Below are 56,201 nucleotides of genomic sequence, written 5' to 3'. Positions count from 1 at the left end.
CGGCCTCATCCGCCAGGCGCGCCAACTCGTCGACGCCGGCGCCCGCGCCGTCCTGGCCAAGGGCGGGCACCTCACCGGCACCGAGCTCACGGACGTCTTCGCCCACGGCGACGAGCTGTCCCTGCTGACCGGCCCCCGCATCGCGACCCGGCACACCCACGGCACCGGCTGCACCCTGAGCTCGGCGATCGCAGCCGTCGCGGCCCGCCGGGGCGACACCCGGCGCACCGGCGTGCGGCTCGAGTCCGTGGAGGAGGCGCGCGACTACCTCATGCGCGCCCTCGAGTCCGGCGCGGGCTGGCGGCTCAGCCGCACCGCTGACCAGGGCCACGGCCCGGTGAACCACCTCGTGGGCCGGGTGGAGTCGTGGCTGTGAGCCCCGACTGGACCCCGGGGCCCTTCAGCGCCGAGGCCTGGGACGCCACCGCCGCCATCCGCGGGCGCATCGACACGCTCCCCCTCCTCACTGAGCTCGCCGACGGCACCCTGGAGGCGCACCGCTTCGTCGAATACCTCGGACAGGACGACTTCTACCTCCGCGGCTACACCCGGGCGCTGGCCACCCTCTCCTCCCGGGCCCCCACCTCCCAGGCCGCCGCGTTCTGGGCACGCAGCGCCGGCGAGGCGGTGGAGGCCGAGGTGCTCATGCACGACGCACTCTTGGCCGACGAACGGCTGAGCGGCCTCGCCCGCCCCGCCGTCGCCTCCCCCACCACCCGCGCCTACGTCAACTCGCTCCTCGCGGCGACGGCGTTCGAGCCGTATGCGGTCGGTGTCGCGGCGGTGCTGCCCTGCTACTGGGTGTACGCCGACGTGGGCGCCACCCTCGCCCACCGGGCCGCGCAGCTCGACGACCATCCCTACGCCGGATGGGTGGCCGCCTACGCCGATCCCGCCTTCCAACAGGTCACCCGGGAGGCCATCGCCCTCCTCGACCACGCCGCCGCGGAGGCCGACGACGCCACCAGGGGGCGGATGCTCACGGCCTTCGTCGACGCCACCTGGTACGAGGAGCAGTTCTGGCGCCGGTCCTACGAGGTGGAGGCCTGGCCGGCCTGAACGTGTCACAGCCGTCTGGCTTGGCGTTATGGAATCGTTACCAACCTGACACGTCACCGAGACAAACGGTTTGGGGGTTTCCACCGCGGCTCAACTAATGTGTGCGCCATGCCAGATACAGCGCTGCATGGACGCCCGTTGCCCGCCGACGAGACGCCCAACACCGACACCCGCACGTACGGTCCCGCGTCCACCCCGACGCACCCCCTCGCCACCGCACCGGTCGGCGCGCCGCCCTTCTCCGTCGACGGGTTCGTGAAGGAGTTCCTCCACGAACTCAACACCAACCAGGGCGTCACCCTGTCGCGCTCCAGCGTCAACGACCAGTACCTGGCCCTCGCCAGCACCGTCAAGAACTACCTGATGGCCCGCTGGCTCGAGACCAACCGCAAGACCCGCGAGGCCAAGGTCAAGACCATCGGCTACCTGTCAGCCGAGTACCTCCTCGGGCGCCAGCTCGGCAACGCACTGCTGGCCACGGACCTGAGCGACATCGCGAGGCAGGGCCTCGAGTTGTGCGGCATCGACATCGCCACCCTCCGCGCCCAGGAAGTGGAGCCCGGCCTCGGCAACGGCGGCCTCGGCCGCCTCGCCGCCTGCTTCATCGACTCCATGGCCACGATGGACGTCCCGAGCATCGGCTACGGCATCCGTTACGAGTACGGCATCTTCCGCCAGACCTTCGTCGACGGCCGCCAGGTCGAGCAGCCGGACACGTGGCTCGCACTCGGCTCGCCGTGGGAGTTCCCGCACCCCGAGGCTGCCGTCCAGGTCGACTTCGGCGGTCACACCGAGACCTACCTCGACGACGACGGCCGCGAGTGCACCCGCTGGGTCCCCGCCTGGAACGTGCTCGCCGTCCCCTACAACTACATGGTCCCGGGCTACCTCAACGGCCGCGTCAACACGCTGCGCCTGTGGAGCGCGTCGGCCACCAAGGCCTTCGACCTGCAGATCTTCAACGCCGGCGACTACGCCCAGGCCGTGCGGGCGCAGACCTTCGCGGAGAACATCTCGAAGGTGCTCTACCCCGAGGACTCCACGCCCCAGGGCAAGGAGCTGCGCCTGCAGCAGCAGTACTTCTTCGTGGCCGCCTCCCTGCATGACTTCCTCACCAACGAGCTCGAGGAGGGCTTCGACCTGCACAACCTGTCGGAGCGGATCATCTTCCAGCTCAACGACACCCACCCCGTCATCGCGGTGCCGGAGCTCATGCGCGTCCTGATCGACGAGAAGGGCTTCGAGTGGGACGAGGCGTGGGAGGTCACCCGGTCCTGCTTCGCCTACACCTGCCACACCCTGCTGCCCGAGGCCCTCGAGGTGTGGTCCACGGACCTCCTCGGCCGCCTGCTCCCCCGCCACCTGGAGATCATCTTCCGGATCAACGAGGAGTTCCTCGACGAGGTCCGCAAGGCGTTCCCGGGCGACGAGATGCGCGCCCGTCGCATGTCGATGATCGCCGAGTACCCCGAGCGCGGCGTCCGCATGGCCTTCCTGGCCACCGTCGCGGGCACCAAGGTCAACGGCGTGGCCGCGCTGCACTCGCAGCTGCTGCGCGACAAGGTGCTGCCGGACTTCTCCGCCCTCTGGCCGGACAAGTTCACCAACGTCACCAACGGCGTCACGCCCCGTCGCTTCGTGCGGATGGCCAACTTCAAGCTGGCCGAGCTGATCAGCGACTACATCGGCCACGGCTGGGTCACCGACCTGGAGCGCCTCAAGGAGCTTGAGCCCTACGCCGACGACCCCGAGTTCCAGGACCGGTTCCGCGCCGTCAAGGCGTGGAACAAGAAGCGCCTGACCAACCTGCTGCAGCAGCGCGACGGCATCGAACTGCCGGCCGGCCACATGCTCGACGTCATGGTCAAGCGCCTGCACGAGTACAAGCGGCAGTCGCTGAAGGTCCTGCACATCGTCTCGCTGTACGAGCAGGTGGTCTCGGGCAAGATCGCCGCCTCGGAGCTGACCCCGCGCACCGTCGTGTTCGGCGCGAAGGCCGCCCCCGGCTACCGGATGGCCAAGGACACGATCCACCTGATCAACTCCGTGGCGAAGAAGGTCAACGCCGACGAGCGGCTCGAGGGTCGCCTCAAGGTGGCGTTCCCGGCCAACTACAACGTCACCCTGGCCGAGAAGCTGATCCCGGCGGCGGACCTGTCGGAGCAGATCTCGCTGGCCGGCATGGAGGCCTCGGGCACCGGCAACATGAAGTTCGCCCTCAACGGCGCGCTGACCATCGGCACGGACGACGGCGCCAACGTCGAGATCCGCCAGCTGGTGGGCGACAAGCACTTCTTCCTGTTCGGCATGGTGGAGCCGGAGGTCGCGGAGCTGGGCGCCAAGGGCTACAACCCCGGCTCCTACTACGAGTCCAACCCGGAGTTGAAGGCGGCCCTGGATCTCATCCTCTCGGGCGAGTTCAGCGACGGCGACCCGCACACCTTCGATTCGGTGGTGTTCAACCTGCTGCATCAGGACCGCTTCATGGCGCTGGCGGACTTCCAGCCCTACATGGAGGCGCAGGCCAAGGTGGAGGCGAAGTACGCCGACGAGAAGGCCTGGACCCGCTCGGCCATCCTCAACGTCGCGCGCACGGGCTACTTCAGCTCGGACCGCTCGATGCGCGACTACCTGCAGCGCATCTGGCACACCACCCCGATGATCTGAGTCCCGAACTGCACGCAGTTGAGGGCCCCCGCCGCATGGCGGGGGCCCTCACGTATCCAGGGCAGCGGGGACTCGGGAGGAGTCTTGACCCTCACACCTCGAAGGTTGCCACTCCGGTCAAGCCCCTTGTACACACCGCCGTTGACACGCCCGTCGTCCACGACCCGTAGACCGTGGAGATCAGCGTCCCTGATGAATAGCAGCGGAGCTTGACTCTGACGCGTTGCCCATTGGGACAGCTTGCGTGACCGGTGTACTGGGTCCCGAGCCAGTTGGTATTGGTCGTGACCCAGGCGGCGCAGGACGGCTCGGCAACCGCCGCCTGCGCAGCGAGCCCAGCACCGGACCAGCCCTATGCCAATGCCATCGAAATCGCGCCAACCAAGAAGCGCCTCACTATGTTCCCCTCTCGTCTTCCCGGACAGCGCCGGCCAGCGTCTGCATTGATGCCAACAAGCGCTCTTCCACTCTCTCAAGCTCTTTTGAAATGTACTGCCGCGTGGCCATCCCCGTGACGGAAGTCCGAACATCCATGAGTTCTCGCGCCAGAAAGTCTGTATCCGCCCGGCTCTGGTCGAGCTTCGACCTGTCGAGTTGGGCTTGAGCGCGGTCCGTTGCCTCCTGCTTGTACTGAGCGAGAAGAATGAGAGGTGCGGAGAACGACGCCTGTACCGAAAGCATGAGGGTCAGGAACTGAAACGGATAGGGATCGAACCGCAGGGTAGACGGCAGTAGCGTGTTCCACAAGACCCACGTCACAAGAACTGCGGCCATCCAGTATATGAACCCGGTCGTGCCCATGAAGGCTGCCATCGCCTCCGAAATGGGCGTCCCCGTGTGACGAAGACGCGGATACGCGAATCGCCTGATTCTCGGCTCCGAAAGCGACCCCTGATGCTTCATGAGCGCATCCTAAACGCCTCGGCGCCCGCCTTGGTCGAGCGCGGGAACTAGCAGAGACCTCGAAGCTCCACCTCTCTATGGCTGCACGTGGTGGCGGCCGATCGGGACAACCAGCGGCGTGCCCGACACCGGGTCCGGGATCACCCGGCTCGGCACCCCGAAGACGTCGCGGACCAGGTCCTCCGTCACCACCTCCGACGGCGCGCCCGCCGCGACGATCGCGCCGTCGCGCATCGCGATCAACCGGTCGCTGTAGCGGGCGGCCAGGTTGAGGTCGTGCAGCACCATCACCACCGTCGTGCCGCGCTGCGCGTTGAGGTCGACGACGAGGTCCAGCACCTCGACCGCTCGAGCGATGTCGAGGAACGAGATGGGCTCGTCGAGCAGGAGGGTCGCGGTGCGCTGGGCGAGCACCGTGGCGATCCACACCCGCTGCCGCTGCCCACCTGACAGCTGATCCACGCGCCGCCCGGCCAGCTCCGCGGTCCGGGTCATCGCGAGCGCCTCGTCGACGGCGTCCTGATCCGTCCGCGACCACCCGCCGAGCATCGCCCGGTGCGGGTGCCTCCCCAGGCCCACCAGCTCCGCGACCGTCATGGCCTCCGGCGTGATCGGCGACTGCGGCAGCAGCCCCAGCCTGCGCGCCAGCTCGCGCGCCGGGAGCGTGGCCACGTCGTCGCCGTCGAGCAGGATCTGCCCGGACGACGGCGCCAGCAGCCGGCTGAACCCGCGCAGCAGCGTGGACTTCCCGCAGCCGTTGGGGCCGACGATGCTCGTGATCCGCCCGGCCGGCACCTCAACGTCCAGGCCGCGCGCGACGACGCGGTCCCCGTAGCCCAGCGTCACCGAGCGCGCAATGAGCTCACCCATGGATCTCCTCCTCCGAGGTCGAACGCAGCAGCAGCGCCACCAGCATGGGGGCGCCGAGAAGCCCGGTGATGATCCCCACCGGAAGGGGCCCCCACGGCCAGCGGGCGTCCCCGAGCAGGTCCGCGCCGAGGACGACGGCGGCGCCGACCAGCGCGGCGAGGGGCAGGGACGAACGGCCGGCGTTGAGCCGACGCGCGATCGGCCCGGCCAGGAGGCCGACGAAGGCGATCGGCCCGGCCACCGAGGTCGCCGAGGCGGTGAGCAGCACCACAACCAGCAGCACCGCGAGCCGCACCCGCGACACCCGGACGCCGAGCCCGCCCGCGAGGTCGTCGCCCACCTCGATCAGCCGCAGCGGACGCCCCAGCAGCAGGAGCAGCGGCAGCCCCACCGCGACGGCCACCCAGATGCGGCTGACGCCGTCCCAGTTGACCCCGTTCAGGCTGCCGCCGAGCCAGCGCATGGCGTCGCGGGCCTGGTAGACGCTGCCGCGGATGAGCAACCAGTGGATGACTGCCTGCAGCGCGAAGGCCAGGCCGAGGCCGATGAGGATGATCCGGTTCGACGCCGAGTGGGCGCCACCGGAGAGCACGAAGATGCCGAGCGCCACCGTGAGCCCGCCGGCGAACGCGGCGGCCGTGACCTGCGCCCCGCTGAGCCCGAACACCACTAGGCCGGCGACCGCGGCGGCGCTGGCCCCCAGCGTGACGCCCATGACGTCCGGGCTGGCCAGCGGGTTGCGCAGCATGGACTGGAACGCGGCGCCCGATCCGCCCAACGCCATCCCCGAGGCGAGCGCCACCAGGGCGATGGGCAGCTTGGTCTCCAGGAAGATGAAGCTCGCCGGGCCGAGGTCGGCGCCGAGCAGGATCCGGACGGCGTCGACGGCGGCGATCTGGTAGTCGCCCAGCAGCGCGCGGACGACGAACAGCCCGACGGTCACCACCGCCACGGCCACCAGGACCAGGCGACGGCGGCGCACCGTCGCGGCACGGAGGGCGGCGGCGGTCATGCGTGCACCGACCTGCGCACCAGCGCCACGAGCACCGGCGCGCCGAGGAGCAGCACCACGAGCCCGGCGGAGATCTCCGCGGGCGGCATGACCACGCGCCCGATGATGTCGGCGGCGAGCAGCAGCACCGGCCCCAGCAGCAGGGACCCGGCGATGACGACGCGGTAGTCCGGGCCCATCAGCAGGCGGACGATGTGCGGCACCACGAGGCCGACGAACCCGATCGGGCCGACGACGGCCACCGACCCGGCGGCCAGCAGCACCGCCCCGGTGGTGAGCGCGGCCCGGGTGCGGCCCAGGCGTGTGCCGAGGGCGGTGGCGAGGTCGTCGCCCACTGCGAGCGTGTTGAGGGTGGTGCCGGCCCAGACGGTGAGCGCGGCGCCGGCGAGCAGGACCGGCAGCGACGGCAACAGCAGGGGCAGGCCGCGGCCGCCGATGGAGCCCACCTGCCAGAAGCGCATCACCTCGAGCGCGGCCTGGTTGCGGATGGTGACCGCCGAGACGGCGCTCAGGCAGGCGGCGGTGACGGCGGCGCCGAGGAGCACCAGGAGGACGGGGTCGGGGCGGCCTCGGCTGAGCAGCGCCACGAAGGTCGCGGCGGCGCCGGCACCCAGCAGGCTGAGGCCCACCACCGTGCTCTGGGACGCTCCCACCCCCGTGACCACCCCGAGCGCGACCGCCAGCGCGGCCCCGGCGTTGATGCCGAGGAGCCCCGGGTCGGCCAGAGGGTTGCGGGTGACGCCCTGGAGGATGGCCCCGGACAGCGCGAGCGCCGCCCCGCAGACCACACCCACCAGGGTCCGGTCCACGCGCGCGGCGAGGATCGCGGCGGTGGCGGGCTCGCCGCCGGTGAGGAACGCCACGACGTCGCCCACCGGCACGCCCACCGAGCCGAACGCGAAGGAGGCCAGCACCCCCACGGCCAGGCAGCCGACGGCGATGAGGCCGCCGGCCGCCCGGGGGAGGGTCACTGGACCTTCGCGGCGGCCTCCGCCAGCAGCGGCAGGAACTTCTCCACCGCGACGGGGATGCTCAGCGGGGTGGGGCTGGACAGCGGCAGCGCGAGGGCCGGGTCCCCCGAGGCCACGTAGGCGCCGCTCTTCAGCGCCGGCAGGTCCTGGATGAGCGGCGCGGCCTGGAGTCCGTCGAGGGTGACCGAGTCGTCGACGTAGAAGACGATGACGTCCGCGTCGAACTCCGAGGCGCGCTCCGCGGAGACGTCGACGGAGAACTGGCCGGGGGCGCCGTCGCTGAGCTCGGTGACGATCGCGGGGGTCTCGAAGCCGACGGCGTCGAGGAAGCGTGGGCGGGCGTCGGTGGCGGTGTAGAGGCCGAACTTGGAGTAGTCGGCGGCGGCGAACCACAGCCATGCCGCGCTGGTGCCGGCGATCTCCGGGTATTCGGCGCCGGCCTTCTCGAGGAGGGCGGTGGTCTCGGCCTCGACCTCGGCGGCCTTGTCGCTGCGGCCGACGGCCTGCCCCACGAGCTCCAGCGAGTCCTGCCAGGAGGTGGACCACGGTGCCTCGGGGTAGGCGACCACGGGGGCCACCTTGCTCAGGGTGTCGTACTCCTCCTGCGTGAGGCCGGAGTTGGTGGCGAGGATCAGGTCGGGCTCGAGGGCCACGATCTGCTCGATCGGGGCGCCGGCCGAGTCGTCGTAACGGGTGGGCTGCTCGCCGCCCAGCTCGGCGACGGCGGAGTCGAACCAGTCGGTGGAGCCCGCCTCGTTGCCGCCCCAGGTGATCTCGACCGCCCCGACGGGCACGACGCCGAGCGAGACGAGCGTCTCGTGGTCGGTCCAGCCGATGGTGGCGATGCGGGTGGGCTCGGCCTCGATGACCGCCTCCCCCAGGGCGTGGGTCACGGTGACGGGGAACGCGTCGGTCGCGGTCGCGGAGGAGGACGTGGCCGCGGACGATGCGGCGTCCGGGACGGTCGTGGCTGCGGGGCCGGTGGAGCAGGCGCTGAGCGCGAGCGCGGCGGCAACCGCGCCCGCGATGCGGGACAGGAGGGACATATCGGTTTCCTTGAGGGTAGGGACGGTCAGACGCGTGCCTGGCCGAGCTTCCAGTAGCCGGAGAACAGCACCAGCTGCCTGTCGACGCCGCGCTCGGTGACGAGGAGGCGACGGCAGGAGGCAGCGAGGTCGCTCTCCCCGCAGAGGTAGAAGTAGTCGAACGACGAGGTGTCGAGCTCGCGCAGCAGCGCCAGGGCGCGGTCGCCGGGCGCGGCGCCGTCGCGGCTGACGACAGTGAGCCCCGGGTGCCAGGGCAGCGGCGTGAGGTGCGCGGGGTCCGAGGTCTCGACGATGATCCGGCAGTCCGGATCCAGGTCGCGGGACTCCATGATCGCGGCCAGGCCGGGCGCGGCGGTCTCGTCGACGACGAAGCAGAGCCGGGTGGCGGCGCCGGGCAGGAACAGCGCGCCGCACTGGCGGAAGCCGACGCGGTTCCCGGGGGCGGCCCCGAGCGCCCAGGCCGAGCCGGGTCCGGCGGTGCCGTGGGTGACGATGTCGACGTCGACGGTGCAGGCGGCGGGATCGTGCCTGCGGACGGTGTACCAGCGCAGCACCGGCCGGTCCTCCTCGGGGAGGTCCGCGACGGCGGCGCGGATGTTGACGCGGTCCGGGTCCGGGAGGACCAGGCGGCCGGAGGGGCCGGGCATGAGGAGCCCGAAGAACTCGTCGGCCGCGACGGTGCCGTAGCCGGCGAACTCCTCGGCGCTCAGCGTGATCCGGCGGACGGAGACGGAGGGGGATCCGACGGCGACCACCTCGGCCTCGAACAGCCGGTGCCCGACGGATTCCGGCATGGCGGCCATGGCGCCCCGGGCCTTGGCCTTGGCGATCCGGAACTGGGCCTTCTCCAGCAGCGACGAGATGCTCACGATGGTTAGGTTAGCCTAACCATGCCTTTACGCAAATCCCGTCTTGCGGATTTCAATCCCTCCGCAGGCGGAAGTGCCGGCAGTGGCCTCGAAGACTCAAGAGCGCGAGCTGACAAGGAACGTTCTCAGCGGTGGGCCCTGCGCGACAGCTTCACGTCGTTGCCCGCCCAGAAGAGGAAGCCCTTGAGGATCAGCGTGCCGTTGGCGCCGTCGCCCCTGGCCTGCCTCTCGATGTCGTTGCCCGCCATGACGGCGAGGGACTCGTCGATCACCCGGACGCCAGGGGGGACGAAGATGTCGTGGCCGGCCATGACGGCGGAGAGCTCGAGGGTGAGCACCACGCCGGGCCCCATCACGTCGTCGAGGTGGATGTCGTCACCGCCCCACCATGCGAAGTTGCGGTAGTAGCTCGTGCCGGGCGCCACGTCCACGTCCCTGCCGGTCAGGACCGTGAAGGTGAACGGGGCGGTGGAGGCATCGGCGGGCGGCCCCGCTGCCGGAAGCACGGCGGGCTGGCCACCCGGGCGGGTGGCCAGCCCCATGCCCTCAGGGAGGTCGTCGACGAGCCCATCGAACTCGTCGATGAACCTCGCCTGGAGCGCGGCATCCTGCCGCTCCCCCAGTTCCTCGACGCTCAGGCGGCCCTCTGCGTGCGCGCGCTGCAGAACCGTCAACACCGCGTCACGGTCGGCATCTCCGGCGCGGAGGCGCTTGTGAGGGATCAGTTCGTCGGACATTGGCCCAGTCTAGGAGGCGGGCTGCCCAGGCTCCTCGACGGGGGCGGCCGGCGCCGCGGGTGCGTCGTGGCGCGAGTCGCGGCCACGCTCCACCATGTCCTTGTAGCCCTTCGTCAGCTCCTCGACGAGCTTGTTCATCTGCTCACGCATCTGGGCCAGGAAGGCCTTCGAACCCTCGGTGGCCTCGGTGTCAGGGTGGGTCGCGACGTACTGGCGTTGCTGCTCCTCGTAGAAGCTCTTCGCCTTGTCCCCAACGAAGCCGACGAACCCGACGGCCGCATAGGCCGCCTCCGTGGCCGCCTTGACGATGTTCTCGCCCAGGTTCTCGGCGCCGGCCTTCTCAGACTGTTCGGCGTGCTCGGCCTCCACCACCTGCTCGTGCTCGGGCTCGTAGTCCTTGGTGTCCTCGGCGTCCACGAAGGTGGCCGTCGGAACCTCGTTGTGCTCGTGATCGGTCATGGCTGCATGGTCCTTCCCGCGGGTGTCCCCGCCTCTCCCTCCAGTGTGCCGCGCATCGTCGCCCGGCACAGGGGGGAGACCCCTGAAATGTGCCCGGGGCCGACCCTGGGCAGGGGCGGTTCAGCCGGCCGCGGAGGGCGGCAGCGCCAGGCGGCGGCCCGGGCGGAACCGTCCGGCGTGGACGGCCCCGGAGGACTCCGCGGTGAACACGCGCATGGCCGCCTCGTGCGTCTGCAGGCGGCGGATGGTGTCGGTGAGCCGGTCCACCTGGTCCCTCAGGCCCTCGACCTCGGCCTCCAGCGCGAGGATGCGCCGGATGCCCTCCAGGTTGATGCCCTCGGTCTGGCTCAGGTGTTGGACGTGACGCAGCTTCGCCACGTCACGCAACGAGTACCGCCGTCCGCGGCCCCGCGCCCGCTGCGGCACCACGAGCCCCAGCCGGTCGTACCCGCGCAGGGTCTGCGCGTGCATGTCCGCCAGGGAGGCGGCCACCGACACCGGGAACACGGCCGCGTCGACGTCGAACAGCTGGGGAAGGCTGGTCATGTCGCTCACCCTCCGAAGAGGGAGGCGCGGGGGTTGGACTCGTGCGCCTTCTCCGCGTACTCCTGCAGCGCCCGCTTGGCCTCGTCGCTCAGGTCGTCAGGGACCTGCACGCTCAGGGTGACCAGCAGGTCACCCATCGTGCCGTCGGACTTCCGTGCGCCCTTTCCGCGGACCCGCATCGTGCGTCCGTTCGGTGTCGACGGCGGGATCCGGAGCTTCACGTTGGTGCCGCTGAGCGTGGGGATGGTGATCTCCGCGCCGAGTGACGCCTCGGCGAAGGTCACCGGGACCTCCAGCGTGAGGTTGTTGCCGGCCCGGCCGAACAGCCGGTGCGGCTTGACGGTGACCGACACGTACAGGTCCCCGGCCGCTCCCCCGTTCTCGCCCGCCGCGCCCTTGCCCTTGAGCCGGATGCGCTGGCCGTCGTTGACGCCGGCGGGGATCCGCACCTGCATGGTCTTGGCGGAGCGTCCCCGGCCCGAGCCCTCACAGTCCGGGCAGGGGTTGTCGACGATGAGGCCACGGCCCAGGCACTCGGTGCAGGGCTCGCTCAGCTGGAACACGCCGCCCGTCTGGGACGACTGCATGCCGGAGCCCTCGCACCGCGGGCACACCCGCGGCAGAGAGCCCGCCTTGGCGCCGGTGCCCCGGCAGGAGGCGCACGGCTGATCGGAGATGGTGCGCATGGTCACCGTCGCGCCCTCGACCGCCTGCTCGAAGGTGATGGCGACGTCCCCCTCGATGTCGGCGCCCCGACGGGGCCCGCGCTGCGTGGCGCGGCGCGTGGCCCCCGGCTGACCGAACAGACCTCCGAAGAGGTCGCCGAATCCCGCGTTGGCCTGCCCGCCCTGCGCGTTGCGCAGCAGATCCTCGAACCCCGACGGCCCGCCCTGACCCGGACGCGCGAACTTGAAGCCCCCACCGAACAGGCTGCGGGCCTCGTCGTACTCCTTGCGCTTCTCGGGGTCGCTCAGGATCGCGTTGGCCTCCGAGGCCTCCTTGAACCTGGCCAGGGCGGCGTGGTTGTCCGGGTTCTGGTCCGGGTGGTTGTCCTTGGCGATCTGCCGGAACGCCTTCTTGATCTCATCGGCACTGGCGCTCTTGGAGACGCCGAGGACCTTGTAGTAGTCCTTTTCGAGCCAGTCCTTCGTGCTCATCTAGTCGATCATCTCCTCTCTGCTCAGTGCCTGGCGATCAGGGGTTGGCCACCGCGACCCGCGCGGGACGCACCACACGGGAGCCGAGCAGGTAGCCCTGCTGCATGACCTGCGAGACGGTGACCACCTCGACGGGTTCCTCCATGGGAACCGCCATGAGCGCCTCGTGGAGGTTGGGATCGAACGCCTCCCCTACCGCGCCGAAGGCGGTCAGCCCGTGCTTGGCCGCGACCTTCTGCAACTCCTCGGCGATCAGCCGGAAGCCGCCCTCGAGGCTCTCGTGCTGCTTGGCCAACTCGATGTGGTCCAGCACCGGCATCAGGTCGTTGACCACGGCCTCGACGCCCGACTGGCGGGCGAGGTCGCGGTCACGGTCCACGCGCTTCTTGTAGTTGACGTACTCGGCCGCCACCCGCTGGAGATCCAGGGTCCTCTCGGCGACGAGCGACTCGAGCTCGGCCACCTTGTCGATGGCTTCCAGGAGCTCCAGGCCCTCCGACGGCTCAACGGCCTCGGGTGAGGGCGTCTCCTCGACGCCCTCACCCACAGCCTCGCCGTCCGGAACGAACTGCGAATCGGTCACTTGTTGTCCTTCTCCTCATCGACGATCTCGGCTTCGACCACGTCGTCCTCACCCTCCTGGGTGGACTCGGTGGAGGACTCGGCATGGGCCGATTCCTGCGCCTGCTTCGCCTGCGCCGCCGCGTAGATGGCCTGGCCCATCGAGGCGGCCTTGGTGTTGAGGTCGTCGATGGCGGTCTTCACCAGATCGTTGTCCTCACCCTTCAGGGCCTCCTTGAGCGCCTCGGTGGCCTCCACGACGGGAGCCTTGACGTCCTCGCCGATGGTATCTGCATGCTCGGCCAGAAGCTTCTCGGTGCGGAACACCAGGGCGTCGCCCTCGTTGCGCATGTCGACGGCCTCGCGGCGCTTGCGGTCCTCCTCGGCGTGCGCCTCGGCGTCGCGGACCATGCGGTCGATGTCGTCCTTGGCCAGCGCGGAACCGCCGGTGACAGTCATCGACTGCTCCTTGCCGGTGGCCAGGTCCTTCGCGCCGACGTGCACGATGCCGTTGGCGTCGATGTCGAAGGTGACCTCGATCTGCGGGACCGAGCGGGGGGCCGGCAGGAGCCCGGTGAGCTCGAAGTTGCCCAGAGACTTGTTGTCGCGGGCGAACTCACGCTCGCCCTGGTAGACCTGGATCATCACGGCGGGCTGGTTGTCCTCGGCCGTGGTGAACACCTCGGAGCGCTTGATCGGGATGGTGGTGTTGCGCTCGATGATGCGGGTCATCACGCCGCCCTTGGTCTCGATGCCGAGGCTCAGGGGGGTGACGTCGAGGAGCAGCACGTCCTTGACCTCGCCCTTCAGGACGCCGGCCTGCAGGGACGCGCCCAGGGCCACGACCTCGTCGGGGTTGACGCCCTTGTTGGGCTCCTTGCCGCCGGTGAGTTCCTTGACCAGGTCCACGACGGCGGGCATGCGGGTGGAGCCGCCAACCAGCAGGACGGTGTCGATCTTGTCGACGGAGGTCTTGGCGTCCGAGATCACCGCGTTGAACGGCGCGCGGCAGCGGTCCAGCAGGTGCTGGGTCATGCGCTGGAACTCGGAGCGGGTGAGCTTCTCGTCGAGGTGCAGCGGGCCCTCGGAGGACGCGGTGATGTAGGGCAGGTTGATCGAGGTCTCGGAGGCGGCGCTCAACTCGATCTTGGCGCGCTCGGCGGCCTCCTGCAAGCGCTGGCGGGCCATCTTGTCCTTGGCCAGGTCCACGCCGTGCTTGTTCTTGAACTGCGTGGCCAGCCAGTCCACCACGACGGCGTCCCAGTCGTCGCCGCCGAGGCGCGGGTCGCCCTTGGTGGCCTTGACCTCGAAGACGCCGCCCTCGATCTCGAGGAGGGACACGTCGAAGGTGCCGCCGCCGAGGTCGAAGACCAGCACGGCCTGCTCGGTGTCGCCCTTGTCCAGGCCGTAGGCCAGGGCCGCGGCGGTGGGCTCGTTGATGATGCGGTCCACCACGAGGCCCGCGATCTCGCCGGCCTCCTTGGTGGCCTGGCGCTCGGCGTCGCCGAAGTAGGCGGGCACGGTGATGACGGCGTTGGTCACGGACTCGCCGAGGTAGGCCTCCGCGTCACGCTTCAGCTTCTGCAGCACGAAGGCGCTGATCTGCTGGGGGCGGTAGTCCTTGCCGTCGAGGGTCTTCTTCCAGTCCGTGCCCATGTGGCGCTTGACGGAGCGGATGGTGCGGTCCACGTTGGTCACCGCCTGGCGCTTCGCCACCTCGCCGACGAGGACCTCGCCGGAGGTGGAGAACGCGACGACCGACGGGGTGGTGCGGGCGCCCTCCGCGTTGGGGATGACGGTGGGCTCGCCGCCCTCGAGGACGGCGACGACGGAGTTGGTGGTGCCGAGGTCGATACCTACTGCACGAGCCATGGGGGTTCCTCCTAGGGAGACAAGTCTGAGTCAGGGCCTTGAGCCGAGTTGACTCAAGTTAAGCACATGAGCCCGGTGGGCTCAAGTCTCCTTGAGCCACCTCCGCTCAACCTTGGCTCGTCCGGCGGCGATGCAGATTCGCCCCGTTCAATACAGCGGTGCATCGCTTCGATACGATCCGAACAGCGAACGAACGAGGGGGTCGTATGTTCGGGAAACTGGCAATGGCGCTGGTGACAAGCACGGCAATCCTGGTGGCCTCGGCCACCACCGCGACAGGCGAGGATCCTCCGACGGCGGTGACGACGCTGGGGCCCACGGCGGACTGGACGCTCAGTAAGCCGGTGGGCCCGGAAGTCCTCGGCGGCTACGCGATGGGCGAGAGCATCACGCCCGGCGAGCCGCTGCAGCTCAAGATCTCCGGCACCGGCGCGACGGTGACGATCGAGACATTCCGGATGGGCCACTACGACGGTCTCGGCGCGAGCCTGGCGCATCAGACTGCCGACGTGCCGCTGACACCTCAGCCGGCGTGCACGGTGATCGACCGGACGGTGGACTGCTCGGCGTGGACGGTCACGCACACCGTGCCGACGGACGGCTGGGAGCCCGGTCTGTACCTGACCCGGATGACCGACGACCAGGGCAATCAGAGCTACGACGCGACCACGGTGCGGTCGACCTCGCACAGCGGGGCCGTGACCATCATGTCGGCCACCAGCACCCACGCCGCGTACAACTCGATGGGCGGGTACTCGCTGTACGTAGGGCCCAGTGGCCCCGACCGCGCGTACATCGTGAGCCTCAACCGCCCTGGCGAGGGATCCGGGGCCGAGAAGCTGATCCACAACGAACTGGGCGTCATCCAACACCTGGAGTCGCTGGGCGTTCCGCTCTCCTACACCACCAACGCGGCGCTGCACCGCGGCGCGGCCGAGTTCGCGGGGTCCCGGGCGCTCGTCACGCTCGGACACGACGAGTACTGGTCCGTGGAGATGCGGGCCAGCGCGCAGACGCTGCGGGATCAGGGCACCAACCTCGTCTTCCTCGGGGCCAACTCGATCTTCTGGAGGACACGCTGGAGCGACGACTTCTCCCGCGTCATCTCGTACAAGTCGGCCACCCTCGACCCGGTGCAGAGCGAGCAGACCACGGTGAAGTTCCGGGATCAGCCGTATCCCAACCCGGAGGCCCGGCTGATGGGCTCCCAGTACGACTGCGACGGAGCGGCCGCCAACACCGACCTGGTGGTCACCAACCCCGACTTCTGGGCGTTCCGGGGCACCGGCGCCGCCGTCGGCACCCGGTACGCGGGCCTCATCGGGTACGAGGTGGACAAGGCGGGACCCGAGTCGCCGACGTCGGTGCACATCGCCGCGCACAGCACCTACCCCTGCACCTCGCGGACCGGGGTCTCGGACGTCACGTACTACGTGGCCCCGTCCCAGGCCGGCGTGGTCAACCTCGGAACGATGGGGCTGGCGCACGCGCTCGACGCGTCGTCGACCGCCCCGCAGCGTTCGATCGACTTCGCGAGGACCGTGATCGGCACCCTCATCACCGAGGCGGCCCAGGGACCCCTGGGCGAGCGCTTCGTGGAGGCCTCGAACTACTCGACCGTGTACCCGGACCAGGCACTGGACGTGTACTCGACCCCCGGCTACCACACGGTCAACGGGCGCGAGTGGCGCACCACATGCGAGGCGTACTCCAGCAAGGTCGACCGCTGCCGCACCGACATCCGGGCCACCCAGGTGACCTACGTGGGCGGCCGGTTCGTGCCGAGGACCGACTGGTACTTCAACAACCTCACCTACCTGGCCTCGCCCCGCAGCGACTGGTCCGCCAACCCTCTGGGCTGGTACGGCCAGACCGGTCCGCTGGAGGAGACCTGGACCTCCGGCGGCCGGCAGTGGAAGACCGAGTGCGACACGGCGGTCACCGGCAAGGGCGGCTGCCGGGTCTACATCTACGGGTCCTTCATCACCTCACGCCTCAGCTCCTCCGGCAACCGGATCTACTTCTGGTCCAAGGGCTGGATCTTCAACAACATGGTGCGCTTCACGTCATAGGGCCTAGTCCTGAAGGGGCGAGCCCGGCGGGTCCGGCTGAAACTGAGCCGGGCCTGAGGATAGTCTCAGGTGGCAGAGGTTCATCCAAGGGGAATGATGAGACACCTGAGATCAGCGTTGATCATGCTTGCAGTCGTAGCCACCACCGCTTTCGGTGCGGGCGTGCCCGTCCTGGCGGACGAGCCGCCGCCGCCAACGCCCGGCTCCACGGCCACCCCCTCGGGGCCCGCGGAGCCGGGTGAGGAGCCCTCGTCGCCCTTACCCTCAACCTCACCTTCACCCGATCCGGGCGACAGTCCGGGGGCATCGCCGACGGCGGAGCCTGCCCCCACCGTCGAGCCCGATCCCACCGTCGAGCCGGGCGCTCCAGCGGAGCCGGCCACGCCGGTGTCGCCGGAGCCCTCGGCAGGCGCCGAGCCGTCCGTGTCGACCAGCGGCGAGCCGCAGACCGACCTGGCGCCGCAGGCCGTGATTCCGATGGCCGTGCCTGCGACGACCTGGCGGATCACGAACCTCGCGGGCGAGGCGGACCTCGGCGGCTACTCGGTGGGCGAGAGCCTGGCGCCGGGTGAGGACATGCGGCTCAAGGTCAGCGGCACTGCCGCGACCGTGCAGATGGACGTCTACCGCATGGGGCACTACGACGGCGCGGGCGCCGCCCTGGTGGCCCAGGCCGTCGCCCCGCTCACCGCGCAGCCCGCCTGCTCCACCGCGAACCGGACGGTTGACTGCTCTGCCTGGAGCGTGACCTACACCTTCACCACCGACGGCTGGGAGCCCGGCGTCTACTTCACGAAGCTCACCGACAACCTCGGGCGCGAGCGCTACGTCCCAACCATCATCCGTTCGGCCGACCACGCCGGGACCGTCGTCGTGATGTCGGCGACGAGCAACCACGCGGCCTACAACTACTTCGGCCAGTACTCCCTCTACAAGGGCCCCACCGGCTACGCCGACCGCTCCACAACCGTCAGCCTGCACCGCCCCGAGAGCGGCAACGGCGCCCAGAAGATCTGGGACTACGAACTGGGCCTCATCCAGTACCTCGAGTCGCTGAACGTGCCGCTGTCCTACACGTCCAACGCCGGGCTGCACCGGGGAGGAGCGGCCTTTGACGACGCCTTGGCGCTGGTGGCGCTGGGCCACGACGAGTACTGGACCGTGCAGATGAAGGCGAACGCGCAGGAGCTGCGCGACAACGGAACCAACCTCATCTTCCTGGGCTCCGACGCCATCTACTGGCGGATGCGCTGGAACGGCGACTTCACGACGGTGACCACCTATCGCGAGGAGGCGCTCGACCCGGTCAAGAACTCCCCGGAGACCACCACCCTGTTCCGCTCCGACCCCTTCCCCGATCCCGAGGCGGGGCTCATCGGCTCGATGTACGACTGCTACGGCCACAACCCGCGGACGGATCTCGTGGTGTACAACCCTGACTTCTGGGCGTTCCGGGGAACGGGCGCGACGAAGGGGTCCGCCTACGCCGGTCTCATCGGGCACGAGGTGGACAAGGCCGGGCCGGCCTCTCCGGCGTCGGTCCACATCGCGGCGCACAGCACCTACAACTGCGCCGACCGAACGGGCCTCTCGGACCTCACCTACTACGTGGCTCCGTCGGGCGCCGGGGTGCTCAACCTCGGCACGATGGGCTTCGCGATGTCGCTGACGCCCGGCGCCACGGTCACGGACCGCTCGCTGCAGTTCGTCAGGACGGTGGTGGCCACCATCGTCCGCGAGGCCGCCGTCGGGCCGTTGGGGCAGCGCTTCACGGAGGAGCCGAACCTCGACGAGGTGTACTCGACGCCCACGCCGGAACCGGAGCCGTTCGACGTCTACACCACGCCCGGCACCCACACCTACAACGGGCGCCAGTGGCGCACCGCCTGTGCCGCGTACTCCTCGCAGATCGACCGGTGCCGCACGGACATCCTGGCCACGCAGGTCACCTCGGTCAACGGCGCCTTCGTCTCGAAGACGGACTGGTACTTCAACAACCTCACATACAAGGCGTCCCCGCGCAGCCTGTGGGTGGGCAACGCCCTCGGCGGTTACGGCACTCCTGGGCCGAAGAACTTCACCTGGACCTCCGGCGGCCGCGAGTGGAGGACCGAGTGCGACACCGCGGTGAGCGGTGGCGGCGGCTGCCGCGCCTACATCTGGGGCTCGTTCATCACCTCGCGCCTCGACTCCGCGGGAAACCGGGTCTACTACTGGTCCAAGGGCTGGATCTTCAACAACATCGTCCGGTTCACTGCCTAGTCGCGCGACGGGCGGGGGCAGGATCGGCGGTCTAGGCTGGCCACCATGGAACCTCTCCTCGCCCTCGTCGCGAACTCCAAGGACGGCACCATCACCACGCTGCGGGTGGCCGACGGCCCCCTGACCGAGGTGGCCACCACGCGCGTGGCCCCCGGCCTGCCCCTCACGGTGGACCGGGCCCGCGGGCTCGTCTTCGCCGGCACCAGCGAGCCCCGGGGAGTCACAGTCCTACGGCTGGATCCCTCCGGATCGCTGGAGACCCTCGGCAGCTACCCCGCCCACGGGGCGTCGGTGTACCTCACGCTGTCCTCCGACGGCTCCCTGCTGTACAGCGCGTCCTACCACGACCACCTGGGTGAGGCCTGGCGCGTCGGCGAGGACGGGGCCTTGACCCCGATCGGCGAACCGATCCCCCGGCAGAACATGCACAGCGTGCAGCTGAGCGCCGACGACAGGTTCGCCTACTTCGTCTCGCTCCGCGAGGATCTGGTGGCGCAGTTCGCCGTCGGCGACGACGGCGCGCTCACGCCGCTGGACCCGCCCGTCGCCCCTGCCCCGGAGGGTTCGGGACCCCGGCACCTGATCTTCGACGACGCCGGGACCTCGCTGTACGTCAACACCGAGTACTCCGGAGAGGTGCTGCGCTACGACCGCTCCCCGTCCACCGGGGTGCTGGTGGCGGCTGAGGCGGTGACGGCCATCCCGACGGATCGTGGCCTGTCGCACAGCCGCTTCGGCGCCAAGCCGCGCGAGGAGGACCTCATCTGGTGCTCCGACCTCCACTTCAGCATGGACGGCCGACGTCTCTTCAACGCGGAGCGCACGCGCGGCACCATCACGGCTGTCAGTGTCGCGGCAGACGGCACGCTCGGCGGCGCAACGGCACACTCCGACGTGGTGGCACAGCCGCGACACTTCGTCGTGCTCCCGGACGACACCCTGCTGGTGGCCTCCGAGATCGACCGGGTCGTGGCGCTCTACCGGCCGGACGCCGACGGGGCCCTGACGGAGGTGGCCCGCCACGACGTGGGCCTGGGGGCCAACTGGATCGAGATCGTCACCGGTTGAGTGGTCACCGGTTGAGCGAGGGTGCCCCTGGCTCAGAGGGTGGCCAGGTTGACGTTGGTCAGCTCCGGGTGGTGGCGACGGATCTCGAGCTTGCGCTCCAGGTCCTGGATGATCGGGACGGCGAAGTTCTCCTCGTACAGGGCCTGGCAGCTGCCGAGGCCCCCGGGGCTGAAGACGTTGACCTCCATGAGCTTGTCGCCCACGATGTCCAGGCCGACGAGGAACATGCCGTCCGCAACGAGCTTCGGGCGCACCACGTCCACCATGGCGAGCATCTCGTCGGTGACCTTCACCGCCACCGCCTTGCCGCCGGCGGACATGTTGGAGCGCATGTCGGATCCGGCGGACTTCCGGCGGAACGCCGCGTACTTCCCGTTGACCTTCAGCGGCGTGCCGTTCATCACGAACATGCGCACGTCGCCGTTCTTGGCCTCCTCCAGGTACTCCTGGGTCACCACGTAGCCGTCGCGGGCGATGGCCTCGATGATCTGGTTCAGATTGGGCGACTCGTCGGTGTTGACCAGGAACACGCCGCTGCCGCCTGAGCCCTGCAGCGGCTTCAGCACCGCCTTGCCCCCCAGTTCCTTGACGAACGCGGTGATCTGGGCCTCGTCGCGCGAGATGAGGGTGCGGGGGCGCACCACCTCCGGGAAGTGCTGGAAGTAGGCCTTGGACAGGGCGTTGGCCAGGGAGCCGGGGTCGTTGACCACCAGCACCCCCGTGGAGGCGATCAGCTGCCCGAAGGCGACCCCCGCGTTGTTCGCCCAGGCGGAGCCCTGCGCGTCGTCGGCCGGGTCGCTGCGCAGCATCACCACGTCGAACTCGGAGAGCTTCAGCCGCTCCTCGACGTCGGGGCGCTGGACATCCTCCAGGTAGCGCTCCAGCGAGCGGTAGTTCTTGCCGTCGCCGCCCCGGGCTCGTGCGCTGAGCGAGCCGTCCGGCTCGTAGGCGAAGTTCCCCATCCCGATCAGCCAGGCCTCGTGGCCCAGGTTGGCGGCCTGCATGGCAAGACGGGTGGTGGTGTAGGTGGGCTTCTCTGTCATGACGTCGTTGACGACGAATCCGATCTTCATGGGACAACTCCTTGGATCAGTGCGGTGGGGTCGGTGATGTGGGAGGCGGCATCGAGCCGCCGGCGCCCGGCCTGGTCGTCGAACCAGCGGGGAAGGATCACGGGGGGCCGGAGGATGCCTCGGGCGGCGAGCTCGTCGATGAGCGGCAGGTCCACCAGGGAGAACTTGCCGAGGAACAGGGCGTCGAGGGAGCCACCCCGGCGCAGGTGGGCAAGGAGGTCCAGCAGGCCCCGCAGGTAGATGGCGTCCTTGGTGAGTCCGCCGGAGCGAAAGACGCGCATGACCGTGGTGAACGCGCCCGCGGGGTGGAAGCCCGTGTCCACGAGGGCGGCCCAGCACTCGCGGAACGAGGCCCCGCCGAGCATGCGGTGCACCGTGACCACGCGGCCGGCCAGCTGCCGCAGCCGCGACGCCGTCAGCTCTCCGCAGGCCACCTCGGCCAGGACCGCGAGGCCCTCCTGCGTCTCGTCGTACCCCGAAAGTCCGGTGCCGAGCACCTGGAGCGGTTGGTGGGACCCGTTGACCTGGGTGACCAGATGCGTGCCCACCTCGTGCTGGATGAGCGCCGTCGCGCGTTCGGCCGAGACCGACGACTCGGGCCCGATGAGCAGCAGGTTGCCCGAGACCATCACGCCCGTGGAGTCCGGCCGGATCTCCGCGTGGATGTCGACGTCCGGCTCCAGGGCGCGGTAGTAGTCGATCTCCTCGCGGGCCAGATCCAGGAACTCCTCGGGCGTCAGCCGGTCCCCGCCCCAGGACTGTGGCTCCACCCGTGCGAGAACGGCCTCGGCGGCCGTGAGGAGGTCCGGTCGCACCCCTCCGTAGAGCTCCACGCTGAGTTGGCGGAAGTCCGCTGAGTCCCGGGCGCGCAGCATCGCCAGCTGCAGCCCCAACTCGCGCTTCTTGCCGCCGAGCAGCGCCGCGACACTCCCGTCCTGGACCGCCCCGACGTCGATCCGCTCGAGCACCGTCTGCAGCACCTCCGGGTCGGTCTCGAGGTCGCGGTAGGTGAACGACGGCTCGTCGAGGTCGCCGGCGAGGAAGGCCGCCTTGACGTCGTCGGCGTCGACTGGGGTGACGTCGAGGACGAACCGGAAGCTCTGCCCGAGCTGGGAGAGCTGGTGGTCGATCGCCCGGTCGATGACGGCCAGGGGGTTGGGCTCAGGCATCGGGCAGCGCCCGGAGGACGGGGTCCATGGTGCTGGCGAGCGCGTCGGCGAGGAAGCCGATCCTCTCGTCGTCGGGCTCGCCGGTCCACTCGTCCATGAAGGTCTTCTTGAACTCGATGGCGAGCACGCATCCCACGCCCGGGTAGCGCTCGTGGACCCACCAGGCCAGGTTCTGCCCCTTGAACTTCACGTTCTCGCGGATGTCGAAGCCCTGCCCCAGCATGGAGCCGCGGAAGGCCTCGACCACCGGCGAGAAGCGCTCCAGGTCCACGCTGCCGGTCCCGAGGTTGATCTCGGGGTTCTCCTCCCAGGGCTCGGCGTCGGCCTCCTCTCCGTGCCGTCGATGGTTGTAGGAGTGCACGTCGTAGAGGACGAACGGGCCACGCGCGGCCACCTCGTCGAGGCGCTGCGCCAGCGCGGCGAAGAAGGAGTCGTAGACCTCCCGCGAACGGGCCACCACGTCGTCCGGCAACGGGTCGAGGGACCACATGTGCAGGCCCCAGGCGTCTTCGGGGCGGCGGTAGACGGTCTTCTCGCGCACGCGGTTGAGGTCGGTCTCGAAGCGGGAACGGTGGACGAGAACCCGCGCGGGCGCATGGGAGGCGATCCGGTCCGTGAAGGGGTCCTCCTCGCGGAACCGGTCCTCCTCGCTGAGGATCGACAGCTCCGCGATCTCGGGGCGCAGGTGATGCCCGGCGTGGATCGAGGTGGCGATCAGCTGACCGGACCAGTCTCCGACGAATTCGAAAGCGTCCATACCCCTTCCTACCCGAGGAGGACGCCCGCCAAACGCCATCAGGCCGAAATCGCGTGCTCCTCGATCAGCGCGCGGAGGGCGTCGGCGTCGCACGGCAGGTCGACGACGTGGCGCGGCAGGTCCTCGATGCCGTCGAACCTGTGGGGGCGGGGCGGCACCATGCCGGTGGCCTCGACGATGGTGTCGGCGAACTTCACCGGCAGCGCCGTCTCCAGGACCACGATGCGGCCCTCGACGCCGGAGTTCCGCGCCACGTGCACGGCGTCGGCGGTGTGCGGATCGATCATCACCTTGTCCGCGGCGTACACCCGGCGGATCTCGTCCAGGCGGTCCGCGTGCGTCGAGGTGCCCGCCACGAACCCGTAGCGCTCCAGCTGGCCCGCGAACTCGGGGCTGTCGGTGAGGCTGAATTCGCCGTCGGCAAGGCCGTCGACGAAGAGGGCGCGCAGGCGGGCGGTGTCGCGGCCGATGAGGTCGAAGACGAAGCGCTCGAAGTTCGAGGCCTTCGAGATGTCCATCGACGGCGAGGACGTGGCCAGCGTCTCCGCCGAGCCGCGCACCCGGTACCGCCCGGTGCGGAAGAACTCCTCGAGCACGTTGTTCTCGTTGGTGGCGAGGATCAGCCGGTGGATCGGTAGACCCATCTCGCGGGCGATGTGCCCCGCGGCGATGTTGCCGAAGTTGCCCGACGGCACCGCGAAGCTGATCGGCTCGTCGATCTCAGGCAACTGCAGCCAGGCCGCGAAGTAGTAGACCACCTGGGCCATGAGGCGGGCCCAGTTGATGGAGTTGACGGCCCCCAGCCGGTGCCGGGCCTTGAAGGCCGCGTCGTTGTTGAGCTCCTTGACCAGGTCCTGGCAGTCGTCGAAGACCCCGTCGACGGCGATGTTGACGATGGCCGGGTCGTCGATGGAGAACATCTGGGCCTGCTGGAACGCGGTCATCCGGCCGCGGGGCGAGAGCATGAAGACCCGGACCCCCGGCTTGCCCTGAAGCGCGTACTCGGCCGAGGAGCCGGTGTCGCCAGAGGTGGCGCCGACGATGGTGAGGGTCTCGCCGCGGCGCGCGAGCTCGTAGGCGAACAGCTCGCCCAGCAGTTGCATGGCCATGTCCTTGAACGCCGCAGAGGGGCCGTTGCTCAGATGGGCCAGCCACAGCCCGTCGCTCAGCCGGGTGACGGGCACGACGGCGGGATCGAGGAACTTCGAAGGCTCGTAGGCCCGCTCGACGATGCCGCGCAGGTCCCCCTCCGGGATGTCGTCGACGAACAGCCGCACGATCTCGAACGCCAACGCGGCGTACCCCTTCCCGGCCAGCAGGGTGCGCCACTCCCCCAGCGTCTCCTGCGACACCGCCGGGTAGCGCTCGGGCAGGTAGAGCCCACCGTCGGCGGCGAGGCCCTCGAGCAGGATGTCGCTGAACGGCCTGCCCGGCAGGCCGGTGGTGTCGCGGGTGGAGACGTAACGCATGCGCGCCATGCTACCGAGAACCGACCTGGCCCTCGGACGCCCCGACGGGCGTCACGGTTTCCCACGCCGGCAACTCCCCGACCCCCGATCAGCCCTCAAACCAGCTTGGTGCGAGATGGTGCTTGATATGACACCACGGCAGTGTCATAGTGGAGTCATGGACCTCGATCCCTATCTGGATGCGCTCCGAGGCGACCTCGCCAAGGCCACCGCGCTGGCCGACGATCACACCCGCAGCGTCGCGGAGCGCCTGTTGGCCGCGTTGGAGCCCGCCCTGCGGCTGCGGTTGGTCGAGACGCTCACCGACGCGGCGGCGTCACTCAGCGCTGAACTGGGGGACGTCGTGGAGGTGCGCATGGACGGCCGGGACCCGGTGTGGTGGGTACAGCACCATCGTTCGGTGGATCCGGAGGAGCCCACGCTGGCACTCCCCGAGGGCGACACGGACGGCACGGCCCGCATCACCCTCCGCCTGCCGGAGTCAGTCAAGACGAGGGCGGACAGCGCGGCGGACGCCGCCGGACTGTCCCTCAACACCTGGATCGTCAACGCGGTCCGCGCCCATCTCGCCGGGGTTGCTGGCCGCGGCCCCGGCGTCCGCACCGATCGCCGGATCACCGGCTGGGCCTGAGAGGGGACCACCATGAGCGCCACCGCAACACTTCGCCGCGAGACCTTCCCTGCATCCGCTGTGACGACGCTTCAGGTGTGGGTCCAGGCTGCCGACGTCACCGTCCGGCACGAGGCCACCGACACGTGCACGATCGAGGTGGCATGCCACGACGAGGCGGACCTCGGCCAGGTCGAGTTCTCGACGGCCGGCGACGTCGTCGGTGTGCGCGTGCCACCCCTCCTCGCCGAGCAGTCGGGGCGCCGCGGACTCGCCATCGATCTCGGCTTCATGAGCCTCTCGCTGGGCGACGCGCGGGCCCGTGGCGTGACGGTCACCGCCGTGGTGCCCGAGGGCGCGTCCGTGCAGGTCGAATCGAAGTCCGGGGACGTCGTGGTCAGTGGGCGCTCGGCACGGGTGAAGCTCCGGACCGGGTCGGGTGCCGTCACGATCGAGGAGGCCGACGAGGCCGTGCTGGCCACCGGGTCGGGTGACGTGACGGCCGGGCGCATCCACGCCGACGGGCAGGTCCGCTCGGGATCCGGCGACGTCCGGGTGCGGCACTCCTCCGGCACGCTGACCGCCGCGACGGGGTCAGGCGACCTGGACGTGGCGCTGTTCGACGGCACCGCCCTCACTCTGCGGACGGCGTCCGGCGACGTCAGCGTCGGCCTGCCGACCGGCGTTCCGATCTGGCAGGACGTCCGGTCGACCAGCGGGGACGTGGACGCCCGCCTAGAGCCGGCCGGCCAGCCGGCAGAGGGGGCCCCTTTCATCACGGTGAGGGTGACCACGGCGTCGGGCGATATCACGCTGCGCAACGCCTGACACTCGGCCCGAGGGAAGGCCTCTACTCCGGCCTCTCGAAGACGACCAGCACACCTTCCACGCCGCCAGGGCCAATTCGTCCCTTCACGTCGACGGACGTGATGGTCTTGAGCGTCCAGCCACCTCGCGCCTCCTCGTTGAGGATCTTCTCCAGCTTGCTCCCAGACATCTTTCCGCCGAGAAGTCCTTCGCGCAGCTCAACAACCTTGTATCGCATGACGTCAAAGTATCGGCTGACGGAGATGCCGGCTCCAGATCAGGCTCTTTCCCCTCCCGCCGGGCCTGGCTGGCCGGTGCTGAGAGGATGGGCGTGTGAGTGACATGGGTCGGAGACCGGGCAGCCTGCCGGTGGCGGTGGCAGGTCTTGTTGTGTCTCTTCTGCCTGGGTTGGCGGCGTTCTTGCCTGGGTTCGCGCGCGTGGCGTGGAACCTTGGTGACCCCATCCAGCGGACCTACCTGACGGTCCCGCGGGTGGCCCTGCTGATCTTCCTCCTGGCTGTTGTCCTCGCGCCCTTCGTGGGAGCCGTCGCCTGTCTGGTCCTCGCTCGCCGCCGTGGCCTCTCGCGGTCGAGCGCGGTGTGGGTGGCCTCGCTTGTTGCGCTCGGGCTGGGTATGTTCGCGGCCTACGCGGTGTCCATGACCGGAGGTGGGTTCTGATGCGCCTTCACGGCGGCTGTGGCCAGGGGTGGTGGCTCATGGTCGGTGAGTTGATCGGGATAGTGCCGCTGTGAGTGTTCGTGTGCGGGGGATGGAGCTGTGGCCGGATGGCGGTCGAGTCGGCCGGCCCTGGGTCAAAGGCGCGCGGGGCGCCGATGCCCTCGCCCGCGCGGGTGCGCCGATCAAGACTCAACTGGGAGAACTGCTGACCGGCCATGAGATTCGGCTGCGTTCGACACTGCTGAGGGTCCAGGTCGACGATGTGCCGGCACCTGGCCCCGCAGTGTTGATCACGGTGTTCGACGACCTCACAGGCGGACTCGAATCGGCGCGGGTGGCCGTCCCTGACAGCGTGGCCGATCTGGACCCGGCGACACGGTGGTGGCTGGCGTTGCAGGTACTCCTGGAGACCGCCTCAGCACTCCAACAAGGAACCGGAGACCGGCTAGATCGGCAACAGATCGAAAACAGATGCTGGCACGCGGAGCAACGGCGGTAGCCGCATCGCGGTGGATCTCATCCCCGGGCCGCCGGCACCGCGCTCGTGTAGTGACAGTCCTACCCGTGGACCAGCCGCAGCTGAGATGGATCGACGTCCTAGACGCCCGCACCGGCCAGCTCGTGGGCGCCAGCCCGACCGCCTCCGCTGTGGAGGCCGCGGCTAGTCTGCCCCCTCAGCCCCCGCGGTGGACCAGCGCCACAAGCGTGTCTACGTCTTTGCTCGTGGATCACGGTGCGCTCACCCTCGACGTGGAGGAGCTGACCGTCAACCTGGGTGGTCTCTCTCCGGTGCCGACAGCCCCCTGGGTTCCCCTGGCTACCGCGCCCGCGACCCCACCCATCGAGGTGGGCTATTTCTCCACCAACGATCCGACGCGTCCCAGCGTGGTCGAGTTCGGCGGCATCAACGGTGAACCACATCGCCTCTCAGCCGCGCACCGGCCCGCGTGGGGCGCCCTGGAACCCGCCCACGGGGCCCGGTTGACGGCCTGGTGGCAGACCTCCGGCCTAGCGACCCTCCACCTCTCAGCGTCCACCGATGCGACGGGAGAGCCTGCGCGGGTGGTCACTCGGTGCGACGGCCGCGACCTGTGGGTGGACGTGGAAATCGACCCGCGGCAAGCCCAGCAGCTTGAGCCGGACGAGGTCGCCGAACAGGCACTGCGCCAGGCTGTCACCAGCGCGGCCGTGATCCCGCCCTGCACCATCTAGCCGACACCCGACGAGGGACGAGACCCGCCTCGACAGCGGCATGAGCGTGCGTGCGGAATGCGGCATCCTCGACGCGTGAGTGGTTTCTTTGAGCGACGCAGAGAGCGCCGGCTGCGGGTACGCCGGCTACGCGAGTTGGGCGACTGTCCCGAGTGTCGGCATCCCTGGCTTGAGCACTTCGGCACCGGCAATGACATGGCTGGCATGTGTGGCGAGTGCGCCTACGAGTTTGAGCACGAGCAGCGGGAGTCCTCAGCGCCCGGGTGCCGCCTCCCCTGCCCACCTGTGGATTGACTCACCCGTCGCGGGAGATACGAGTGTCTGGGGAGCACGCGGGTAGCTGACGGACTTCGCGTCCGGCAGGCTGTGGCCATGCTCGTGCGCTCCGTTGATCCCCGGGACCAGACCTGGGAGGTCACCCATCCCCGCTACCACGTCTACTTCCACGATGCCCACGGTGCGGCAGAGGAACTCGAGATCACCGGAGCCGATGTCTCCGAGATTTTGGACTGGGCAGAGACCGAGCGACGCGGCAGAACCTACGTGCTCTACGTCTGCGCCCCGCTCAACGGTCTGGGCCTGGTCCGACTTGAAGGCAGCGACCCCAACGAGCAGTAGAAAGCCCCTGGTCGCGGCAGATCGGGATGTTCCCGACACTTGACCGGCACATGCTCGCAAGTTGACTTGGATCGATGGAGGATCCAGTCATCGCCCCGTCCGCGCTCAAGCATGGCCTTGGTGAACCCGAGATCCTCCACGCCTAGCGCAACCCGGTCCGGATCTGGGATCTCGGCGACGGGTTCACCATGATCATGGGTCCCAACCAGTCCGCGATCTTCTTGGAGGTCGGCTATATCGATGGCGATCAAGTGCACGTCATCGTCCACGCAATGAAAGCCCGCGAGAGGTTTCTGAGGTGATGACCATGCCACGCACTGTTGACGAGATCCTGCAGCACGCCGACGAGCTGGCGGCGCGCTTCGAGTCCTACGAACCCAATCCCGACGACGAACTCGACGCCGGTGCAGTTGCCATGCTCCGAGCAGCGGTTGCGGAGCGATCCGAGGCCGAGCGCCACGTGATTGATGCCATCCGCGCAGCCCGCGAAGCCGGCATGCCATGGTCGGCGATCGGCGCCTTCGTCGGCACAAGCGGAGAGGCCGCCCGCCAGCGCTACGCAAGCAAGGTCGCCTGGAGCACCAGGCGCGGCATGAGCGGACGTGGTGCTGGTCCCGTCATCGGTGGAGAGCGTCTTCGTCACGGCGCCAGTCGGAGAAGTGGACCATCGGTGCCGCCCTCGGCTGCACGAGACTCTGCTGCAGCCTCGTCATTGCGTACTCGAGGTAGGAGACCGAGATCGCCCTCCAGTACGGATGAGGTTCGGCGAGCGGGAAGTTAGCCATGCTGGCGTCCAGGGAGGCGAGCGAAACACCGCCGAAGTAATTCCCGACGGCCACACGCACGTCAAAGCGAACGCTGCGTATCCCCGGAGGGAGTGTTGAAGCGTGTTGCATGCACAGCGACTCAAACTCATTCACGGCTGCAGCTACGTCCTCCGAATCCCAGTTCCGCACGCTGGATTCGTGCAGCAACGCGCGCAATCGCGCCAGCGAAGGAAGGAGCCTGTCCACGGCCGCGGCATGCGCGCTGGTCGCACGTTGTGCCCGTAGGGTCCACCGAGCGACGAGCCAGGATCCGACGAGAGAGACGACAACGGTGAGGACGCTCTCCACCATTTCTGACACTTGCATGGGGCAATCCTCTCCTGGAGCTCCGACAGAAGCTCAGAGATGCCCCGCCCAGATAGAGCAACCCGCCTCCTGGACAGGATGGTCAGGTAGCTCATCGCGGCATGTGCGGATGTCGGCGCGTAGCTCGGAACCACACGGATCGTCGTTCCTACCCCTCGAGTGGCGAGACGGGGGATCGCCGCCGCCGATATGTGTCACTTCGATCGGATCGACCCCGACCAAAGGGTTCGGCGGCCGAGGACGTCCGCAGAGACTACCTCGATGACGCTGGGACTGATCCGCGTTGAGGCCAGGGACTCAGCCCTCCGCGGCTGACCCGAGTCCCGCGCGGCCCATCCCCAGAGCTCGGCACATGTCCCCTCGATCTCGCGAAGGAGAATGTCATGGGTGTCCGGCGTCGCGTACCCCAACGCCCACAACACCACGGGGCGCTTGCCCGTCCGACGCACCTGGACGAACCCCGCAGAGATCCCCGAGAAGAAGTTCACGTCCCAGATCTCGAACTCCTCGATCGAGGAGACATCAATGCTCCTCGCAGCGACCAGACCGCGGTAAATGACCTGCGGCGACGACTGCGACACCGACAATCCCGCGATGAAGAACGCCCGGTAGCCGACGATCAGGGCCGGGCTGGCAACGGCCAGCCAAAGCGCGACGCAAGACACGCTGGATGGTGGCGAGAATGACACCCACGTCAGAGCAAGCCAGAGCAGCACCGGCGCCATCCACAACCAGCGGACCCACCTCAGTAACGCTGCCCGAGACCCAGCTCCGCCACTGACCATCAACGACACCCTCCTGCTGATGCCGATCCATCGTGCATCGGAACTCTACCGGCAGGCCTTGTCGCGGACCGTCTCGTATGCCCGAGACCCAGCTGGAGGGCGATCGTGCTCGGGGACACCGAACCCCGGAGGCCACCCGTCACAGACCGCGGTATGAGCATGCACGGGGCCCGGCCCGCAGATGACTCTCGATGGCTCGGGCGGCATTGGTGGTGGGGCAGACTGGAGGCGTGCCCGGGAACGCTGAATCCAACCGCCACCTTATGGTCAGAGGGCGCTGGCCCCTGCTATCGATCCTGCTGTTGGTGACACTCGCGATTCCTGCTTGCAGCTGGATTGCTCCGACACGGCCCTGGAGCGCCGGCTATGTGATCATGGAGAACGGGAATCTTGTTGCCAAGCTTGTCTGTGGAGAGTTCTCATCTGTCCAGGTTGAGCAAGATGGTTCTTCAACCGCTTCTGTTGTTTGGACAGCGCAGAGCACGGGCTCCGGCGCCGCCACTAGCCTCCCTCTGCTTCAAACGGACATCCCGGGCTACACGATCAAATCGAATGGAGAGGTCGACCGCGACGAGAATGTACTCGTCACCTATGAGCGCACGGATCTGGTTCTGGGCGGCTCGGTGGAGTTCGTGCCGTCGTCCCTCAAGGAAGACGAGGTCGCCTTCGCTGGCGGCGTTGTGAGGAGTTCGAAGTTCTACCGGATGTCAGACGCAGACTTCGGCTGCATGCGGTGAATCCCAGAGTGGCCTGTCAGGCCCCTCAGCCTGCTCAGGGACCGATTCGGCCGCGAACGCGTCGCGGCAGATGAGTTGGTCAGCTGTAGTGGAAGCGTGCCTGCAGGATGATCAGGTCGTCGCCGTCGACCAGGTACACCAGGCGGTGCTCCTCGGTGATCCGTCGGGACCACGCACCCGCCAGCATATGTCGCAGTGGTTCGGGCTTACCGATTCCGCTGACGGGGTCGCGCATCGCGTCGTCGATGAGGCGGTTGAGCCGTTTGAGTGTCTGCCGGTCGGCTGCCAGCCAGTACGTGTAGTCCGACCACCCGTTCGGTGTGAAGACCAGCCTCATCGAATGAGGTCGTGCTCGTCGCGCTGCCCCGCATGCGCCTGGGCAAGGCTTTCGACCAGGTGTCGTGCGTTGGCGGGCACCCGCAGGAGATGAGCAGTCTCCTCGAGCGCGTCGTAGTCAGCTCGGGACATGAGCACTGCATCGCCCCGCCGGGAAGTGATCTCGACCGGCGTGCGGTCTTCGTTGACCTGCTCGATCAGCGGGAACAGGTTCTTGCGAGCTTCACTTGCGGTGATAGCCATGGCTACCCCTCCTCCATTGGTACTACTTCTTGTACCAGTATGGCATCGAGGTCAAAGATAACCAACCACCCGACCATCGGCATGAGCGCAACACGGGAGATCACCACCCGCGTGACGAGGCCAGCTTCACCGCCGCCCCGGCGACGCTAACTCCTGATGTCGCGGCGCTCGAACAGCGGGACCGTGACCGCGGCGATGAGGACCGTCGCCACCAGGTGGTAGACCACCGCCTCCGTCCGCCTGATCTCGTAGATCACGTCGCCATAGGTGCCGATCCCCTCGACCGAGCCGTGGAGGAGCGCGATGCCCTGCTGGGTGGGCATCAGGTGCAGCAGCCAGGCGGGGGTCTTCACCTGATCGCCGATCCAGAGGGCCAGCACGTTGGCCACGAAGACGCCGACGAGCAGTGCCCCCGCCCCCGAGGCACCGCCCAGCAGCACGGTCAGCAGTGCGCCGACGGCGCCGAGGACGGCCCCGTAGAAGCTCGCCGAGAGCACCAGCGCCAGCAGGCTGGTCGTCGCATCCAGCTCCGAGTACCCGTTCATCGCCACGAACCACACCGCCGAGACGACGGTGCTCGTCACCAGGGCGGTGGCCATGAGGGCGCCGCCGAGCAGGGCCGCGACCGCGGTGCGCGCAGCGACGAGCACCCACCGTCGAGGCGTGAAGGTGAGCTGGGTGCTGATGGCCCCGGAACGCAGGTCCGAGCTCACGTAGAGCATCACGATGAGGAGGACCAGGGCCCCCATCATGGCGGCATAGGGCATGAGCCCGGAGGTCACCACGTCACCGAACGTCCACGGCGTGCGAAGGTAGTCGGCGGCACTGCAGTCGGGGCACTCGCCGGGCGGGATGGTGGCGAGGATCTTGGCGGCCTCCGCGTGATCGGCGGCGCCGAGCGGCCGGGCGCCGTCCATCCACAGCGCGGGCACCATGAGGCTGATGAGCAGCACGCCGACCAGGCTCCACAGGGTGCGGCGCCGGTACCGCAGCCTCGACAGCTCGGCCCGCAGGACGTTCACGCCACCTCCCGGTGCCGGCCCTGCGCCCCGACGAGATCCGCGCCGGCGGTGAGGTCCAGGAAGACGCGTTCCAGGCTCTCCCTGTCCAGCGAGAGGTGGTCCGGCCAGAGGTCCGCGCGGCCGAGCTGCCGCGCGATCTCCGCGGGGTCGGGGGCGGCGCCGTCGCGCCCGAGGACCCGCAGCCCTCCCTCGGCGGGCTCCACCCGCCACCCGCCCCGCTGCAGCACCTCGGCCGCCTCGACGGGCCGGGATATGCCCAGCCTGACGTGCGGTGCGACGCCCGACAGGAACCGCGCCATTGGCCCCTCCGCGACCACCCGGCCCTGCGCGATGATCGACACCGAGTCCGCGATCTGCTCGATCTCCGACAGGATGTGTGAGGCGACCAGCACTGTGATGCCGGCGTCGGCGAGGTCGCGCATGGTGGCGCGGATGTCGCGGATGCCCACGGGGTCCAGCCCGTTGGTGGGTTCGTCGAAGATGAGGAGCTCCGGGCGCTTGAGGAGGGTCGCGGCGATGGCCAGCCGCTGCTTCATGCCGAGGGAGTAGGTGTCGAAGTCACGGTCGGCGTCGGCCGCCAGCCCCACCTCGAGAAGCACCTCGGTGACCCTGCGCCGGTTGACGTCGATGGAGTCGGCCAGCACGTCGAGGTTGTGTCGCCCGGTCATCCTGGGCGCGAACCGGGGCGACTCGACGATGGCGCCCACCCGCCCGATCACCGCGGGCAGGCCGCGCGGCACCTCGTGCCCCAGGAGCCGCACCGTTCCCTCCTGTGCCCTGACCAGGCCCAGGAGGATGCGGATCGACGTGGTCTTGCCAGAGCCGTTGGGGCCCAGGAGCCCGTGGACCCCACCGCGCGGGACCCGCAGGTCCAGGCCGGCCAACACCCGCCGTCGGCCGTAGCGCTTGACGAGGCCCGTGGCCTCCACGGCCCAGTCGGCTCCGCCGTCGGGCCAGGAGATGTGTGACATGCCCCCGACGGTAGTCGCGGCCTGGGCACACGCAATCCCACCGCGGTCTCGGGCCTTGAGGACCCGGGGCGTCAGCGGCCGGCGGGAAGCGGGGAGGCGTCGAGCCGCGACATCTCCCGCCACAGCCACCACAGCGGCACCGCCACCAGGGGCATCGCGATGAGCGGAGGCATCAGCGTCTGCAGCGCCGGGAGCAGGGTGAAGCCGACGACGACCGCAAGCCAGGCCCGGTGCCACCGGGCGGTGGTCCGCCATAACGGGTACAGCGGGACGAGCCACGTCAGGTACCAGGGCTGGAACGCCGGCCCCAGCACGCAGAACGCGGCGAGCACCGCGAGCGTGAACGCCCATGGCCGGCCGGGGTCGTCGCCGCGCGGGCCGAGCTTGACCCAGGCCACGACGACTGCGGCCAGGATCAGTGCGCTGGACAGCGTGGTGACCGCCGGGTTGGCCACGTCGTCGGGCAACGGGTACCGCAGCGCCTCGGCCAGCCAGGAGAGGGGCGCGTTGCTCATGGCGCCCACGGGATTGCCCGCGGTGGGGCCGCTCCACCCGAAGCCATGCCGCAGCGACGTGAGCACGAACACCCCCACCGTGATGGCCCCCGGCACGACGGCGGCGGCCGCAAGCCGCCACCACCCCGCCGCGACACTCCGGCCAGGCGACCCCCGGGGCCCCGCCCCCCACTCCGGGTAGCGCAACGCCCAGCCGATCGCCACGACGCCCAGCCCGAACAGCGCGGCCGTCTGCTTGATGCCCATCGCCAGCCCCAGCAGGACGCCCGCGACGACGAGCCCGCGCCACCCTCTCCACCCGAGGTCGGTGGCGGCGAGGACCGCGGCCACGCACAGCGCCACCATCACGGCGTCGTTGTGCACACCGCCGATGGACTGGATGAGCATGAGGGGGTTGAGCAGGCCCGCCCAGAGGGCCACGCCGGGATCGACGCCGAACCGGCGTGCCAGCCTGGGCAGCACCCAGGCCAGGAGCGCGAGGGCGAGCACGTTGGGCACCCGCATGGCCACCGTCGTCCAGAACAGCTCGCCCTCGGTCAGCCGCGACACCAGGCCGAACAGCTCCAACGAGAGCGCCGGGTAGACGGCCGTGGTCTCGTGCCAGTGCACGCCGACGAGCAGCCCCGGCTGCCCCGCCTGGCCCAGGGGGATCGTGTAGGGGTCGAGGCCGCGGGCCACCAGCCACCCCTGCGCGCCGTAGGCGTAGGCGTCCCTGGAGTACATCGGCAGCGCGATCATCATGGGCGCGGACCAGATGGCGGCCGTCAGCAGGGGCCTGCGCCACAGCGGGCCCAGCTGCCACCACGCGAGCAGGAGGACGCTCAGCGCGGGCACCGAGACGAAGGGGCGCCATTGGCTGTCGCCGCGCTCCAGCAGCCCGGGAGCGTCCGCGAACTGAGTACCGACAAGCACCAACACGGCCATCAGGCCCGCCACGACCCACCACCACGGCTGCACGGGACGGCCGTCGGGTGCGGGTCGGAGCCATGCGGGTAGCTTCAAGCGGCGGCCCTCCTCGTCGGTCCAAGCCGCACAAGAGTACCCCGGGCGCGCCCACAGGCCTGACGGCGGGTCCGGGCCTGGCGGTTACCCTTGGTGAATGCGACCCGCTCTGCACCGCCCCCAGGCGACCGCCCAGGACCAGGCCCGCCGCTCCTCCGCGGCCTCTCCGGCCGCCGCGCCCGGACGGGCCCACTCGTGACCCGGCACCGCGTCGTCATCATCGGCTCCGGGTTCGGGGGCCTGTTCGCCGCGAAGGCGCTCAAGCGCGCCGACGTCTCGGTCACGCTGATCGCGAAGACCACCCACCACCTGTTCCAGCCGCTGCTCTATCAGGTCGCCACCGGGGTCCTCTCGGAGGGCGAGATCGCCCCCGCCACCCGCGAGATCCTGCGCAGTCAGTCCAACGCCCAGGTCTTCCTCGGCCTCGTCGAGGACATCGACCTCACCAACCGCGTGGTGAAGTGGCGCTTCCACGACGAGTACAGCGAGACGCCCTACGACTCCCTGATCGTGGCCGCCGGGGCCGGCCAGTCCTACTTCGGCAACGACCAGTTCGCCACGTTCGCCCCCGGCATGAAGTCCATCGACGACGCCCTCGAGCTGCGCGCCCGCATCTTCAGCGCCTTCGAGATAGCCGAGTTCACCCGCGACGAGGAGGAGCGCCGCCGCATGCTGACCTTCGCCGTCGTCGGCGCCGGACCCACCGGCGTGGAGATGGCCGGCCAGATCCGCGAGCTCGCCACCTCGACGCTGCGCAACGAGTTCCGCACCATCGACCCGGCCACCGCGCGGGTGCTGCTGATCGACGGCGCCCCCCAGGTGCTGCCCCCGTTCGGCGCCGAGCTGGGCGCCAAGGCGCAGAAGACCCTGGAGCGCCTCGGCGTCGAGGTGAAGCTGAACGCGATCGTGACCGATGTCGACGAGAACGGGCTCAGCCTCAAGCACAAGGACGGGTCGGTTGAGCGCGTCGAGTCGTTCGCCAAGGTGTGGGCAGCGGGCGTGCAGGGCAACGACCTGGGCCGCACGCTGGCCGAACAGTCGGGCGCCGAGCTGGACAGGGCTGGGCGCGTCGTCGTCGACAAGGACCTGAGCCTGCCCGGCTACCCGGAGGTCTTCGTCGTCGGGGACCTGATGGCCGTGCCTGGGGTGCCGGGCGTGGCGCAGGGCGCCATCCAGGGCGCCCGGCATGCCGCGGCGAAGATCCGGTCCCGGATCGAGCACGCCGGGGACCCTGGAGACTTCTCCTACAAGGACAAGGGCTCAATGGCCACCATCTCCAAGTTCGCGGCGGTGGCCAGCGTGGGCTCGATCAAGCTCACCGGCTTCATCGCGTGGGTGGCCTGGCTGTTCCTCCACCTCCTCTACATCGCCGGCTTCAAGCAGCGGGTCACCACCCTGCTCAGCTGGGCGCTGACCTTCATCACCAACGGGCGTTCGCAGCGGGTGGTCACCAACCAGCAGATGGTGGGACGCCTCGCCCTCGAGCACCTGGGGGCCAGGAGTTCTGGCAGGCTGATCCGGGGTAAGAGCGAGGAACTGAAGCCGAGGAAGCCATGAGACAAGTCCTGCGCGTGCTGCGCGACATCGCGCTGCTGGTGGCCCGCATCGTCGCCGGCGTGACCCTGGTGGCGCACGGCTGGCACCGCTGGCAGGAGACGGGCATCGACGCGCAGGCCGCGCTCCTCGAGCTGGCCGGGATGTCGTACGCCACCGGTCTGGCGGTATCCACCATCGCCTTCGAGCTGATTGGCGGCGTGCTGCTGGTGTTCGGCCTGGCCACCCCGCTGGTGGGCCTGGGCATGGTGGCCCTCAACGTCGGCGTCATCCTCACCACCAAGGCGGACGCCGGTTTCTACCAGCACCTCGGCGGCTGGGAGTACAACGCCATCCAGGCCGCGCTGGGCCTGATGTTCGTGGTCTACGGATCGGGCCGGGCCGGGCTGGACGCCCTGTTCATCCGCCCGAAGGACGAGGACGGCAGCCTGATCGACGAGGCCCCCGGCGCACAGACTTCTCACAGGTAACCCATAGCTCCGCCCCGGGACGGGGTGCCACAGTAGTGCCATGGCCATCTCCGACCCCCTCACGCGCCCCGACGGCACCCCGATCCGGATCCTCACCGTCGACGACGAGCCCAGCCTGATCGAGCTGCTCTCGATGGCCATGCGCTACGAGGGGTGGGAGGTGCACACAGCCTCCACCGGCACCGACGCGGTACGGGTGGCGCGCGAGGCGCAGCCGGACGCGCTCGTGCTGGACATGATGCTGCCGGACTTCGACGGCCTCGAGGTGATGCGTCGCATCCGAGCCGAGCAGCCCGACGTGCCGGTGATCTTCCTCACCGCCCGCGACGGAGTGTCGGACCGCGTGGCGGGGCTGACCGCCGGCGGCGACGACTACGTCACCAAGCCGTTCTCCCTGGAGGAGGTCATCGCCCGCCTCCGCGGCCTGCTGCGCCGCAGCGGCGCCACCAGCGTGCGCCCGGACACCCAGCTCGTCGTCGGAGACCTGGTGCTCGACGAGGACTCGCACGAGGTCACGCGCGCCGGCGTGCCGGTCAAGCTCACCGCCACCGAGTTCGAGCTGCTGCGCTTCCTCATGCGCAACCCCAGGCGCGTGCTGTCGAAGGCGCAGATCCTCGACCGGGTGTGGAACTACGACTTCGGCGGCCAGGCCAACGTCGTCGAGCTCTACATCTCCTACCTGCGCAAGAAGATCGACGCCGACCGAGAGCCCATGATCCACACCATGCGCGGGGCGGGCTATGTGCTGCGCCCGGCGGGCGCATGACGAGGCAGCAGCGTCGGGAGCGCCGCGGGTCTCTGGCCGCGCAGCTGCAGCCTCGGCTGGTGCTGACGGTCGCGGTGATGGCCGTCCTCATCGCCCTCACCACCGTGCTGGCGCTGCGCACCATCCTGCTCAACCAGCTCGACGGCGAACTGGACGCCGCGCAGGTCAGGCAGAGCCGCAGCGACGACCGCGACGACGGCCCGCCCGGGCTGGAGACCCCTGGCATGCGGGTGGGCACCGTCATCGCGGCGCGGCTGCACAACGACGCGGCCCTCGGCGGCGTCGTCGGCGACGGGTCGACCAACACGTCCATGACGGTAGAGGCGTGGACCGCCCTCCTCGAGGTGCCGGTCGACGGCGTCAAGCACACGGTCTCCGTCCCCGGTCTGGGCGACTACCGGGTCCAGGCCCGCGACACCCCCATAGGCACGGTGGTAGTGGGGCTACCGCTGGTGGACATCCACCGCACAGTGCTGTGGCTGGCCATGCTGGCGGCCGCCGTGAGCCTGCTGGCCATCTCCGCGACGGCGGCGGTGACGCGGGCGGTGCTGGCGAGCGCCACCAAGCCGCTCGTCGCGCTCACCGACACCGCCGACGAGGTGAGCCGGCTCGAGCTGGAGAAGGGGTCGGTGGCCGTGCCCCGCGTGGAGACCGGGCCGCTGCCGGAGAACAACGAGGTGACGCGGCTGTCGACCGCGTTCAACCAGATGCTGGGCCGGGTCGAGGGCGCGCTGCTGGCGCGCGAGAGCTCGGAGGCGAAGCTTCGCCGGTTCGTCGCGGACGCCTCGCACGAGCTGCGCAACCCCCTGGCCGCCATCCGCGGCTACGCGGAGCTGGGCCAGCGCTCGCCGGAGGGCACGCCGCACGCGCTGGGCCGGATCGGCGCCGAGTCGGAGCGGATGACCAAGCTGGTCAACGACCTGCTGCTGCTCGCCCGGCTCGATGCCGACGCGCGGGTGGAGCTGCGGCCGGTGGACGCCGTCGAGGTGGTGCTCAACGCGGTCAGCGACGCGCAGGCCGTGAGCCGCGACCACCGCTGGGTGCTGGACCTGCCCGAGCAGGCGGTGGAGGTGATGGCGGACGCCGACCAGCTCCATCAGGTGATGGTCAACCTCCTCGCCAACGCCCGCACGCACACCCCGCCCGGCACGACGGTGACCACTGCCGTCTCGGCGCTGCCGGGCGCGCCCTTCGGCGGGCACGCGGCCGGCGCGGGTGTCGCGGTGATCCACGTGATCGACGACGGGCCAGGCATCCCCCCCGAGGCGCTGGACCGGGTCTTCGAGCGGTTCGTCCGCGCCGACGACGCTCGCGCCCACTCGGCCGCGCAGTCGACTGGGCTGGGGTTGGCGATCGTGCGCGCCGTCGTCGAGGGGTTCGGCGGGACGGCGTCGGTGGAGTCGCGGCCGGGGCGGACCTGCTTCACCGTGACGCTTCCGCTGGCGACGCGCGCCTGACCGACGATGCCCCCGCCGGGGCTGATAAGTGGATCTGGGGGCGTAGTCGACACCACAACTGCCGGTGAGGTGGGGCCGCCGCGGAGGCGGTGTCGCGGCAGTAGGCTCGATGCGGTTGGCCCCGACGGGCCGTAGAGAGGACTGACATGGAGATCACGCGCTCGGCGCTCGCCCAGATGGTGGACCACACGCTGCTCAAGACCGACGCCACCCGCGCCCAGGTCTCCGCGCTCGTCGCGGAGGCTCGCGAGCTGGGGGTGTTCTCGGTGTGCGTGTCGCCGTCGATGCTGCCCATCACCGACGAACTCGGCGACGTCAAGGTGGCCACCGTGTGCGGGTTCCCGTCCGGCAACCACACCGCGGCGGCGAAGGCATGGGAGGCCGCGGAGTCGTCGATGCTGGGCGCCGACGAGGTGGACATGGTGATCAACATCGGGCTGCTCAAGGAGGGCCGGGCGGACGCCGTCGAGGAGGAGATCCGCGCCGTGCGCGGGGCCACGACGGGGCTGCTCAAGGTGATCATCGAGTCGGCGGCCCTGACGGACGAGGAGATCGTGGCGGCGTGCAGGGCGGCGGAGGCCGCCGGCGCGGACTACGTCAAGACATCCACCGGCTTCCACCCCGCGGGTGGGGCGTCGGTGCACGCCGTGGAGCTGATGGCGGCGACGGTGGGCGACCGCCTCGGCGTGAAGGCCAGCGGCAGCATCCGTGACTACGCCACCGCCAACGCCATGGTTGAGGCGGGCGCGACACGCCTGGGCCTCTCCGGCAGCCGCGCGGTGCTCGACGGAGCCGACGGCGCGGACGCCCCACAGGCGCCGGACGCGGCGGGCCACGTCGGCATGGGCTCCGCCTACTGAGGGATCACCGATCAGTCGCTGAACTGGGTGGCGTAGAGCGTCGCATAGGCCCCACCGGCGGTCAGCAGCTCCGCGTGGGTGCCCCGCTCGACGACGCGGCCCGCCTCGACCACCAGGATCTGGTCCGCGTGCCGCACCGTCGACAGCCGGTGGGCGATCACGATGGCCGTGCGCCCCTCGCGGGCGGTGTCCAGCGCCCGCTGCACGAGCGATTCGGACTCCGAGTCCAGGTGCGCCGTCGCCTCGTCGAGGACCAGGATGGGCGGCGCCTTGAGCAGCAGCCTGGCGATGGCGAAGCGCTGCCGCTCGCCACCGCTCAGCCGGTAGCCGCGCTCGCCCACGACGGTGCCCAGCCCGTCGGGCAGCCGCCGCACCAGCCCCGCGATCTGCGCCGCCTCGAGCGCGCCCCACAGCTCGTCGGCCGTCGCCGACGGGCGGGCGTAGCGCAGGTTGGCCTCGATGGTGTCGTGGAAGAGGTGCGCGTCCTGCGTGACGTAGCCGATCTCGTTCTGCAGCGAGGCAAGCGTCAGCCGTCGGACGTCCTCGCCCGCGATCTCCACAACGCCCGAGTCCACGTCGTAGAGCCGGGCCAGCAGGTGGGTGATCGTGGTCTTGCCCGCGCCCGACGGCCCCACCAGCGCGACGGTCTGCCCCGGCTCCGCCTCGAAGGAGATGCCCCGCAGGACCGGGGTGTTGGCGGACTCCCCCGCGGCGGCCGTGGGCTCCAGTGATTCCAGCGACACCGTCGCCGCGTCCGGGTAGGTGAACCACACGTCGCGGAACGCCACCGACGGCGGGCCCGACACCGGCCTGGCGTCCGGCGCGTCGACGATGAGCGGCTGCAGGTCCAGCACCTCGAAGACCCGCTCGAAGCTGACAAGGGCGCTCATGATGTCCACGCGCAGGTTGGACAGCTGCATCAGCGGCCCGTAGAGGCGCGCGAGCAGCGCCACCAGGGCCGTGAGGGTGCCGACGGTGAGCTGCCCCTCCACCGCGGCGACGCCCCCGAAGCCGTAGAACAGCGCAGTCGCCAGCGCCCCCACCAGGGCCATCGCGGTCATGAATACCCGCGAGATCATGGCGATCTTGACCCCCGAGTCGGCCACGTCCTTCGACTGCCGCGCGAAGGTGGCGTGCTCGGTGCCGAGGTCTCCGAAGAGCTTGACCAGCAGGGCCCCGGAGACGGTGAACCGCTCGGTCATGGTGGCCGACATCTCCGCGTTCTGCGTCATCCGCAGCCGAGACAGGTCCGCCAGCCTCGTACCCACCATCCGGGCCGGGACCATGAAGATGGGCAGGAGCACCAGCGCGGCGAGCGTGAGCGGCCAGGACAGCGCCAGCATCGAGCCGAGGACCAGCACCAGCGTGATGGAGTTGCTGACGACGGTGGACAGCGTGGAGGTAAACGCCTGCTGGGCACCGTTGACGTCAGACTGCAGCCGCGACACCAGCTTGCCCGTGTGCGAACGGCTGAAGAACGCGATGGGCATCCGCAGCATGTGGTCGAAGATCTGGGTGCGCATCGAGTAGATGAGCCCCTCGCCGATCCGCGCGGAGCACCAGCGCTCCACGATCTGCAGCAGCGCGGACCCGAGCGCCATCGCGGCGACGGCGACCGCCAGCCACACGATGACGTCGACGTTGCCGGCGAGCACGCCGTCGTCGATGATCCGCTGGAACAGCAGCAGCGGTGCCACCGACAGCGCGCTGCTGACGATGACGGTGATGAGGAAGACGACGATGAGGCCCTTGAACGGTGACCCGTAGGCGATGACGCGGCGCGCGGTGCCCCGATCCAGCTTGTGCTGCTTGATCTCCGGGTCCGCCGCGAGGCGCCCGAGCATCCGCCCGCCGCCCATGCCGCCCCCGCCGTGCCCGACGCTCATCCGCCACCCCTCGCCGCCCGCCGTCGGGCTGGTCGCCGCGGCCTTCGCCGCCGCTCCCCCAGCGTAGCCGCGGCGTGGACAGCGACGGCGGGGCAACCACCGCGAGCCCCCGGGCTGCCTGGGGGTCCATAGCCGGATGGTGGGGCGTCAGGTCGCCCGATCGGCTGCGCCGCGGTTGGGGCGTGAGTGATCAGCACTTCCCGAGTGGTGCGGGGCGGGCGCTCTACTCGCGCACGCGCTCGGGCACTAGGCTCAGCCCATGCTGCTGAGCGATCGTGACATTCTCGGGGAGGTCCACACCGGGGGGATCCTCCTCGACCCGTGGGATCCGGGGATGGTCCAGCCGTCCAGCGTGGACGTGCGGCTGGACAAGTTCTTCCGCGTCTTCGAGAACCACCGCTACCCGTCGATCGACCCGTCGGTGGAGCAGCCCGACCTCACCCGCCTCATCGAGACTCCCGTCGACGAGCCGTTCGTTCTGCACCCGGGCGAGTTCGTCCTCGGGTCGACGTTCGAGCGGGTCACGCTCGGCTCCGCTGTCGCGGCTCGGCTCGAGGGCAAGTCCTCACTCGGCCGGCTCGGCCTGCTCACGCACTCGACGGCGGGCTTCATCGACCCCGGATTCTCCGGCCACGTGACCCTCGAGCTGTCCAACATGGCGACGCTGCCCGTCAAGCTCTGGCCCGGGATGAAGATCGGCCAGCTGTGCTTCTTCCGGCTCAGCTCCCCTGCGGAGCATCCGTACGGATCGTCGCAGTACGGCTCGCGGTACCAGGGCCAGCGTGGACCTACCCCGTCGCGCTCCCACCTGAACTTCCACCGCACGCAGGTCTAGGCCCTCGGCGCTGGGCCCAGGCCCCTCACGCGCGCCCGCGTCGACTTGGGTTGAGCGGGGGCTAGAGCCGGGGCGGCTCGATCCGCAGCGACACGCCCTCGCCCACGTCCAGGATGGTGCCCAGCTCGACGTGGGCCGAGGCGCCGTCGAGGAGCGTGAACGGCGCCTCGCCCGGCGGCAGGACCAGCGTGCCGTTGACGGAGTGCAGGTCCCTCACCACGATGTCCGCGCCTCGCACCTCCACCACCAGATGGTTGCGGGAGATGTCCAGGTGGGGGCTGGGCACCCGCAGCAGGTCGGCGCCCTCGTATCCGGCGGCGTTCCGAGGGTCGCGGCCCACCACCACGGCGGTGCGCACATTGAGGAACTCTCCGCTGTTGGTGTGCAGCCCGGCGAGCGGAGGCAGCGGCATCGGCGCCGTGGGCGGACCGACGTTGCTGACGGCGGGCATCGGGGCGGTGGGGGGGCCGGCATCCACCACGGCAGGCATGGGGGCGGTCTGCGGGCCGACGTCCCTGGGCACCGGCATCGGGATGGCCTCGGGCAGGGCCGGGGGCGCCACCGTCGGGACCATCGGCATGGGCGCCGTGCGATGCCACGTCTCCACGCCCAGCGTGGCCTCGGTGCCCGGCACCTCCGCGTAGCCGCCCTGCACGGGCACGTCCGGCGACCCTGGTGCGTCCGCCAGAGCCCAGTCGTCGTCGGCCGGACCCGCCCGGCGGGCCTTCACCGCAGCGGCCTCCGCGCGCACGCCGAGCAGCGACGACGACATGCGCTCCACGGCCTCCGCGATGATCTCCCTCGAGGTGGCCAGGTTCACCCGCACGAACTGGTCTGTGTCAGGCGAGAACTCGCGGCCGAGGTTGAACCGCACGCGCCCCTCCTCGTGGAAATGCCTCCCGGGGCTCTCGAGGCCCAGCGGCGAGCAGTCCAGCCACGCCAGGTAGGTCCCCTCCGAGGGCGCGTACGAGAGCTCCGGCACCCGGATCGCGAGTTCCTCGGCGAAGAAGCGCTTGTTGACCGCGATCTCGGCGGCCGCCTCGGCCACCCAGCCGCGGGCCTCGTTGAGGGCAGCCGAGTGCGCGAGGACGCCGAAGTAACTGGCCCCGTCTGGGGTCATCGGGTTGAGCCGCTTCAGCAGGCCCCGGTCCCCGACGATGAGCGCGGCCTTCAGCGCCGCCAGGTTCCACGACTTCGACGCCGACGTCACGATCAGCGCGTTCCCCGCTCCGGGCACCGCGAGGTACGGCGTGTGCTCAGCCCCGGCCAGCGGGGCGTGGATCTCGTCCGAGACCACCACCACGCCGTACCGCTCGGCGAGCTCGGCCACGGCAGCCAGCTCGTCGACGGTGTGGATGGTCCCGTTGGGGTTGTGCGGCGAGCACAGCAGGAACACCTTCGGACGCTGCTCGGCGAAGGCGGCCTCGAGGCCCGCCAGGTCCAGCCTGTCGTCGACCAGCGGCACGTCCACCAGCCGACGACCGGTGGTGGTCACCACATGCCGGAACGGCGGGTAGATCGGCGAGTTGATGACCACGGCGTCGCCGGGCTCCGAGCAGGCGAGCACGGCCTCCCGCATGCCCGTCACCACATCGGTGGCGAGCTTCTGGTCCGCCACGTCGATCCGCCAGCCCCACTGCCAGTCGGCGTAGTCGGCGAACGCCTCCTGGTAGGCGGGCAGCTCCGGGTAGCCGGTGTCGCCGTCGGCGAGTGCCCGCTCGAGCGCCTCCCGGATGGGCGGGGCCAGGTGCGCGTCCATCTCGGCCACGAAGAGCGGCAGCACGTCCGGTTCCCACCGCCGCCACTTGATCGTGCCGCGTCGCCGGAGCTGGCTGAGGGGGACGTCGAAGATCGCCATGAGCCAAACCTAGTGCTCTGCCGGCGTTGACCCGGGTGCCCACGCCGGACCCTCCACCCGCCCGTTCGCGCCCAGCTTGACGCCGTCGGCATAATGGACCAGTCCGCAGGGCACTGATGAGGCCATCACCTCGGAGCTGCCGGAAGAACGGCGGGGGGACCCGCTCACTAGAACCGGCCGCGGCGTGAACAAGAGGGGCGCCCCGGCGCCCAAGAAGGGTGGTACCGCGGGCCCCGGCTCGTCCCTTCACAGCTCAGCGAAGACCGATGAGAAGGACCACCCGATGACCGAGCCTCACGCCCAGACCCCCGGCTACCGCGCCGTGCCCGCCCAGGTGGACTTCCCCGCGCTCGAGCACGAGATCCTCAGCCTGTGGGCCGAGCGCGACACCTTCACCCGCTCGCTGGAGCGCACCGCCGACGGCGCGCCGTGGACGTTCTACGAGGGCCCGCCCACCGCCAACGGCATGCCCGGCACGCACCACATCGAGGCGCGCGTCTTCAAGGACATGTTCCCCCGGTACAAGACCATGCGTGGCCACCGCGTCGAGCGCAAGGCCGGCTGGGACTGCCACGGCCTGCCCGTCGAGCTGGCGGTGGAGAAGGAGCTCGGGTTCTCCGGCAAGGCGGACATCGAGGCCTTCGGCATCGAGGCGTTCAACGCGCAGTGCCGCACCTCGGTGCTGCGCCACGTCGACGCGTTCAGCGAGCTCACCGAGCGGATGGGCTACTGGGTCAACCTCGACGAGGCGTACGTGACCATGACGCCGGAGTACGTCGAGTCGCTGTGGTGGGCGCTCAAGCAGATCCACACCAAGGGCCTCCTCGAGGAGGACTACCGGGTGGCGCCCTACTGCCCGCGGTGCGGCACCGCGCTCTCGGACCACGAGCTGGCGCAGGGCTACGAGGACATCACGGACCCGTCGATCTACGTCCGGTTCCCGCTCACGTCCGGGCCGCTCGCCGGAGAGGTGGACCTGCTGGTGTGGACCACCACGCCGTGGACGCTGGTCAGCAACACCGCCGTCGCCGTCCACCCGGAGGTCACCTACCGCGTGGCGACGCATCCGGACCAGAAGTCGCTCGTGGTCGCCGAGCCCCTGGCAGACAAGGTGCTGGGCGAGGAGTGGACGCTGACCGACACCTTCACCGGCCGCGACCTCGAACGCTGGGCGTACCAGCGCCCCCTCGAGCTGGTGGAGTTCCCGGCGCCGGCCCACTTCGTGGTGCTGGCGGACTACGTCACGACGGAGGACGGCTCCGGTCTGGTGCACCAGGCGCCGGCGTTCGGCGAGGACGACATGCACGTCTGCCGCTCCTACGGGCTGCCCTTCGTCAATCCGGTGCGCCGCGACGGCACCTTCGAGGCGGACCTGGACCTCGTCGGCGGCATGTTCTTCAAGGACGCGGACAAGGCGATCGTGGCCGACCTTCAGGCCCGGGGCCTCATGTTCCGCGTGCTCGACTACACCCACAGCTACCCGCACTGCTGGCGCTGCCACACCCCGCTGCTCTACTACGCCATGCCGTCGTGGTACATCCGCACCACCAAGATCAAGGACGAGCTGCTGGCGGAGAACGAGGCCACCACGTGGCATCCGGAGACCATCAAGCACGGCCGGTTCGGTGACTGGCTGAACAACAACGTGGACTGGGCGTTGTCGCGGACCCGCTACTGGGGCACCCCGCTGCCCATCTGGCGCTGCGAGGACGACCACCAGGTGTGCGTCGGGTCACGGGCCGAGCTGAGCGAGCTCACCGGCACGGACCAGAGCGCGCTGGACCCCCACCGCCCCTTCGTCGACGACATCGCGTTCCCCTGCCCCACCTGCGGCAAGGAGTCCAGGCGCGTCCCCGAGGTGATCGACGCCTGGTTCGATTCCGGGGCCATGCCGTTCGCGCAGTGGGGCTACCCGCACGCGCCCGGCTCCGAGGAGGTGTTCGCGGAGCGCTACCCGGCGGACTTCATCTGCGAGGCCATCGACCAGACCCGCGGGTGGTTCTACTCGCTGATGGCCATCGGCACCCTGGTGTTCGAGAAGTCCTCCTACCGCAACGTCGTGTGCCTCGGCCACATCCTGGCCGACGACGGGCGCAAGATGAGCAAGCACCTCGGCAACGTGCTGGAGCCCATCCCGCTCATGGACCAGCACGGCGCGGACGCGGTGCGCTGGTTCATGGCGTGCTCCGGCTCGCCGTGGATGGCGCGCCGCGTGGGCCACCAGGCCATCGGCGAGACGGTCCGCAAGGTGCTGCTCACCTACTGGAACACGGTGGCCTTCCACACCCTCTACGCGCGGGCCGCGAACTGGACGCCGTCGGGCGAGGCGCCGCCGGTCTCCGAGCGGCACGTGCTGGACAGGTGGCTGACATCGGCCACGCACCAGCTCGTCGTCGACACCACCCGCGCGCTGGACAACTTCGACACGCAGCACTACGGCGCCGTGCTCAGCCAGTTCATCGACACGCTGTCCAACTGGCACGTCCGCCGGTCGCGCCGCCGCTTCTGGGCCGGGGACCAGGGCGCCCTGTGGACGCTGCACGAGACGCTCAACGTGCTCACCCGACTCCTGGCGCCGATCATGCCGTTCGTCACCGAGCGCGTGTGGCAGGACCTGTTCCACGCCGCGGACCCCGACGGCCCGGACTCGGTGCACCTGGCGGACTGGCCGGTGGCCGACGAGTCGCTCATCATCCCCGAGCTCAGCGAGGCGATGGAGCTGACCCGCCGCACCGTCGAGCTGGGACGCGCCGCCCGCGCCGAGTCGAAGGTCAAGATCCGGCAGGCGCTGCGGCGGATGCTGGTGCCCTCGGCCATCTTCGAGCGCCTCTCCCCCGAGCTTCAGGACGAGATCCGCGCGGAGCTCAACGTGGAGTCAATCGAGTCCTTCGCCGCCCACGGCGACCTCGTGGACTACTTCGCGAAGGGCAACTTCCGCAACCTCGGCAAGCGGTTCGCGAAGCGGACGCCCATCGTCGCCAAGGCCATCGCGGAGCTCGACGCCGCCTGGCTGGCCACCCAGCTGCGCGACCTCGGCCGCGCCGTCATGCAGGTGGACGGCGAGGACATCGAGGTGACGCCGGAGGACGTGCTCATCACCGAGCGGCCCCGCGAGGGCTGGTCGGTGGTCAACGAGCAGGGCGAGACCGTCGCCCTGGACCTCGAGCTCACGCCCGAGCTGATCCGCTCCGGCCTGGCCCGCGAGGCCATCCGGTTCATCCAGGAGTCGCGGAAGAAGGCCGGGCTGAACGTGTCGGACCGGATCACGGTGGTGGTCGAGGCGGATGCGGAGCTGGCTGAGGCCGTCGAGGCGCACCGCTCGTTCATCGCCGACGAGGTGCTGGCGGTTGAGCTCACCGTGGGCCCGGTCGAGGCGCCCACCGACGAGGACGCCGAGCTGGGCATCAAGCTGGCGCTGCGCAAGGCCTGAGCGGCTGCGGGGCCGCCGTCACCCCAGGTCGACGGCGGCCTCGTGGTGCTCGATCCCGGCCTGGCGCAGGCACTCCTCGAGGATCCGCATCACCTCGACGGTGTCCGACAGCGGCATTGTCGGGGACTCGGTGAGGCCCTCGCGGATCCTTTGGGTCACCTCCGCGAACTCGTGGCTGTAGCCGCGGCCCTGCGGCAACGCCTCGATGATCCTGGGCAGCACCCCGTTGCGGTGCACCGTGATCATCGACGGGTGGTGGAACCGCGGCTCCGCCTCGATCCACCCCTTGGTGCCGACGATCACCATGCGTCCCGGGCCGTAGCCGTCGAACCCGAAGGTCAGCGACGACAGGCCCTCGCCCGCATGCACGAGGTTAACGACGGCCGCCCGCTCGACGCCCGTGGGGTAGAGGCGCGCGCGGCTGCAGATCTCCTTCGCCTCGCCCAGGAAGGCGACGGCGAAGCTGACCGGGTAGACGCCCAGGTCCAGGACGGCGCCGCCGCCGAGGTCCCGGGCGAACAGCCGATGCTCGGGCTGGTACTCGCGGAAGGCGTAAAGGTCACCCTGGAGGCCCACCACGTCGCCGATCCGCCCCCAGGCCACCACCTCGCGGGCGGCGGCGATGACGGGCAGGAAGCGCGTCCACATGGCCTCCATCGCGAAGACGCCCTTCGCGCGGGCGGCGTCGACGACCTCCTGCGTGCCTGCGAGGGTCGCGGTGAAGGCCTTCTCCACCAGCACGGCCTTGCCGTTGGCGATCGCGGCGAGCGCGACGTCGCGGTGCTGCGGGTGGGGCGTGGCGATGTAGACCACATCGATGTCCGGCGACTCCAGCATCTCGCGGTAGGAGCCGAACGCCAGCCGCACGTCGTGCTGGGCGGCGAACTGGAGCGCGTTCGCCCTTGTCCGCGACGCGACCCCGGCCAGCTCTGCCCCGGGCACGAACTGGAAGTCACCCGCGACGGCGTGCGCGATTGCACCGGTCCCGACAATCCCCCACCGAACGGTAGTCATGGGCTCAGGCTAGTGGCCGGCCGGCGCCGGGGGGCGGGGAGACCACGATCAGCCGCTGGCAATCAGGTACAGCCTCTCGGTGGGCTCGTCGTCGTTGACGACGTAGCTCTCGATGTAGCCCAGACCGGCCGCCTGCACGGCCTTGCGCACCTCCGCCACGTCGTGGCGCACGAACGTGAGGTCCACCGGCTCCCCGAACCACTCCTCGCGGCGATCCACGCCGGCCCCGGTCTGCACGGCCAGCGCCAGCACCCCGTCGGGGAGCAGCACCTCCGCGAGCCCGCGGATGATCCCGGGGAGTTCACTGGGCGCGAAGTGCGCCAGTGAGTGCCAGGCCACGACGGCGCCCCAGCCCGCCGCGGTCGTCGGGCGCAGCAGGCGGCGCATGTCGCCCACCTCGACGTCGATGTTGGGATGTCTCCGGGCCGCCTCGGCCACCATGGCCGCGGAGACGTCGATCCCCAGCGGGTCCGCGCCCTCCTCCGCCATGAACGCCGTGACCGCGCCGGCCCCGCAGCCGACGTCCGCGGTGCGGTGCGGACCCGCCAACTCGGCGATCCGGGCCAGGAACCACTTCTCGAAGGGCGCGAGCGCCTGGCGCTCCTCCGCGTAGGCCTCCGCGACGGCGTCGTAGGCCGCGACCACGGCCGCGTCACGCGCCGCCGCGCCGTCGGCCAGGACCTGCTCCCGGTCCGCCCCTGCGGGGGCCGCATCGGCGGGAGCCTCACCCAGCAGGTGCAGCCAGCGGGCGTCCTGCTGCCCGGGCCTGCGCTCCAGCTGCACCACCAGCGGCTCGTCGCGGGCCGCCATCGCCGCCAGGCAGGCCTCCACCGCGGCCCGGTCCGGGAACGCGTGAAGCCGTTCGGCGCGGGTCTTCAGCTCGCCCGCGGCCTGCGGGCCGCGCAGGAGCAGCAGCGTGAGCAGGGCACGCTCGTCGTCCGCGATCCCGAGCTCCTGCACCAGCGCCTGCGCGTACTTGAGGGTGCGTCGGCCGTAGTCCAGCCACGTCACCCGGACCAGCCCCCGGTCCTTGAGCGCCCGCAGCGCGTCCTGCACGGTGCGCTCGTCGTACTCGACGACGGGCTCACGGCTGTTCTTCTGGTTGCACGCCGTGCGCAGCGCGCTGAGCGTGAGGGGATAGGTGTCGGGCACCGTGACCTCCTTCTCCAGGAGGCACCCGAGCACGCGCTGTTCTTCGGCGGTGAGGATCGGCAGCGTCACGCCGTCGACACTACCCCGGGGAGGCCCGCCAGGTGTCCCGCGGTCGGCGTTACGTCCGGAGCCGTGGCGGTGCCTTCGGACGGGCTTCCCGCCCCCGGCCCGGGACAACTATCCTGTGACGGGTTCCAGGGAGGTCTTGCATGGGTCGCATTGTCCAGAAGTTCGGCGGGTCGTCGGTGGCCGACGCCGAGTCGATCAAGCGCGTGGCGCGGCGCATCGCCCGCACGCGGGCCGACGGTCACGACGTGATCATCGTCATCTCGGCCATGGGCGACACCACGGACGAACTGATGGACCTGGCGCTCCAGGTCTCGCCGCAACCCAAGTCGCGCGAGCTGGACATGCTGCTCACCACCGGCGAGAGGCAGTCCGCCGCCCTCCTGGCGATGGCGCTGTCGGACCTGGGCGTCGATGCCGTGTCATACACCGGCTCGCAGGCGGGTGTGATCACCACCCCCACCCACGGCAACGCCCGCATCATCGACATCACTCCCGGCCGCGTCGAGAGGGCGCTGGAGGAGGGCAACGTGGCCATCGTCGCCGGCTTCCAGGGCGTGTCCCAGACCACGAAGGACGTCACCACGCTGGGCCGCGGGGCCTCGGACACCACCGCCGTGGCGCTGGCCGCGGCGCTGGGCGCGGACTTCTGCGAGATCTACTCCGACGTCGACGGCGTGTACACCGCGGACCCGCGGATCGTGCCGTCCGCGCGCCACATCCGCGCCATCGGCTACGAGGACATGATGGAGATGGCCGCCTCCGGCGCCAAGATCCTGCACCTGCGCTGCGTCGAGTACGCGCGCCGCGAGGGAGTGCCGGTCCACGTGCGCTCCTCCTTCTCCGACAAGCCGGGCACCTGGGTGAAGAGCCAGGACGAGATCGACAAGGACGAATCCATGGAAGAAGCCATCATCACCGGTGTCGCGCACGACCGCGGCGAGGCGAAGGTCACCGTCGCCGGAGTCCCGGACAAGGTCGGCGAGGCCGCGCGCATCTTCAAGGCCATCGCGGAGCACGACATCAACATCGACATGATCGTGCAGAACGTCTCGCGCCTGAGCGACGTGAAGACCGACATCTCCTTCACCCTCCCCATGGCCGACGGGGCCCGCGCCATCGAGGCGCTGGAGGCGATCAAGGACGAGGTGGGCTTCGAGGAGCTGCTGTACGACGACCAGATCGGCAAGGTGTCCGTCGTGGGCGTGGGCATGCGGTCGCACCCAGGCGTCTCGGCCACCTTCTTCGAGGCCCTCGCCAGCGTCGAGGTGAACCTGCAGATGATCTCCACCTCGGAGATCCGGATCTCGGTCATCGTGGGCGCGGACGACGTGGACCGCGCCGTCCAGGCCGCGCATTCGGCGTTCGGGCTGGACGCCGACGAGGCCGCCACCGTGTACGCGGGCACTGGCCGGTAGGGGTTCGCCGGTGCCCGGGGCCTGCCACTAAGGTGGCAGCAACTCCGGAGGAACCATGTCCCGTCCCAGCCGCCGCGGCTTCCTGTCTGCACTGGCCGTCGCCGCCGTCGCGCCGCTGACCGCCTGCCCGGCGGCGCCGTCGGACGGGAGCGCCTCCCCCACCCCCAGCCCGTCCCCCTCTCCGAGCGCCCTGCCGTTCGGCCTGGTGGTCCCCTCGCGGATCCGTGCGGTGGTCTTCGACGGCGCGTTCGGCACCGACTACGTCGAGTTCGCGGCCGAGACCCTGGAGGCCGCTTACGACGGCGTGCGGGTGAGCATCTCGGCCACCGACGACGTGCTCGGCACCATGGAGCCCCTCCTCGCGGACGGCGCCACCCCGCCGGACCTCGTCGACAACTCGGGCGCGCTGCTGCTCCCCGTCGGCAAGCTGGCGGACCGGTTCGAGTCGCTCGACGACCTGATCGAGGGCCCAAACCTGGAGGGCCAGCCCATCGGCGAGACGCTGTACCACGGCGTGCTCGAGGCCGGCACCTTCAACGACAGGCTGATCGCCCTCAACTACGCGCTGTCCGTCTACGGCCTGTGGTACTCCGCACCCAGGTTCGCGGCCGAGGGGTGGGCGGTCCCCGCCACGTGGGACAGGCTGCTGGACCTGGGCGAGCTCGCCCGGGCCCAGGGCCGCTACCTGTTCGTGTGGGGCGACGAGGCGGCCGAGTACTACCAGGAGCTGGCGATCGCCTCGGCGATCAAGGAGGGCGGGCACGAGGTCCGGGTGGCGCTGGACAACCTCGCGGAGGACTCCTGGACCCACCCGGCGATGGTCGGCGTGCTGGAGCAGCTGGAGCAGTGCGTGAGCGCGGGCTTCGTGCTGCGGGGAGGCCCCTACCTCGAGGCGCAGGCGCTGTGGGCGCGGGACCTGTCTGCCCTGTTCTACCCGTCCGGCGCCTGGATCGCGGCCGAGATGCAGGCGGTGGAGGCGCAGGACTTCGGGATGACCGCCTCCCCGGTGCCCACGCTCACCGCCGCGCCAACCCTGCCCCAGACCGCGATCCACGCCTCGCCCACGGAGCAGTTCCTCGTGCCGCGCGACGCGGCAAACGTGGCGGGGGGCAAGGAGCTGCTGCGCACCATGCTGTCCCGCGAGGCCACCACGCTCTTCTCCGGGACCCGCCTCATCCCGACGGTGGTGCGTGAGTCCGTCCCCAGCGATCTGGAGTCAACGGCGCTGGCGTCGCAGACGAGGCTCCTGGCGGACGCCGGCGAGCACGTGTTCACGTGGCGCTTCGTCACCCACTACGGTCTCGGCCCCGAGACCAACGCGGCCTGGGCGCAGTTCCTCGGCGGCTCGATGACCGCGGCCGCCCTCGCGGAACGCTTGCAGGCCGCCTCGGACCGCGTCCGCAACGATCCCACCGTGGAGCGCTACACCGTCGAGTGACAGCGTCCGTCAGCGACGGCGGCCGGTGCCGAAGACGCCACGGATGATCTCCCGGCCCGCGGTGCGGACCAGGTCCTTGAACACGCTGGACCGGGTGACCTGCTCCACCAGGCCGGGGTTCTCCCGCTCGTAGCGGCGGCGGGCGGCCTCCTCCGCGCGTGCCTCCTTCTCCCGGCGGGCCTGTTCCGCCCGGGCCTCCCTCTCGAGCCTGGCCTGCTCCTTGTCCGCGGCCGCGAGTTCCTGCTCGAGCCGGCGCATCTCCTCCTGCCGCTCTGCCTCGAGGCGTTCCTCCTCGGCGCGGGCGGCCCCGTCGGCCAGTTTCCGGGTGAGGACCTCGTAGGCCGAGTGCCTGTCCAGCGGGGTGCCGTACTTCGCGGTGAGGGCGGACAGGGCCACGCCTGCCCGCAGGTGCTCCTCTGGGGTGGGCCCCATCTGGGACTCGGGCGCCCAGATGCGCGTCCAGGCCACCGGCGTGGGGGCGCCCCTCTCGCCCATCACGGTCACGATCGCCTCGCCGATACCCAGCTGCTGCAGCACCTCCTCCAGGTCGTAGCCCGACGTGGGGTAGGTGGAGACGGTGGCCCGCAGCGCCTTCGCGTCGTTGGGGGTGTGGGCTCGGAGCTGATGCTGGATGCGCGAGCCGAGCTGGGCGAGCACGTCGTCGGGTACGTCCTTCGGCGTCTGGGTGACGAAGAAGATGCCCACACCCTTGGACCTGATGAGCCGCACCGTCTGCGTGATGGCGTCGAGGAACGCGTCAGAGGCGTCGTTGAAGAGCAGGTGCGCCTCGTCGAAGAAGAACACGAGCTTCGGCTTGTCGATGTCGCCCACCTCGGGCAGCGAGGTGAACAGGTCCGCCAGCAACCACATCAGGAAGGTGGAGAAGAGCGCCGGCCGGGCGATCAGCTGGGGCAGTTCCAGCAGCGAAACCACTCCCCGGCCGTCCGGCGCGATGCGCAACAGGTCGTCGGGGTCGAACTCCGGCTCGCCGAAGAACACGTCGGCGCCCTGGTCCGAGAGGGTCACCAGCGAGCGCAGGATGACCCCGACGGTGGCGCTCGAGATGCCGCCGATGCCCTTGAGCTCCGGCTTGCCCTCATCGGAGATGAGGTACTTGAGCAGCTCGACGAGGTCCTTGAGGTCCAGCAGGGCCAGCCCCGCCTTGTCGGCGTAGTGGAACACCAGCCCCAGCGACGACTCCTGCACCTTGTTCAGCCCCAGCACCTTCGACAGGAGGATGGGCCCGAACGACGAGACCGTGGCCCGGACCGGGACGCCCACGCCCTCACCGCCGAGCGCGTAGAACTCGCACGGGAAGGCGGTCGGCTGCCAGTCCTGCCCCTGCTTCGCAACGCGGGCGAGCAGCTTCTCGGAGCCCTGGGCGGGGGTGGCCATGCCGCTGAGGTCGCCCTTGATGTCGGCGGCGAAGACCGGGACGCCCGCAGAGCTGAGCGCCTCGGCGAGCACCTGCAGGGTCACGGTCTTGCCTGTGCCGGTGGCGCCCGCCACCAGGCCGTGGCGGTTGAACATCGACAGCGGGATCCGGATCGGCGCGTCGACGACGGGGTCGCCGTCGAGGAGCACGCCCAGGGTGGCGGTGGGCGAGTCGAAGGTGTAGCCCGCGGTGATGGTCTGGATGAGTGCCTCGTTGCTCACTCCCCTACTCTGGCACAGCCCCATGGGTTCGGGGCCCAAGGTAGGGTGGCCCCGTGATCTTCAAGCGAGTCGGCGATTCCCGCCCCTACCCGGACCACGGCTTCACGCAGAAGCAGTGGATCGCGATCGCGCCCCACCAGGTCCGGCTCGACGAGCTGGTCACCACCAAGCGGACGCTGGACCTCGAGGCCCTCCTGGAGGAGGACTCGACGTTCTACGGCGACCTCTTCGCCCACGTCGTGTCCTACCGTGGAGAGCTCTACCTCGAGGACGGTCTCCATCGGGCACTCCGCGCCGCGCTGCAGCAGCGGCAGACCATGCACGCGCGCGTCCTAGAGTTGAAGTAGTCCCTCCCCGCCTCCACCGACGAAAGCAGACCCACCCAAGTGCGCATCTTCAGGCTCATCGCAACCCCGATCCTGCTGTTGGGGCTGCTGGGCCTGCTCCTGTGGGGCGCCAGCTGGGGGTGGAAGGCACTCACCGAGCCCCTCCCCACGCCGTCGCCCACGCCGTGCGTGATGGCCCCGGCGGAGATCGTGACGGTGCCGGATGTGACCGTGCGTGTGTACAACGGCGGCTTCACCAGCGGGCTGGCCAGCCGCGTCAGCGCCCAGCTGGAGACGGCGGGCTTCAACGTCATCAAGGTGGACAACACCGAGGAGCGGATCAAGGGCACCGTGATCCGGGCCAACCGCCAGGAGACCCCGCAGATCCGTCTCGCCGCCTCCTACTTCCTGGATCCGGTCATCGAGTACGACGACAGGGTCGACGGCGTGGTGGACATCTACGTCGGCACGGACTTCGCCGGGTTCGGCCCGGAGCCCTTCTCGCAGGTCAGCGCAGACGGGGGCCAGGTGTGCCGGGTGCCGTCGCCTTCGCCGTCCGCCTCACCCAGCCCCGCGGCACCGTCGCCGGCGGCCACCCCGTAGAAGCGACGGAGGGCCCGTGGGCTCTCCATGAGACGCAGAAAGGGCCGGCTACTCACGTAGCCGGCCCTTGTGGCGGTGATGGAGGGATTTGAACCCCCGGTGGGTTGCCCCACTCTCGCTTTCGAGGCGAGCTCTTTCGGCCGC

At 70.0% G+C, this 56,201-nt stretch carries 54 protein-coding genes and 1 tRNA gene (2 of these 55 cut by a window edge); 24 read left to right on the top strand and 31 right to left on the bottom strand.

The genetic code is table 11. From position 1 onward, the window contains the following. The 3 genes from thiD to ACZK5D_RS12265 all read left to right on the top strand — a co-directional run. Positions 1-376: the end of a bifunctional hydroxymethylpyrimidine kinase/phosphomethylpyrimidine kinase gene (thiD, locus tag ACZK5D_RS12275; RefSeq protein WP_463665484.1), read on the top strand. 482 nt of this gene lie to the left of the window's left edge; the window shows 376 of its 858 coding nt (coding positions 483-858); the start codon falls outside the window, past its left edge; its stop codon occupies positions 374-376. Continuing rightward, positions 373-1,059, top strand: coding sequence for a TenA family protein (locus tag ACZK5D_RS12270; protein ID WP_458995982.1), 687 nt, complete (start codon positions 373-375; stop codon positions 1,057-1,059). The genes thiD and ACZK5D_RS12270 overlap by 4 nt, the downstream gene beginning before the upstream one ends. A 108-nt stretch (positions 1,060-1,167) precedes the next feature. Continuing rightward, positions 1,168-3,726 carry a glycogen/starch/alpha-glucan phosphorylase gene (locus ACZK5D_RS12265; protein WP_458995981.1) on the top strand — a complete coding sequence of 853 codons (2,559 nt, stop codon included), beginning with the start codon at positions 1,168-1,170 and terminating at the stop codon, positions 3,724-3,726. 396 nt (positions 3,727-4,122) lie between these two features. On the opposite strand, the gene ACZK5D_RS12260 is transcribed toward ACZK5D_RS12265, so the two are convergent. The 12 genes from ACZK5D_RS12260 to dnaK all read right to left on the bottom strand — a co-directional run bounded on the left by ACZK5D_RS12260 (position 4,123) and on the right by dnaK (position 14,729). Beyond that, a complete protein-coding gene (locus ACZK5D_RS12260; protein ID WP_458995980.1) occupies positions 4,123-4,629 on the bottom strand; it encodes a DUF1003 domain-containing protein in 507 nt (168 codons plus the stop codon). Positions 4,630-4,704: 75 nt separating this feature from the next. After that, positions 4,705-5,499 carry an ABC transporter ATP-binding protein gene (locus tag ACZK5D_RS12255; protein ID WP_458995979.1) on the bottom strand — a complete coding sequence of 265 codons (795 nt, stop codon included), beginning with the start codon at positions 5,497-5,499 and terminating at the stop codon, positions 4,705-4,707. Beyond that, on the bottom strand, positions 5,492-6,511 hold the full coding sequence (locus ACZK5D_RS12250; protein ID WP_463665483.1) for a FecCD family ABC transporter permease: 1,020 nt from the start codon (positions 6,509-6,511) through the stop codon (positions 5,492-5,494). Before ACZK5D_RS12250 ends, ACZK5D_RS12255 begins: the two co-directional genes overlap by 8 nt. Continuing rightward, the gene (locus tag ACZK5D_RS12245) at positions 6,508-7,482 is read right to left on the bottom strand and encodes a FecCD family ABC transporter permease (protein WP_463665482.1); all 975 of its coding nucleotides are present in this window, start codon (positions 7,480-7,482) and stop codon (positions 6,508-6,510) included. The genes ACZK5D_RS12250 and ACZK5D_RS12245 overlap by 4 nt, the downstream gene beginning before the upstream one ends. Next, positions 7,479-8,528 (bottom strand): iron-siderophore ABC transporter substrate-binding protein, encoded by a 1,050-nt coding sequence (locus tag ACZK5D_RS12240; RefSeq protein WP_463665481.1) that lies wholly within the window; start codon positions 8,526-8,528, stop codon positions 7,479-7,481. Before ACZK5D_RS12240 ends, ACZK5D_RS12245 begins: the two co-directional genes overlap by 4 nt. A gap of 26 nt (positions 8,529-8,554) precedes the next feature. Next, entirely contained in the window at positions 8,555-9,397 is an 843-nt protein-coding gene (locus tag ACZK5D_RS12235; protein WP_463665480.1) for a siderophore-interacting protein, read from the bottom strand. Between the two features lie 125 nt (positions 9,398-9,522). Beyond that, entirely contained in the window at positions 9,523-10,134 is a 612-nt protein-coding gene (locus tag ACZK5D_RS12230; protein WP_463665479.1) for a DUF1707 SHOCT-like domain-containing protein, read from the bottom strand. A gap of 9 nt (positions 10,135-10,143) precedes the next feature. Further along, entirely contained in the window at positions 10,144-10,593 is a 450-nt protein-coding gene (locus tag ACZK5D_RS12225; protein ID WP_463665478.1) for a hypothetical protein, read from the bottom strand. A 120-nt stretch (positions 10,594-10,713) separates the two neighbouring features. After that, positions 10,714-11,139, bottom strand: a complete 426-nt coding sequence (locus tag ACZK5D_RS12220) for a heat shock protein transcriptional repressor HspR (RefSeq protein WP_463665477.1) — start codon at positions 11,137-11,139, stop codon at positions 10,714-10,716. A gap of 5 nt (positions 11,140-11,144) precedes the next feature. Further along, positions 11,145-12,296, bottom strand: coding sequence for a molecular chaperone DnaJ (dnaJ, locus tag ACZK5D_RS12215; protein WP_458995971.1), 1,152 nt, complete (start codon positions 12,294-12,296; stop codon positions 11,145-11,147). Between the two features lie 37 nt (positions 12,297-12,333). Next, the gene (locus ACZK5D_RS12210; RefSeq protein ID WP_463665530.1) at positions 12,334-12,786 is read right to left on the bottom strand and encodes a nucleotide exchange factor GrpE; all 453 of its coding nucleotides are present in this window, start codon (positions 12,784-12,786) and stop codon (positions 12,334-12,336) included. An 89-nt stretch (positions 12,787-12,875) separates the two neighbouring features. Next, complete coding sequence (dnaK, locus tag ACZK5D_RS12205) at positions 12,876-14,729, bottom strand: molecular chaperone DnaK (RefSeq protein WP_463665476.1); 1,854 nt, start codon at positions 14,727-14,729, stop codon at positions 12,876-12,878. A gap of 233 nt (positions 14,730-14,962) precedes the next feature. Between dnaK and ACZK5D_RS12200 the strand changes: the two genes are divergently transcribed. The 3 genes from ACZK5D_RS12200 (at position 14,963) to ACZK5D_RS12190 (ending at position 20,131) form a co-directional block, all read left to right on the top strand. Further along, a complete protein-coding gene (locus tag ACZK5D_RS12200; RefSeq protein WP_463665475.1) occupies positions 14,963-16,801 on the top strand; it encodes a N,N-dimethylformamidase beta subunit family domain-containing protein in 1,839 nt (612 codons plus the stop codon). Positions 16,802-16,924: 123 nt separating this feature from the next. Next, positions 16,925-19,063 (top strand): N,N-dimethylformamidase beta subunit family domain-containing protein, encoded by a 2,139-nt coding sequence (locus tag ACZK5D_RS12195; protein WP_463665474.1) that lies wholly within the window; start codon positions 16,925-16,927, stop codon positions 19,061-19,063. 45 nt (positions 19,064-19,108) lie between these two features. Next, a complete protein-coding gene (locus ACZK5D_RS12190) occupies positions 19,109-20,131 on the top strand; it encodes a lactonase family protein (RefSeq protein WP_463665473.1) in 1,023 nt (340 codons plus the stop codon). Between the two features lie 32 nt (positions 20,132-20,163). On the opposite strand, the gene ACZK5D_RS12185 is transcribed toward ACZK5D_RS12190, so the two are convergent. From ACZK5D_RS12185 to thrC, 4 genes are read right to left on the bottom strand one after another with little or no spacing between them, the layout of a single operon-like run. Continuing rightward, positions 20,164-21,204 carry a glutathione synthetase gene (locus ACZK5D_RS12185; RefSeq protein WP_463665472.1) on the bottom strand — a complete coding sequence of 347 codons (1,041 nt, stop codon included), beginning with the start codon at positions 21,202-21,204 and terminating at the stop codon, positions 20,164-20,166. Continuing rightward, positions 21,201-22,373 (bottom strand): peptidase MATCAP family protein, encoded by a 1,173-nt coding sequence (locus ACZK5D_RS12180; protein ID WP_463665471.1) that lies wholly within the window; start codon positions 22,371-22,373, stop codon positions 21,201-21,203. The genes ACZK5D_RS12185 and ACZK5D_RS12180 overlap by 4 nt, the downstream gene beginning before the upstream one ends. Next, entirely contained in the window at positions 22,366-23,130 is a 765-nt protein-coding gene (locus ACZK5D_RS12175; protein WP_463665470.1) for an N-formylglutamate amidohydrolase, read from the bottom strand. Before ACZK5D_RS12175 ends, ACZK5D_RS12180 begins: the two co-directional genes overlap by 8 nt. A 38-nt stretch (positions 23,131-23,168) precedes the next feature. Next, positions 23,169-24,599: a threonine synthase gene (gene thrC, locus ACZK5D_RS12170; RefSeq protein ID WP_463665469.1), complete on the bottom strand. Its 1,431-nt coding sequence runs from the start codon at positions 24,597-24,599 to the stop codon at positions 23,169-23,171. Positions 24,600-24,756: 157 nt separating this feature from the next. On the opposite strand from thrC, the gene ACZK5D_RS12165 reads away from it, so the two are divergent. Continuing rightward, complete coding sequence (locus ACZK5D_RS12165; protein ID WP_463665468.1) at positions 24,757-25,230, top strand: toxin-antitoxin system HicB family antitoxin; 474 nt, start codon at positions 24,757-24,759, stop codon at positions 25,228-25,230. A gap of 12 nt (positions 25,231-25,242) precedes the next feature. After that, positions 25,243-26,037, top strand: a complete 795-nt coding sequence (locus ACZK5D_RS12160) for a DUF4097 family beta strand repeat-containing protein (RefSeq protein ID WP_463665467.1) — start codon at positions 25,243-25,245, stop codon at positions 26,035-26,037. Between the two features lie 22 nt (positions 26,038-26,059). On the opposite strand, the gene ACZK5D_RS12155 is transcribed toward ACZK5D_RS12160, so the two are convergent. Beyond that, positions 26,060-26,254, bottom strand: coding sequence for a DUF4177 domain-containing protein (locus ACZK5D_RS12155; RefSeq protein ID WP_458995959.1), 195 nt, complete (start codon positions 26,252-26,254; stop codon positions 26,060-26,062). A 200-nt stretch (positions 26,255-26,454) separates the two neighbouring features. Between ACZK5D_RS12155 and ACZK5D_RS12150 the strand changes: the two genes are divergently transcribed. The 4 genes from ACZK5D_RS12150 to ACZK5D_RS12135 all read left to right on the top strand — a co-directional run bounded on the left by ACZK5D_RS12150 (position 26,455) and on the right by ACZK5D_RS12135 (position 28,524). Further along, positions 26,455-26,694 carry a hypothetical protein gene (locus ACZK5D_RS12150; protein ID WP_463665466.1) on the top strand — a complete coding sequence of 80 codons (240 nt, stop codon included), beginning with the start codon at positions 26,455-26,457 and terminating at the stop codon, positions 26,692-26,694. 70 nt (positions 26,695-26,764) lie between these two features. Then, positions 26,765-27,193, top strand: a complete 429-nt coding sequence (locus ACZK5D_RS12145; RefSeq protein WP_463665465.1) for a hypothetical protein — start codon at positions 26,765-26,767, stop codon at positions 27,191-27,193. Between the two features lie 206 nt (positions 27,194-27,399). After that, positions 27,400-27,906, top strand: a complete 507-nt coding sequence (locus ACZK5D_RS12140) for a hypothetical protein (RefSeq protein WP_463665464.1) — start codon at positions 27,400-27,402, stop codon at positions 27,904-27,906. Between the two features lie 372 nt (positions 27,907-28,278). Further along, entirely contained in the window at positions 28,279-28,524 is a 246-nt protein-coding gene (locus ACZK5D_RS12135) for a hypothetical protein (protein ID WP_463665463.1), read from the top strand. A 247-nt stretch (positions 28,525-28,771) separates the two neighbouring features. On the opposite strand, the gene ACZK5D_RS12130 is transcribed toward ACZK5D_RS12135, so the two are convergent. The 3 genes from ACZK5D_RS12130 to ACZK5D_RS12120 form a co-directional block, all read right to left on the bottom strand. Next, positions 28,772-29,167, bottom strand: coding sequence for a hypothetical protein (locus tag ACZK5D_RS12130; RefSeq protein ID WP_463665462.1), 396 nt, complete (start codon positions 29,165-29,167; stop codon positions 28,772-28,774). After that, positions 29,142-29,657 carry a hypothetical protein gene (locus ACZK5D_RS12125; protein WP_463665461.1) on the bottom strand — a complete coding sequence of 172 codons (516 nt, stop codon included), beginning with the start codon at positions 29,655-29,657 and terminating at the stop codon, positions 29,142-29,144. Before ACZK5D_RS12125 ends, ACZK5D_RS12130 begins: the two co-directional genes overlap by 26 nt. A gap of 194 nt (positions 29,658-29,851) precedes the next feature. Further along, entirely contained in the window at positions 29,852-30,373 is a 522-nt protein-coding gene (locus ACZK5D_RS12120) for a hypothetical protein (protein ID WP_463665460.1), read from the bottom strand. 374 nt (positions 30,374-30,747) lie between these two features. On the opposite strand from ACZK5D_RS12120, the gene ACZK5D_RS12115 reads away from it, so the two are divergent. Beyond that, entirely contained in the window at positions 30,748-31,179 is a 432-nt protein-coding gene (locus tag ACZK5D_RS12115) for a hypothetical protein (protein ID WP_463665459.1), read from the top strand. A gap of 79 nt (positions 31,180-31,258) precedes the next feature. Here the strand turns inward: ACZK5D_RS12115 and ACZK5D_RS12110 are convergent, their stop codons facing one another. The 5 genes from ACZK5D_RS12110 to mptB form a co-directional block, all read right to left on the bottom strand. After that, a complete protein-coding gene (locus ACZK5D_RS12110; protein ID WP_458995958.1) occupies positions 31,259-31,516 on the bottom strand; it encodes a Txe/YoeB family addiction module toxin in 258 nt (85 codons plus the stop codon). Continuing rightward, the gene (locus ACZK5D_RS12105; RefSeq protein WP_463665458.1) at positions 31,513-31,758 is read right to left on the bottom strand and encodes a type II toxin-antitoxin system Phd/YefM family antitoxin; all 246 of its coding nucleotides are present in this window, start codon (positions 31,756-31,758) and stop codon (positions 31,513-31,515) included. Before ACZK5D_RS12105 ends, ACZK5D_RS12110 begins: the two co-directional genes overlap by 4 nt. A 146-nt stretch (positions 31,759-31,904) precedes the next feature. Next, a complete protein-coding gene (locus ACZK5D_RS12100) occupies positions 31,905-32,780 on the bottom strand; it encodes a hypothetical protein (RefSeq protein ID WP_463665457.1) in 876 nt (291 codons plus the stop codon). Next, a complete protein-coding gene (locus ACZK5D_RS12095) occupies positions 32,777-33,751 on the bottom strand; it encodes an ABC transporter ATP-binding protein (protein ID WP_463665456.1) in 975 nt (324 codons plus the stop codon). Before ACZK5D_RS12095 ends, ACZK5D_RS12100 begins: the two co-directional genes overlap by 4 nt. A 71-nt stretch (positions 33,752-33,822) precedes the next feature. Further along, positions 33,823-35,268 carry a polyprenol phosphomannose-dependent alpha 1,6 mannosyltransferase MptB gene (gene mptB / locus ACZK5D_RS12090; protein ID WP_463665455.1) on the bottom strand — a complete coding sequence of 482 codons (1,446 nt, stop codon included), beginning with the start codon at positions 35,266-35,268 and terminating at the stop codon, positions 33,823-33,825. 195 nt (positions 35,269-35,463) lie between these two features. Between mptB and ACZK5D_RS12085 the strand changes: the two genes are divergently transcribed. The 5 genes from ACZK5D_RS12085 (at position 35,464) to deoC (ending at position 40,375) form a co-directional block, all read left to right on the top strand. Next, positions 35,464-36,825 (top strand): NAD(P)/FAD-dependent oxidoreductase, encoded by a 1,362-nt coding sequence (locus ACZK5D_RS12085; RefSeq protein WP_463665454.1) that lies wholly within the window; start codon positions 35,464-35,466, stop codon positions 36,823-36,825. Next, on the top strand, positions 36,822-37,292 hold the full coding sequence (locus tag ACZK5D_RS12080; protein ID WP_463665453.1) for a DoxX family protein: 471 nt from the start codon (positions 36,822-36,824) through the stop codon (positions 37,290-37,292). Before ACZK5D_RS12085 ends, ACZK5D_RS12080 begins: the two co-directional genes overlap by 4 nt. 40 nt (positions 37,293-37,332) lie before the next feature. Then, positions 37,333-38,058, top strand: a complete 726-nt coding sequence (locus tag ACZK5D_RS12075; RefSeq protein WP_458995951.1) for a response regulator transcription factor — start codon at positions 37,333-37,335, stop codon at positions 38,056-38,058. Beyond that, positions 38,055-39,515 carry a sensor histidine kinase gene (locus ACZK5D_RS12070; protein ID WP_463665452.1) on the top strand — a complete coding sequence of 487 codons (1,461 nt, stop codon included), beginning with the start codon at positions 38,055-38,057 and terminating at the stop codon, positions 39,513-39,515. The genes ACZK5D_RS12075 and ACZK5D_RS12070 overlap by 4 nt, the downstream gene beginning before the upstream one ends. A 146-nt stretch (positions 39,516-39,661) precedes the next feature. Then, positions 39,662-40,375, top strand: a complete 714-nt coding sequence (deoC, locus tag ACZK5D_RS12065) for a deoxyribose-phosphate aldolase (RefSeq protein WP_463665451.1) — start codon at positions 39,662-39,664, stop codon at positions 40,373-40,375. A gap of 11 nt (positions 40,376-40,386) precedes the next feature. Here deoC and ACZK5D_RS12060 read toward each other — a convergent pair whose 3' ends face one another. Further along, positions 40,387-42,261, bottom strand: coding sequence for an ABC transporter ATP-binding protein (locus ACZK5D_RS12060; RefSeq protein ID WP_463665450.1), 1,875 nt, complete (start codon positions 42,259-42,261; stop codon positions 40,387-40,389). 259 nt (positions 42,262-42,520) lie between these two features. On the opposite strand from ACZK5D_RS12060, the gene dcd reads away from it, so the two are divergent. Continuing rightward, on the top strand, positions 42,521-43,096 hold the full coding sequence (dcd, locus tag ACZK5D_RS12055) for a dCTP deaminase (protein WP_458995947.1): 576 nt from the start codon (positions 42,521-42,523) through the stop codon (positions 43,094-43,096). Between the two features lie 61 nt (positions 43,097-43,157). Here the strand turns inward: dcd and ACZK5D_RS12050 are convergent, their stop codons facing one another. Further along, positions 43,158-44,954 carry an aminotransferase class I/II-fold pyridoxal phosphate-dependent enzyme gene (locus ACZK5D_RS12050; RefSeq protein WP_463665449.1) on the bottom strand — a complete coding sequence of 599 codons (1,797 nt, stop codon included), beginning with the start codon at positions 44,952-44,954 and terminating at the stop codon, positions 43,158-43,160. 283 nt (positions 44,955-45,237) lie between these two features. Between ACZK5D_RS12050 and ileS the strand changes: the two genes are divergently transcribed. After that, complete coding sequence (gene ileS / locus ACZK5D_RS12045) at positions 45,238-48,384, top strand: isoleucine--tRNA ligase (RefSeq protein ID WP_463665448.1); 3,147 nt, start codon at positions 45,238-45,240, stop codon at positions 48,382-48,384. Between the two features lie 18 nt (positions 48,385-48,402). Here the strand turns inward: ileS and ACZK5D_RS12040 are convergent, their stop codons facing one another. Beyond that, complete coding sequence (locus tag ACZK5D_RS12040; RefSeq protein ID WP_463665447.1) at positions 48,403-49,398, bottom strand: Gfo/Idh/MocA family protein; 996 nt, start codon at positions 49,396-49,398, stop codon at positions 48,403-48,405. Between the two features lie 48 nt (positions 49,399-49,446). Next, positions 49,447-50,619: a DUF480 domain-containing protein gene (locus ACZK5D_RS12035; RefSeq protein WP_463665446.1), complete on the bottom strand. Its 1,173-nt coding sequence runs from the start codon at positions 50,617-50,619 to the stop codon at positions 49,447-49,449. Positions 50,620-50,759: 140 nt separating this feature from the next. On the opposite strand from ACZK5D_RS12035, the gene ACZK5D_RS12030 reads away from it, so the two are divergent. After that, entirely contained in the window at positions 50,760-52,034 is a 1,275-nt protein-coding gene (locus ACZK5D_RS12030) for an aspartate kinase (protein WP_463665445.1), read from the top strand. A 55-nt stretch (positions 52,035-52,089) separates the two neighbouring features. Continuing rightward, the gene (gene ngcE / locus ACZK5D_RS12025) at positions 52,090-53,472 is read left to right on the top strand and encodes an N-acetylglucosamine/diacetylchitobiose ABC transporter substrate-binding protein (protein WP_463665444.1); all 1,383 of its coding nucleotides are present in this window, start codon (positions 52,090-52,092) and stop codon (positions 53,470-53,472) included. A gap of 9 nt (positions 53,473-53,481) precedes the next feature. On the opposite strand, the gene ACZK5D_RS12020 is transcribed toward ngcE, so the two are convergent. After that, complete coding sequence (locus ACZK5D_RS12020; RefSeq protein ID WP_463665443.1) at positions 53,482-55,152, bottom strand: helicase HerA-like domain-containing protein; 1,671 nt, start codon at positions 55,150-55,152, stop codon at positions 53,482-53,484. Between the two features lie 29 nt (positions 55,153-55,181). Here ACZK5D_RS12020 and ACZK5D_RS12015 point away from each other — a divergent pair, with 29 nt between their 5' ends. Both ACZK5D_RS12015 and ACZK5D_RS12010 read left to right on the top strand, forming a co-directional pair. Beyond that, positions 55,182-55,475 (top strand): type II toxin-antitoxin system VapB family antitoxin, encoded by a 294-nt coding sequence (locus tag ACZK5D_RS12015; protein WP_458995939.1) that lies wholly within the window; start codon positions 55,182-55,184, stop codon positions 55,473-55,475. 39 nt (positions 55,476-55,514) lie between these two features. Then, the gene (locus tag ACZK5D_RS12010; protein WP_458995938.1) at positions 55,515-56,057 is read left to right on the top strand and encodes a LytR C-terminal domain-containing protein; all 543 of its coding nucleotides are present in this window, start codon (positions 55,515-55,517) and stop codon (positions 56,055-56,057) included. 70 nt (positions 56,058-56,127) lie between these two features. Here the strand turns inward: ACZK5D_RS12010 and ACZK5D_RS12005 are convergent. Further along, positions 56,128-56,201, bottom strand: a tRNA-Ser gene (locus ACZK5D_RS12005) (it continues 14 nt past the right edge of the window).

This window comes from Tessaracoccus yangjingae, from assembly GCF_055326235.1.
This window is presented reverse-complemented; position numbering and strand designations above follow the sequence as displayed.

Excerpts from the sequence above, each read along its gene's own strand:
- ACZK5D_RS12240 (WP_463665481.1), bottom strand. The coding sequence starts at position 8,528 with ATGTCCCTCCTGTCCCGCATCGCGGGCGCGGTTGCCGCCGCGCTCGCG.
- ACZK5D_RS12220 (WP_463665477.1), bottom strand. The coding sequence starts at position 11,139 with ATGACCAGCCTTCCCCAGCTGTTCGACGTCGACGCGGCCGTGTTCCCG.
- ACZK5D_RS12165 (WP_463665468.1), top strand. The coding sequence starts at position 24,757 with ATGGACCTCGATCCCTATCTGGATGCGCTCCGAGGCGACCTCGCCAAG.
- ACZK5D_RS12190 (WP_463665473.1), top strand. The coding sequence starts at position 19,109 with ATGGAACCTCTCCTCGCCCTCGTCGCGAACTCCAAGGACGGCACCATC.
- ileS (WP_463665448.1), top strand. The coding sequence starts at position 45,238 with ATGACCGAGCCTCACGCCCAGACCCCCGGCTACCGCGCCGTGCCCGCC.
- ACZK5D_RS12110 (WP_458995958.1), bottom strand. The coding sequence starts at position 31,516 with ATGAGGCTGGTCTTCACACCGAACGGGTGGTCGGACTACACGTACTGG.
- ACZK5D_RS12135 (WP_463665463.1), top strand. The coding sequence starts at position 28,279 with ATGCTCGTGCGCTCCGTTGATCCCCGGGACCAGACCTGGGAGGTCACC.
- dnaJ (WP_458995971.1), bottom strand. The coding sequence starts at position 12,296 with ATGAGCACGAAGGACTGGCTCGAAAAGGACTACTACAAGGTCCTCGGC.
- ACZK5D_RS12020 (WP_463665443.1), bottom strand. The coding sequence starts at position 55,152 with ATGGGGCTGTGCCAGAGTAGGGGAGTGAGCAACGAGGCACTCATCCAG.
- dnaK (WP_463665476.1), bottom strand. The coding sequence starts at position 14,729 with ATGGCTCGTGCAGTAGGTATCGACCTCGGCACCACCAACTCCGTCGTC.
- ACZK5D_RS12095 (WP_463665456.1), bottom strand. The coding sequence starts at position 33,751 with ATGTCACACATCTCCTGGCCCGACGGCGGAGCCGACTGGGCCGTGGAG.
- ACZK5D_RS12175 (WP_463665470.1), bottom strand. The coding sequence starts at position 23,130 with ATGGACGCTTTCGAATTCGTCGGAGACTGGTCCGGTCAGCTGATCGCC.
- ACZK5D_RS12070 (WP_463665452.1), top strand. The coding sequence starts at position 38,055 with ATGACGAGGCAGCAGCGTCGGGAGCGCCGCGGGTCTCTGGCCGCGCAG.
- ACZK5D_RS12105 (WP_463665458.1), bottom strand. The coding sequence starts at position 31,758 with ATGGCTATCACCGCAAGTGAAGCTCGCAAGAACCTGTTCCCGCTGATC.
- ACZK5D_RS12225 (WP_463665478.1), bottom strand. The coding sequence starts at position 10,593 with ATGACCGATCACGAGCACAACGAGGTTCCGACGGCCACCTTCGTGGAC.
- thrC (WP_463665469.1), bottom strand. The coding sequence starts at position 24,599 with ATGCGTTACGTCTCCACCCGCGACACCACCGGCCTGCCGGGCAGGCCG.
- dcd (WP_458995947.1), top strand. The coding sequence starts at position 42,521 with ATGCTGCTGAGCGATCGTGACATTCTCGGGGAGGTCCACACCGGGGGG.
- ACZK5D_RS12180 (WP_463665471.1), bottom strand. The coding sequence starts at position 22,373 with ATGCCTGAGCCCAACCCCCTGGCCGTCATCGACCGGGCGATCGACCAC.
- ACZK5D_RS12125 (WP_463665461.1), bottom strand. The coding sequence starts at position 29,657 with ATGCAAGTGTCAGAAATGGTGGAGAGCGTCCTCACCGTTGTCGTCTCT.
- ACZK5D_RS12250 (WP_463665483.1), bottom strand. The coding sequence starts at position 6,511 with ATGACCGCCGCCGCCCTCCGTGCCGCGACGGTGCGCCGCCGTCGCCTG.
- deoC (WP_463665451.1), top strand. The coding sequence starts at position 39,662 with ATGGAGATCACGCGCTCGGCGCTCGCCCAGATGGTGGACCACACGCTG.
- ACZK5D_RS12050 (WP_463665449.1), bottom strand. The coding sequence starts at position 44,954 with ATGGCGATCTTCGACGTCCCCCTCAGCCAGCTCCGGCGACGCGGCACG.
- ACZK5D_RS12060 (WP_463665450.1), bottom strand. The coding sequence starts at position 42,261 with ATGAGCGTCGGGCACGGCGGGGGCGGCATGGGCGGCGGGCGGATGCTC.
- ACZK5D_RS12030 (WP_463665445.1), top strand. The coding sequence starts at position 50,760 with ATGGGTCGCATTGTCCAGAAGTTCGGCGGGTCGTCGGTGGCCGACGCC.
- ACZK5D_RS12040 (WP_463665447.1), bottom strand. The coding sequence starts at position 49,398 with ATGACTACCGTTCGGTGGGGGATTGTCGGGACCGGTGCAATCGCGCAC.
- ACZK5D_RS12260 (WP_458995980.1), bottom strand. The coding sequence starts at position 4,629 with ATGAAGCATCAGGGGTCGCTTTCGGAGCCGAGAATCAGGCGATTCGCG.
- ACZK5D_RS12160 (WP_463665467.1), top strand. The coding sequence starts at position 25,243 with ATGAGCGCCACCGCAACACTTCGCCGCGAGACCTTCCCTGCATCCGCT.
- ACZK5D_RS12075 (WP_458995951.1), top strand. The coding sequence starts at position 37,333 with ATGGCCATCTCCGACCCCCTCACGCGCCCCGACGGCACCCCGATCCGG.
- ACZK5D_RS12195 (WP_463665474.1), top strand. The coding sequence starts at position 16,925 with ATGCTTGCAGTCGTAGCCACCACCGCTTTCGGTGCGGGCGTGCCCGTC.
- ACZK5D_RS12230 (WP_463665479.1), bottom strand. The coding sequence starts at position 10,134 with ATGTCCGACGAACTGATCCCTCACAAGCGCCTCCGCGCCGGAGATGCC.
- ACZK5D_RS12080 (WP_463665453.1), top strand. The coding sequence starts at position 36,822 with ATGAGACAAGTCCTGCGCGTGCTGCGCGACATCGCGCTGCTGGTGGCC.
- ACZK5D_RS12155 (WP_458995959.1), bottom strand. The coding sequence starts at position 26,254 with ATGCGATACAAGGTTGTTGAGCTGCGCGAAGGACTTCTCGGCGGAAAG.
- ACZK5D_RS12255 (WP_458995979.1), bottom strand. The coding sequence starts at position 5,499 with ATGGGTGAGCTCATTGCGCGCTCGGTGACGCTGGGCTACGGGGACCGC.
- ACZK5D_RS12265 (WP_458995981.1), top strand. The coding sequence starts at position 1,168 with ATGCCAGATACAGCGCTGCATGGACGCCCGTTGCCCGCCGACGAGACG.
- ACZK5D_RS12185 (WP_463665472.1), bottom strand. The coding sequence starts at position 21,204 with ATGAAGATCGGATTCGTCGTCAACGACGTCATGACAGAGAAGCCCACC.
- ngcE (WP_463665444.1), top strand. The coding sequence starts at position 52,090 with ATGTCCCGTCCCAGCCGCCGCGGCTTCCTGTCTGCACTGGCCGTCGCC.